Annotated in this window: 49 protein-coding genes (1 of these 49 running past the window's edge); 32 read left to right on the top strand and 17 right to left on the bottom strand. The window is 59.3% G+C overall.

The window, feature by feature from the left end:
• Window positions 1-976, bottom strand: the 5' end (the start) of a protein-coding gene (locus Q4577_RS06480; RefSeq protein WP_303468888.1) for a TonB-dependent receptor. It extends 1,085 nt beyond the left edge of the window; only the first 976 of its 2,061 coding nucleotides appear in the window; it begins with the start codon at window positions 974-976; the stop codon falls past the left edge of the window.
• Between the two features lie 211 nt (window positions 977-1,187).
• Between Q4577_RS06480 and Q4577_RS06475 the strand changes: the two genes are divergently transcribed.
• The 10 genes from Q4577_RS06475 to Q4577_RS06430 are packed head-to-tail and all read left to right on the top strand — an operon-like array spanning window position 1,188 to window position 8,873.
• Window positions 1,188-2,240: a hemin-degrading factor gene (locus tag Q4577_RS06475; protein WP_303468886.1), complete on the top strand. Its 1,053-nt coding sequence runs from the start codon at window positions 1,188-1,190 to the stop codon at window positions 2,238-2,240.
• A gap of 11 nt (window positions 2,241-2,251) precedes the next feature.
• The gene (locus tag Q4577_RS06470) at window positions 2,252-3,118 is read left to right on the top strand and encodes a hemin ABC transporter substrate-binding protein (protein WP_303468883.1); all 867 of its coding nucleotides are present in this window, start codon (window positions 2,252-2,254) and stop codon (window positions 3,116-3,118) included.
• Between the two features lie 3 nt (window positions 3,119-3,121).
• Complete coding sequence (locus tag Q4577_RS06465) at window positions 3,122-4,192, top strand: iron ABC transporter permease (protein ID WP_303468881.1); 1,071 nt, start codon at window positions 3,122-3,124, stop codon at window positions 4,190-4,192.
• Complete coding sequence (locus Q4577_RS06460) at window positions 4,189-4,971, top strand: heme ABC transporter ATP-binding protein (RefSeq protein ID WP_303468880.1); 783 nt, start codon at window positions 4,189-4,191, stop codon at window positions 4,969-4,971. The genes Q4577_RS06465 and Q4577_RS06460 overlap by 4 nt, the downstream gene beginning before the upstream one ends.
• Window positions 4,972-4,984: 13 nt before the next feature.
• The gene (locus Q4577_RS06455) at window positions 4,985-5,761 is read left to right on the top strand and encodes a ChaN family lipoprotein (RefSeq protein ID WP_303468878.1); all 777 of its coding nucleotides are present in this window, start codon (window positions 4,985-4,987) and stop codon (window positions 5,759-5,761) included.
• 3 nt (window positions 5,762-5,764) lie between these two features.
• Window positions 5,765-6,241, top strand: a complete 477-nt coding sequence (locus tag Q4577_RS06450; RefSeq protein ID WP_303468876.1) for a hypothetical protein — start codon at window positions 5,765-5,767, stop codon at window positions 6,239-6,241.
• Entirely contained in the window at window positions 6,238-6,915 is a 678-nt protein-coding gene (locus Q4577_RS06445) for a MotA/TolQ/ExbB proton channel family protein (protein WP_303468875.1), read from the top strand. Before Q4577_RS06450 ends, Q4577_RS06445 begins: the two co-directional genes overlap by 4 nt.
• Entirely contained in the window at window positions 6,908-7,297 is a 390-nt protein-coding gene (locus Q4577_RS06440) for a biopolymer transporter ExbD (RefSeq protein WP_303468873.1), read from the top strand. Before Q4577_RS06445 ends, Q4577_RS06440 begins: the two co-directional genes overlap by 8 nt.
• Entirely contained in the window at window positions 7,294-7,680 is a 387-nt protein-coding gene (locus Q4577_RS06435) for a biopolymer transporter ExbD (RefSeq protein ID WP_303468872.1), read from the top strand. The genes Q4577_RS06440 and Q4577_RS06435 overlap by 4 nt, the downstream gene beginning before the upstream one ends.
• On the top strand, window positions 7,677-8,873 hold the full coding sequence (locus tag Q4577_RS06430; protein ID WP_303468871.1) for a TonB family protein: 1,197 nt from the start codon (window positions 7,677-7,679) through the stop codon (window positions 8,871-8,873). Before Q4577_RS06435 ends, Q4577_RS06430 begins: the two co-directional genes overlap by 4 nt.
• A gap of 20 nt (window positions 8,874-8,893) precedes the next feature.
• Here Q4577_RS06430 and Q4577_RS06425 read toward each other — a convergent pair whose 3' ends face one another.
• Complete coding sequence (locus Q4577_RS06425; RefSeq protein WP_303468870.1) at window positions 8,894-9,829, bottom strand: MurR/RpiR family transcriptional regulator; 936 nt, start codon at window positions 9,827-9,829, stop codon at window positions 8,894-8,896.
• A gap of 842 nt (window positions 9,830-10,671) precedes the next feature.
• Between Q4577_RS06425 and Q4577_RS06420 the strand changes: the two genes are divergently transcribed.
• Window positions 10,672-10,983, top strand: a complete 312-nt coding sequence (locus Q4577_RS06420) for an H-NS histone family protein (RefSeq protein WP_303468868.1) — start codon at window positions 10,672-10,674, stop codon at window positions 10,981-10,983.
• Window positions 10,984-11,325: 342 nt separating this feature from the next.
• Here Q4577_RS06420 and Q4577_RS06415 read toward each other — a convergent pair whose 3' ends face one another.
• The 9 genes from Q4577_RS06415 to Q4577_RS06375 all read right to left on the bottom strand — a co-directional run bounded on the left by Q4577_RS06415 (window position 11,326) and on the right by Q4577_RS06375 (window position 22,834).
• Complete coding sequence (locus Q4577_RS06415) at window positions 11,326-12,399, bottom strand: BMP family ABC transporter substrate-binding protein (protein ID WP_303468867.1); 1,074 nt, start codon at window positions 12,397-12,399, stop codon at window positions 11,326-11,328.
• A 52-nt stretch (window positions 12,400-12,451) separates the two neighbouring features.
• A complete protein-coding gene (locus Q4577_RS06410) occupies window positions 12,452-13,375 on the bottom strand; it encodes an ABC transporter permease (RefSeq protein WP_244684329.1) in 924 nt (307 codons plus the stop codon).
• Entirely contained in the window at window positions 13,375-14,457 is a 1,083-nt protein-coding gene (locus Q4577_RS06405) for an ABC transporter permease (protein WP_303468866.1), read from the bottom strand. Before Q4577_RS06405 ends, Q4577_RS06410 begins: the two co-directional genes overlap by 1 nt.
• Window positions 14,458-14,526: 69 nt before the next feature.
• Window positions 14,527-16,050 carry an ABC transporter ATP-binding protein gene (locus Q4577_RS06400; RefSeq protein ID WP_244684331.1) on the bottom strand — a complete coding sequence of 508 codons (1,524 nt, stop codon included), beginning with the start codon at window positions 16,048-16,050 and terminating at the stop codon, window positions 14,527-14,529.
• Complete coding sequence (gene xdhC, locus Q4577_RS06395; RefSeq protein ID WP_303468863.1) at window positions 16,047-16,985, bottom strand: xanthine dehydrogenase accessory protein XdhC; 939 nt, start codon at window positions 16,983-16,985, stop codon at window positions 16,047-16,049. Before xdhC ends, Q4577_RS06400 begins: the two co-directional genes overlap by 4 nt.
• Window positions 16,978-19,404: a xanthine dehydrogenase molybdopterin binding subunit gene (xdhB, locus tag Q4577_RS06390; protein ID WP_303468862.1), complete on the bottom strand. Its 2,427-nt coding sequence runs from the start codon at window positions 19,402-19,404 to the stop codon at window positions 16,978-16,980. The genes xdhC and xdhB overlap by 8 nt, the downstream gene beginning before the upstream one ends.
• A complete protein-coding gene (gene xdhA, locus Q4577_RS06385) occupies window positions 19,401-20,801 on the bottom strand; it encodes a xanthine dehydrogenase small subunit (RefSeq protein WP_303468861.1) in 1,401 nt (466 codons plus the stop codon). Before xdhA ends, xdhB begins: the two co-directional genes overlap by 4 nt.
• Window positions 20,802-21,053: 252 nt before the next feature.
• Window positions 21,054-21,977 carry a glutaminase gene (locus Q4577_RS06380; protein WP_303468860.1) on the bottom strand — a complete coding sequence of 308 codons (924 nt, stop codon included), beginning with the start codon at window positions 21,975-21,977 and terminating at the stop codon, window positions 21,054-21,056.
• Between the two features lie 38 nt (window positions 21,978-22,015).
• The gene (locus tag Q4577_RS06375; protein ID WP_303468859.1) at window positions 22,016-22,834 is read right to left on the bottom strand and encodes a hypothetical protein; all 819 of its coding nucleotides are present in this window, start codon (window positions 22,832-22,834) and stop codon (window positions 22,016-22,018) included.
• A 236-nt stretch (window positions 22,835-23,070) separates the two neighbouring features.
• Here Q4577_RS06375 and dnaE point away from each other — a divergent pair, with 236 nt between their 5' ends.
• Window positions 23,071-26,598, top strand: a complete 3,528-nt coding sequence (gene dnaE, locus Q4577_RS06370) for a DNA polymerase III subunit alpha (RefSeq protein ID WP_303468858.1) — start codon at window positions 23,071-23,073, stop codon at window positions 26,596-26,598.
• Between the two features lie 37 nt (window positions 26,599-26,635).
• Here the strand turns inward: dnaE and Q4577_RS06365 are convergent, their stop codons facing one another.
• The gene (locus Q4577_RS06365; RefSeq protein WP_303468856.1) at window positions 26,636-27,403 is read right to left on the bottom strand and encodes a sulfite exporter TauE/SafE family protein; all 768 of its coding nucleotides are present in this window, start codon (window positions 27,401-27,403) and stop codon (window positions 26,636-26,638) included.
• Between the two features lie 146 nt (window positions 27,404-27,549).
• On the opposite strand from Q4577_RS06365, the gene Q4577_RS06360 reads away from it, so the two are divergent.
• A complete protein-coding gene (locus Q4577_RS06360; RefSeq protein WP_303468854.1) occupies window positions 27,550-29,247 on the top strand; it encodes an acyl-CoA dehydrogenase family protein in 1,698 nt (565 codons plus the stop codon).
• 110 nt (window positions 29,248-29,357) lie between these two features.
• Here Q4577_RS06360 and Q4577_RS06355 read toward each other — a convergent pair whose 3' ends face one another.
• Together Q4577_RS06355 and Q4577_RS06350 are read right to left on the bottom strand one after the other, a co-directional pair.
• Complete coding sequence (locus Q4577_RS06355; protein ID WP_303468852.1) at window positions 29,358-29,681, bottom strand: DUF6525 family protein; 324 nt, start codon at window positions 29,679-29,681, stop codon at window positions 29,358-29,360.
• Between the two features lie 101 nt (window positions 29,682-29,782).
• Window positions 29,783-30,841, bottom strand: coding sequence for a Hint domain-containing protein (locus tag Q4577_RS06350; protein ID WP_303468851.1), 1,059 nt, complete (start codon window positions 30,839-30,841; stop codon window positions 29,783-29,785).
• Window positions 30,842-30,988: 147 nt separating this feature from the next.
• On the opposite strand from Q4577_RS06350, the gene Q4577_RS06345 reads away from it, so the two are divergent.
• Window positions 30,989-31,837 carry a hypothetical protein gene (locus tag Q4577_RS06345; protein ID WP_303468850.1) on the top strand — a complete coding sequence of 283 codons (849 nt, stop codon included), beginning with the start codon at window positions 30,989-30,991 and terminating at the stop codon, window positions 31,835-31,837.
• Between the two features lie 87 nt (window positions 31,838-31,924).
• Here the strand turns inward: Q4577_RS06345 and Q4577_RS06340 are convergent, their stop codons facing one another.
• The gene (locus Q4577_RS06340; protein ID WP_244684368.1) at window positions 31,925-32,131 is read right to left on the bottom strand and encodes a SlyX family protein; all 207 of its coding nucleotides are present in this window, start codon (window positions 32,129-32,131) and stop codon (window positions 31,925-31,927) included.
• 119 nt (window positions 32,132-32,250) lie between these two features.
• On the opposite strand from Q4577_RS06340, the gene hisS reads away from it, so the two are divergent.
• The 3 genes from hisS to hisG are packed head-to-tail and all read left to right on the top strand — an operon-like array spanning window position 32,251 to window position 35,518.
• Window positions 32,251-33,723 carry a histidine--tRNA ligase gene (gene hisS / locus Q4577_RS06335; protein ID WP_303468848.1) on the top strand — a complete coding sequence of 491 codons (1,473 nt, stop codon included), beginning with the start codon at window positions 32,251-32,253 and terminating at the stop codon, window positions 33,721-33,723.
• A gap of 11 nt (window positions 33,724-33,734) precedes the next feature.
• Complete coding sequence (locus Q4577_RS06330; RefSeq protein WP_303469097.1) at window positions 33,735-34,823, top strand: ATP phosphoribosyltransferase regulatory subunit; 1,089 nt, start codon at window positions 33,735-33,737, stop codon at window positions 34,821-34,823.
• A complete protein-coding gene (gene hisG, locus Q4577_RS06325) occupies window positions 34,820-35,518 on the top strand; it encodes an ATP phosphoribosyltransferase (RefSeq protein WP_303468847.1) in 699 nt (232 codons plus the stop codon). The genes Q4577_RS06330 and hisG overlap by 4 nt, the downstream gene beginning before the upstream one ends.
• A gap of 149 nt (window positions 35,519-35,667) precedes the next feature.
• On the opposite strand, the gene Q4577_RS06320 is transcribed toward hisG, so the two are convergent.
• Entirely contained in the window at window positions 35,668-36,099 is a 432-nt protein-coding gene (locus Q4577_RS06320; protein WP_244684374.1) for a DUF1489 family protein, read from the bottom strand.
• Between the two features lie 120 nt (window positions 36,100-36,219).
• Here Q4577_RS06320 and Q4577_RS06315 point away from each other — a divergent pair, with 120 nt between their 5' ends.
• From Q4577_RS06315 to Q4577_RS06285, 7 genes are all read left to right on the top strand, one after another.
• Window positions 36,220-38,733 carry an adenosylcobalamin-dependent ribonucleoside-diphosphate reductase gene (locus tag Q4577_RS06315; RefSeq protein ID WP_303468843.1) on the top strand — a complete coding sequence of 838 codons (2,514 nt, stop codon included), beginning with the start codon at window positions 36,220-36,222 and terminating at the stop codon, window positions 38,731-38,733.
• Between the two features lie 447 nt (window positions 38,734-39,180).
• Entirely contained in the window at window positions 39,181-40,431 is a 1,251-nt protein-coding gene (locus Q4577_RS06310; protein WP_303468842.1) for a nucleotidyltransferase, read from the top strand.
• Window positions 40,431-42,149, top strand: a complete 1,719-nt coding sequence (locus Q4577_RS06305; protein ID WP_303468841.1) for a ThiF family adenylyltransferase — start codon at window positions 40,431-40,433, stop codon at window positions 42,147-42,149. Before Q4577_RS06310 ends, Q4577_RS06305 begins: the two co-directional genes overlap by 1 nt.
• Window positions 42,139-42,636: a Mov34/MPN/PAD-1 family protein gene (locus tag Q4577_RS06300; RefSeq protein WP_303468840.1), complete on the top strand. Its 498-nt coding sequence runs from the start codon at window positions 42,139-42,141 to the stop codon at window positions 42,634-42,636. Before Q4577_RS06305 ends, Q4577_RS06300 begins: the two co-directional genes overlap by 11 nt.
• 97 nt (window positions 42,637-42,733) lie before the next feature.
• A complete protein-coding gene (locus Q4577_RS06295) occupies window positions 42,734-43,861 on the top strand; it encodes an SAVED domain-containing protein (protein WP_303468839.1) in 1,128 nt (375 codons plus the stop codon).
• A 127-nt stretch (window positions 43,862-43,988) separates the two neighbouring features.
• Complete coding sequence (locus Q4577_RS06290; RefSeq protein WP_303468837.1) at window positions 43,989-45,530, top strand: nucleotidyltransferase; 1,542 nt, start codon at window positions 43,989-43,991, stop codon at window positions 45,528-45,530.
• Between the two features lie 16 nt (window positions 45,531-45,546).
• Window positions 45,547-46,689: an SAVED domain-containing protein gene (locus Q4577_RS06285; protein ID WP_303468835.1), complete on the top strand. Its 1,143-nt coding sequence runs from the start codon at window positions 45,547-45,549 to the stop codon at window positions 46,687-46,689.
• A gap of 334 nt (window positions 46,690-47,023) precedes the next feature.
• On the opposite strand, the gene Q4577_RS06280 is transcribed toward Q4577_RS06285, so the two are convergent.
• A complete protein-coding gene (locus tag Q4577_RS06280; RefSeq protein WP_336623646.1) occupies window positions 47,024-47,578 on the bottom strand; it encodes a metallophosphoesterase in 555 nt (184 codons plus the stop codon).
• 321 nt (window positions 47,579-47,899) lie between these two features.
• On the opposite strand from Q4577_RS06280, the gene Q4577_RS23730 reads away from it, so the two are divergent.
• From Q4577_RS23730 to Q4577_RS06245, 8 genes are all read left to right on the top strand, one after another.
• Window positions 47,900-48,136 (top strand): helix-turn-helix domain-containing protein, encoded by a 237-nt coding sequence (locus Q4577_RS23730; protein WP_368397597.1) that lies wholly within the window; start codon window positions 47,900-47,902, stop codon window positions 48,134-48,136.
• Between the two features lie 224 nt (window positions 48,137-48,360).
• Window positions 48,361-49,038: a hypothetical protein gene (locus tag Q4577_RS06275; protein WP_303468832.1), complete on the top strand. Its 678-nt coding sequence runs from the start codon at window positions 48,361-48,363 to the stop codon at window positions 49,036-49,038.
• Window positions 49,035-51,188, top strand: a complete 2,154-nt coding sequence (locus tag Q4577_RS06270) for a hypothetical protein (RefSeq protein ID WP_303468831.1) — start codon at window positions 49,035-49,037, stop codon at window positions 51,186-51,188. Before Q4577_RS06275 ends, Q4577_RS06270 begins: the two co-directional genes overlap by 4 nt.
• Window positions 51,185-52,162: a TniB family NTP-binding protein gene (locus Q4577_RS06265; RefSeq protein WP_066012250.1), complete on the top strand. Its 978-nt coding sequence runs from the start codon at window positions 51,185-51,187 to the stop codon at window positions 52,160-52,162. The genes Q4577_RS06270 and Q4577_RS06265 overlap by 4 nt, the downstream gene beginning before the upstream one ends.
• Window positions 52,159-54,033: a TniQ family protein gene (locus tag Q4577_RS06260; RefSeq protein ID WP_303468829.1), complete on the top strand. Its 1,875-nt coding sequence runs from the start codon at window positions 52,159-52,161 to the stop codon at window positions 54,031-54,033. Before Q4577_RS06265 ends, Q4577_RS06260 begins: the two co-directional genes overlap by 4 nt.
• Window positions 54,034-54,642: 609 nt before the next feature.
• Complete coding sequence (locus tag Q4577_RS06255) at window positions 54,643-56,166, top strand: LA2681 family HEPN domain-containing protein (protein WP_303468827.1); 1,524 nt, start codon at window positions 54,643-54,645, stop codon at window positions 56,164-56,166.
• A 61-nt stretch (window positions 56,167-56,227) separates the two neighbouring features.
• On the top strand, window positions 56,228-56,755 hold the full coding sequence (locus Q4577_RS06250) for a gamma-glutamylcyclotransferase family protein (RefSeq protein ID WP_303468826.1): 528 nt from the start codon (window positions 56,228-56,230) through the stop codon (window positions 56,753-56,755).
• A complete protein-coding gene (locus Q4577_RS06245) occupies window positions 56,752-57,393 on the top strand; it encodes a hypothetical protein (protein ID WP_303468825.1) in 642 nt (213 codons plus the stop codon). The genes Q4577_RS06250 and Q4577_RS06245 overlap by 4 nt, the downstream gene beginning before the upstream one ends.
• The last annotated feature ends 278 nt before the right edge of the window (window positions 57,394-57,671 follow it).

The raw sequence follows: 57,671 nt of genomic DNA, 5'->3' as shown, positions 1-57,671 counted from the left end.
ACGAGCCGGGCACATATTCATATTCGATCTTCTGATCGGCGTAAGACAGGTTCGCGCGCAGGTCGATCAGGTCATTGCCGGGGTTATAGCGGTATTCCAGCACGGTCTGTGCGGTGTCGGTCACCCGGTCAACATTGCCGAACATGCCGCCATCGGTGGCAAATTGATCGTAGGGCACATCCTTGTCGTCGGCGACGGTGCGCGAATGGCTGAACATGAGCGAGTGGTCGTCGTCCTGGCCAAAGGTGAAGCGCCCCTTGGCAAGGTAGGACGGCGTAGTAAAGGCGCTGTTGCCGATGGTGTCACCATTGCCGTCGGTCAGGTCGCCCTGATTGCGATAAGTATAGTTCAACAGGAATTCAGCGCCTTCGCTTGGCATCCAGGCCAGGTTGGTCGAGCTGGTCAGCCCCTCGCCATTCGACGAAAACTCCAACGTTTGCGAGCCGCCAAAGCCCAGTTCACCACCGGTGAAATCCGATGCGTCCTTGGTTTCCAGCTTCACCACGCCGCCAACAATGCCCGATCCATAGGCAAAACTGCCGATGGTGCCGCGCAGCACCTCGACCTCGCGATAGAGCATGGGGTCGGTGAACAGCTGTGTGCCGATCCGATACAGTTCTTCCGAACCGACAGATGCACCATCGACCTGGACCGCGATTTTCTGGTCCGTGCCATAGGTGGTGTTCGCGCCAAAGCCGCGAATGTTGATGCCGGACCCCTGGGGCGTGGTGCCATTCACCAGCGTCACGCCGGGGACGGAATCAATCAGCTGTGCGACGGTGCTGGCCTGTCGGTCCTGAATTTCCTCTTCGCCGACAACGGTTCGGGCCAGGGCGGTGCCAAAGCTCAGATCGCGTTTGCCGCCAGTCAGAACAAGAGTGCCAAGAAAGCCGGGGGTGTTGTCCTGGGCAACAGCGGGGAGAGCCAAAGAAATACAGACAAGCGCGGTCGAGCCGCGCAAGAGGGGGGTAAGCATATGCGCCATCCTTAGAGGGGGGTTGGGCCGTAGCTTGCACAGGCTGGCGCGGCGAATTGTTATGTGTGTGAACGATTGTGATCGTGACGGGTTGCAGCGTTAATCCAATCATACTAAAACAGTCAAGTATTTTGAGAGAGCCACGCACCAATCTGAATCGTTTTGCTTTGGGCGCAGCAATCGGACAACAGACCCCGATCCGAGGACGCCCATGCAAGAACAGATCATCCCGACCCCCGAAGCCATTCGCACGTTTTTGGCTGACAACCCCAAGACACGCGCCCGCGACGCCGCCCAGAAGCTGGGCATTGCCGAATGCCAATTGGTGGCGGCCACTGTCGGCTATGGCGCGACGCGCATCACGGCCCACCCCGATCAGCTTATCCCCGCGGTCGAAACGCTGGGCGAGGTGATGGCGCTGACGCGGGTGGGCGATTGTGTGCATGAAAAGGTTGGGGCCTACGGCAATTACCATTCCGGGCCACATGCGTCGATGACCCTGACCGAGGATATCGACCTGCGGATCTTCCCATCGCATTGGGTCACGGCCTTTGCGGTTGAAACCCCGACCAGTTCGGGTGTGCGCCGGTCGGTACAGGTGTTTGATGCGGCGGGTGATGCGGTGCACAAGATCCACCTGCGCGACAGCTCGGACCATGATGAATGGTCGTCACTGGTGTCGGATCTGGCGCTGGGGGATCAGACGCTGGAGCAGGCGGTGGAGCCGCGCAAACCCACCGAAGCGGCAAAGTCGCGGCCCGAAAAGGCCGATGTGCTGCGCGCAGAATGGGCCAAGCTGACCGATACTCATCAATTCCTGCGCCTGTGTTCCAAGTTGAAAATGAACCGGCTGGGCGCCTATCGCATCGCGGGCGCGCGGTTTGTGCGTCAGCTTGCGCCAAGTGCCGCCAATGAAATGTTGACGGCGGTGCAGGCCGGGGGCTTTGAAATCATGCTGTTTGTCGGCAATCGCGGCTGCATTCAGATCCATACCGGCCCGATCGTCAATCTGCGCGCCATGGGCCCGTGGCAGAACGTGATGGACCCGCGATTCAACCTGCATCTGCGACTGGACCGCGTGGCAGAGGTCTGGGCGGTTGAGAAACCCACCAACCGCGGCCCGGCCGTGTCGGTCGAAGCCTTCGATGCCGAGGGCGGATTGATCTTTCAGGTCTTTGGCGTCGGCAAAGAGGGCCGGGATTCACGGCCAGACTGGAAACGGGTTGTGGCGGCGCTGCCCTCGCTTGAAGCGGTGCCAGCATGATCGGGCGGCAAATGCGGTCCGCGTCAGTGCGGTTGATGGGTGCGTTGGGATTGGCGGCGCTTCTCAGCAGCGGGGCTAGTGCTGAAACGACAACAGAGCCGGATGTGCTGTCGATTGGCGGTGCGGTGACCGAAATCGTTGTCGCCCTGGGCCAGCAGCATCGACTGCGCGCCCGCGACACCACATCGACCTATCCGTCCTCGGTCACCGATCTGCCGGATGTCGGCTATATGCGTGCGCTGTCGCCTGAGGGTGTGCTGTCCGTCGCCCCCGGTTTGATCCTGTCGGAAGAGGGCGCAGGCCCGCCCGAGGCGCTGGATGTGATCCGTGCGGCAGATGTGAATTTTGTCGAGGTACCGGGCGGCACAACGGTTGACGGGATCGTGAACAAGATCATGACCATCGGTGCCGCGCTGGACGTCACGGATCGCGCCGGGGCCCTGGCCGCAGAGGTGCGTCAGGCGATGACCGACGCCATGGCGGATGCCGACCGCCCCGAGCAGGACAAGAAGCGGGTGATGTTCGTGATCTCGACCCAGGGCGGGCGGATCAATGCGGCCGGCACCGGCACCGGGGCGGATGCGATCATTCGCATGGCCGGTGGCATCAACGCGGTGACGCAATATCATGGCTACAAGCTGATTACGGACGAGGCCGTCGGCATGGCCGCGCCGGATGTGATCCTGATGATGGATCGCGGCGGCGATCATGGTAAATCCGACGACGATCTGTTTGCCATGCCCGCCATTCAGCTTACTCCGGCGGCGCTCAGCCGGTCCGTGGTGCGGCTGGACGGTTTGATGATGCTGGGGTTTGGCCCCCGCACCCCCGAAGCGGTGCGCGCCCTTAACGATGCGCTATACGGAAACGGAGCCTGACCCATGGTTGCCCTGTCCGAAATTGCCGCCCCCCCACAGCGGGACCGGCTGTCGCGTGCGCGGGATCTGCATTGGCTGTTGGCCGGGGCTTTGGTGCTGGCCTGTTTCGCCAGTCTGGAGGTCGGGGCGACCGATGTCCGGCTGACGGCGCTGTTGTTCAAACTGATCCAGGGCGAGGCGCTGAGCCAGATTGAGCGCGTGGTTCTCTGGGATATTCGCCTGCCCCGGTTGGCGATGGGCGTGCTGGTCGGCGCGGCGCTGGCGGTGTCTGGCGCTGCGATGCAGGGGCTGTTTCGCAACCCGCTGGCCGATCCCGGCATTGTCGGTGTCGGGGCGGGGGCCGGTCTGGGGGCGATCTTGGCGATTGTGCTTGGGGCGATGTTGCCGGAATGGCTGCGGGCGTGGACCGGCAATCAGTTGATCCCGTTTGCCGCCTTTCTTGGCGGGTGGGGGTCGACGATCCTGCTGTATCGCGTGTCGACCCGCCATGGCCGCACCTCGGTCGCGACCATGCTTTTGGCGGGGATTGCGCTGGGCGCTTTGGCGGGGGCCTTGTCCGGTGTGCTTGTCTATGTGGCGGATGATCAGCAATTGCGCGATCTGACGTTCTGGGGGCTTGGCTCTTTGGCGGGGGCCAGCTGGGCCAAGGTGTTTGCCGCCGGGCCGCTGATCCTGTTGGCGATTGGCGTCGCGGCCACATTGGGGCGCGGGTTGAACGGCCTTGCGCTGGGCGAGGCGACAGCGGCGCATATCGGCATTGATGTGCAGAAAATGAAGAACATCGCAATTCTGGCCGTGGCCGGCGCCACCGGCGCAGCCGTGGCGGTATCGGGCGGCATCGGCTTTGTTGGCATTGTGGTGCCGCATCTGCTGCGGCTGATCTCTGGCCCGGATCACCGTACCCTGCTGGTCAACTCAGCCTTGCTGGGCGCGACGCTTTTGATCCTGGCGGATGTCATCGCCCGAAGTGTCATCGCACCGGCGGAATTGCCGATTGGCATTGTGACGGCCGTTTTGGGTGCGCCGATCTTTTTGTGGATTCTGTTGCGGCGACGGGGGATGGTCGACCTATGAGTTTCGAGGCCCATGATATTTTCGTGCGCTATGGCCGCCGCAGCGCGTTGCGCGGCGTCAGTCTTGTGGCCAAGGCAGGAGAGGTGACCGCGATTGTCGGCCCCAACGGATCGGGAAAATCGACCCTGTTGGCGGCGATGACGGCCTCGGTGCCTTATGACGGGTCGGTGCGGTTGAACGGCCGGCCGGTGATCGACCAGAAGCCATGGGAATTGGCCGCGCAACGTGCCGTCCTTCCCCAGGAGTCGCGGCTGGCCTTTCCCTTTTCCGTGATCGAGGTCGTGCGCATCGGGCTTCAGGCCGGCACTGCCGGAAATTGTGCCGAGGTGCCGATGCAGGCGTTGGACCGTGTGGGGCTGGCGCATTATGCGAACCGCAGTTTCCATGAATTGTCCGGCGGCGAGGCGCAGCGCGTCATGCTGGCGCGTGTTCTGGCACAGGTTTGGGTGCCGGTTGAAAACGGACAGCCGCGTTGGCTGTTGCTGGATGAACCGGTGTCGAGCCTGGACATTGCCCATCAGCTTCAGGTGATGGAGCTGGCGCGCGATTTCGCGCATGCTGGTGGCGGTGTGATTGCGGTGATGCATGATTTGAACCTGACGGCGCTGTTTGCCGACCGGGTGGCGGTTCTGGCCGGGGGGCAATGTCTGGCCACCGGCGCACCACGCGATGTGTTGACCGATGGTGTCCTGTCTGATGCCTATGGCTGTGCGTTGCGGGTGTCTGCCCCGCCGCCGGTTGATGTGCCCTATATCCTGCCGCATGCGGCGTCTGCCTAGGAAAGATCTGAATATGTTTCGCGGTGCTCTTTGTGCGATTTTTGCACTTTCGACGGCGGTCCAGGCCCAGCCCACCGCCAATCCACCAGCCGATATTGTGCTGTTGGGCGAGGTGCATGACAATCCCGATGCTCATTTGGCTCAGGCCGCTCGTTTGGCCGATCTGAAACCCACGGCGGTGGTGTTTGAAATGCTGACGCAGGCACAGGCCCAGCAGGCCGCCGAAGACCCGGCGCGCATCCCGGACATCTGGGCCGAGGGCGACTGGCCGGATTATGCGCTTTATTCGCCGATCTTTGAGGCCTTGGGCGATGCGCAGATTGTCGGGGCGGCCGCCCCGCGCGCGGACATTCGCGCCGTCTATGGCGACGGAGCCGCGGCCCTGTTCGGCGCGGATGCCGGACGATTTGGATTGGATCGCGCCCTGCCAGAGGCGCAGCAATCCGCGCGCGAAGAGATGCAGTTTGATGCCCATTGCCAGGCCATGCCGCGCGCGATGATGGGCGGCATGGTGGCGGTGCAGCGATACCGCGATGCGGTGTTTGCCCGCGCGGCCCTGATGGCGCTGGACACCTATGGTCCGCCCGTCGCGGTGATTGCGGGCAACGGTCATGTGCGCACCGATTGGGGGGTGCCGGCGTTGATCGCCCTTGCGGCGCCCCAGACCCAGACCTGGGCTGTCGGCTTTGTCGAAGACGCAACCGACGTGCCATTTGACGAAAGCCATGTCGTGCCGCCGGTTGATCGGGATGACCCCTGTGCCGCGCTGCGCGGCAAAGATGGAGAGTAAAAGATGTTCTATTTTCGAAACCGCGCCTTGGCCGCTCTGGCGATTGTTGGGTCGGCTGCCGCGATGGCCCTGCCGGAAATCGCCCCCGCCGAATCCACCCCGGCCCAAAGCCCGGCGGAAACCGATCAGGGCAGCCATGTCACGCTGGAGCTGAATTCCGTGGCCCAGGTCGACGGCGCCTGTCAGGTCAGTTTTCTGATCCAGAACGGCCATGCCGCCGATATCACGTCGGCCATCTATGAGGCGGTGTTGTTTGACACCTCGGGCGGGGTTGACCGTCTGACCCTGTTTGATTTCGGGGCCTTGCCCGCCGCGCGCCCACGTGTGCGCCAGTTTGTCTTGCCGGGCCTTGATTGCAGCGCGCTGGGCCGGTTGCTGATCAATGGGGCCGAAACATGCACCAGCGACGGGCTGGCCCCGGATGCCTGTGGCCGCGATCTGGAATTGCGCAGCCGTATTGATGTGGAGATTCTGGGATGATTGCCGCCGTTCGTGAAACCATTTTGCACATTCTGGACCTTGGCGGGCCTGTCGTGTTGCTGCTGTGTCTGCTGTCGATCATTGTCTCGACCGTTGTGATCTACAAGCTGTGGCAATTCACGGCGGCGGGCGTCGGGCGACACAAGGCTTTGCAACAGGCGGTGGCGGCCTGGGACCGGGGCGATCAGAGCGGCGCGCGACTGTATCTGGATCAATCGCGCAGCTATCTGCGTCCGGTTCTGGCCATGGCGCTGAACGGCCAAACCGACGGCGCGCGGTTGGAGGCCGAGGCTGAATCCCGCTTTGCCAGATTGGAACGCGGTTTCCGGCTTTTGGATTCGGTGGCCCAGCTTGCCCCGCTGCTTGGGCTGTTTGGCACGGTTCTGGGGATGATTTCGGCGTTTCAGGCCCTGCAGGCCGCTGGCGCGCAGGTTGATCCTTCTATTCTGGCGGGCGGTATTTGGGTGGCGTTGTTGACCACGGCGGTGGGACTGGCGGTGGCGATGCCAACCGCGCTGGTTCTGGCCTGGCTGGAATCGCGGATGGATGGCGACCGCGTCCTAGCCCAAACCGCGTTGCGCACAATTCTGGCACCGGATCAGGGCCGTAGAACAACCGAACAGACAGAGCCCGCGTCCTCTTCGGTGCCATTGCCGGAGCCTGACCATGCGTAGACGCGCGCGACGGCGCAAGTTGTCGATGACCTCGTTGATTGATGTCATCTTCTTGCTGCTGTTGTTTTTCATGTTGTCCTCGACCTTTACCCGTTTTGCCGAGGTTGAACTGGCCGCCGGCGGGGCCGGTGGCGGAGTGGTGGAAAACGGTGCAAAGCCGGTTTTTCTGTCGCTGGGACCGGACAGTTTGCGGGTGAATGGCACCGATCATGATCTTGCGGCGCTGGCAGAGGCCGTCGCGGCATTCAAAACCGATGATGTTGCGCCGCTTAGCGTGTTGGTCGCGATGCGTGGTCCGGTGACGGCCCAACGGCTGACTGATCTGTTGGCGGCATTGCGTCCGGTTGCGGGGGTACGGGTCACCGTATTGGAAACCACATGACCATCAGAGCCCGCCGCAAAGACCGAGAGCCGACAACGGCACTGATCAACATTGTGTTCTTGATGCTGATCTTCTTTTTGGTGGCCGGTACTTTGGCCGCGCCATTGGACAAGGATCTGAAACTGGTGCGGGTGGCCGAGATCGAAGGCACCGCGCCCGCCGATGCATTGGTGGTCCATGCCGATGGCCGCATGACCCATCAGGGCCGGGCGGTCGCATCGGCGACTGAATTTCTGGCCGCTGTTCCCGAAGAGACCCGGAACCGGGTGCGTATTGTGCCAGATCGGGATCTGGCGGCCAGTGCATTGGTGCGCATTGGGCGGGATTTGCGGGCGGCTGGCGCGGAAAGCGTTGTGATTGTTACGGAAAGGGCGCTGCAATGAAGATGACATCGCGCGCGGCGAAATTGGCGGCACTTGCCACGGCTTTGGTGGCGCATGGGGCATTGGCATTGTCGCTGGTGACACCAGAGAAGGCCCTGATGGAAGGGGCCAATGGCGCGGCAGAGGTGCGGCTTGGCAATGCGTTTGCCGATATGGTGGCGGGGGTTGCCACGCCTGAACCGGCCGAGGTTGAAACACCGCGCCCCAAGGTGGACACCGCCAAAGCGCAACAGCCCCCAGAGGCGGCGCAACCGGCGGAGCCAGAGACATATGCCGAGGCCGCCGAACCGGTGCAACCCGCACCAGATGCCGAGGCCCGCCAGCCCGCCGAACGGGCACAAGCGGTTGAGGCCGCGCAAAAGGCAAAGGCGGCGCAGGCCGCAGAGGTGGAACAGCCCGCACAGGCGCAAAACGCGCCAGCGCCGACCGCCACCGAGGTTCCCGAGGATGTGACCGTCGCGCCGGGGCGCGCGGTCGCGGCACTGCAACCGGTCAAGTCGGCCAAGCCTGCGAAAACGGTTGCCACGACCGCAACCGCCGCCGCCCCTGCGGCCTTGGCCCGCCCTGTGCCGCCGCTGATCCCGGACACGTCGGTGTCAGAGGTCGCGCCCCCGACAGAAACCCCAGCCGACCCCCTGATCGAACCCCGGGCCGTGCCCCTGACCGGGACAGATCCAGAGGTTGCCACGGTGACCCGGTCGAAGCGTCCGAAAATGCGCAGTGCGGAATTTGCCGAAGCCCATAAACCCGCCACACCCCCGGCACCCGTCGCCCGCACGTCCCCGAAGAAGCAGCCGACAAAAACCGCGGCGAAACCCAAGACCCCCAAGGGCAATGCGGCCCAGAACGCCCGCGCCGGCGTGGCCAATGGCACCGCCATGGCCAAGGCACAGCAAAGCGGCAGCGGCGGGCGCAAAAAATCCGCGGGCAACGCCGCGGTCAGCAACTATCCGGGGCTGGTCATGCGCAAACTGTCGCGGGTTGGCAAGCCACGTGTGAACGCGCGCGGGGCAACGGTGGTTGCCTTTACCATCAGCGGAAGCGGCGGATTGGCCTCGGTCTCTGTCGCGCGCAGTTCGGGGTCTTCGGCACTGGATTCCGCCGCCATGCAATTGGTCCGCCGCGCGGCACCCTTTCCGAAGCCACCCAGCGGCGCAAGACGCGGGTTTTCGATCCAGATCAAAGGTCGTTAGTCGCCCGGTTAATCGCCCAGTCAATCACCAAGTGGCTGTGGCCCTGTCCGTCCGTGATAGGCGGTCAGGGACGTCTGAATGCGGTGCAGGTTTTCGGTGGCCTTGTTGGGCAGTGCCTGGGCCACCGACATGGCCAGCGCATCCACCAGGATAAGGTGAATGTAGCGTGACGCTGTCGGTTTGTGGATGTCGATATCCTCATGCACATCCACCAGGATCGGGATGGTACAGGCCTTGGCCAGACGGGTGTCCGGCTTGGTGATGCAGATCGTGGTTGCCCCATAGCCGCCGGCGATTTCCGCCGCGCTGACGATGGCGTCGGCCTCGCCGCTGGCGGAAATCAGCAACAGCACATCACCGCCGGTCAGGGTCGCGGCCCGCATTTGCAGGATACAGCTGTCGTTCACCGCAAAAGAGGGCACGCCAAGACGGAAAAACCGGTTTGCCGCTTCTTGGGCAATCACCGATGACCCGCCACCGATCCCGGCGCACAACAGATGGCGGCTGTCCAGCAGGGCCTGTTTCGCCAGATCCAGCGCACCGGTGTCCACCTGATCGCGCATTTCTATGGCCTTGGCAAAGATCGTGCACAGGATCTGATCAATTGCGCCATTGCCGGTCGGCGCGGAAAGACCGGGAGCGGCCGAAAGATATTGCTGGCTGACAGCCAGATTCTGCGCCAGCCGCAGCTTGAATTCGCGAAAGCCGTCACAGCCCAGGGTGCGGCAGAACCGAATGACCGTCGGCGTGCTGACACCGCAATGGCCGGCAAGCTGGGCAATGGTCATGGCGCTGATGTCCTGAAGGTGGGCCTTGACGTAATCAGCGACCTTCTGTTCCTGCGTCGCCATTTTGCCGTCATGGCGATGCAGAGCCGAAATGACATCGGTAAAGCCAGATGTTCCCTTTTTCGGCGATAGGGTGTCTGCGCTTGGTTCGTTCTGTTTTTCTGCCATGGAATCCCAGTGTAACGCCGACGGGCGTGTACCTTAGGTAAGATATCAGGCTGGGCTTGCCCAGATGCCCAGGGTGAAAAGCTGGATCTGGAATGGGGTGTGATTCTGTAACGGAGATTGCTCGGTATGGCGGAGTTGGCGGGCATTTTCATGGTGCCTTGGTACCGGTCGCGGCAGAGATCCTGTATGCGGCGGGGGCGATGAAGGAAAATTGTACTATCTAAGACGCCGCGATTTGCCGTGCGGCCGCAAATCATGGTGGACGGCAAAGTCGAATTTGACGCCGTGGTTTACAGACCGTTTTGGGCATAAATGATCGGGCGGGGCATCCCCGTCCGACCAAAAAATCCCATCCCTCCGGGTGCGGTTTTTACTCTGGACGATGTGCATTCATCTGCCGCATTTCCGCGAATTTCGAAACCAATTTCACCCTCAAATCAGCCGCGATTTCCGGTTTCAAAATCGGGATCTAAAATTGAAGCCCCCGTATTTGGACCGCCAATTTTGGGGAGGTCAATCCAGCGAATTGAAGCGATGGATGCTGGAAATTATACGTGATTTTAGGTATCCTTTTGCGAAGAAAAGGAATGCGCGACAAACGTCAGTGGGTCGTGTTGGAAAAGGATGTTCGAACAGGTTGCATGAAACTTGTGGCAACTTGATACTGGTAAGCGTCAGTTTTTTGGGAAATGCAGCTAAAGCGAGAAAATAAAATTGCACGTCAGGGTAATAGGTTGTGAATTCCGCCGACGATTGCGCTGGACACAAATTAATGAATTGACTGGAAATTCACGATCAAATAACGATCATCAATGTTACATTGACAAGGTATCGGAGATGACATGTCGGAAATAAACCTTGACGGAATGTCTCTGAAAGAACTGAAGCAGCTGCAAAAGAACGTAGCAAAAGCAATCAGCACTTTTGAAGACAGAAAGAAAAAAGAAGCGCTCGCAGCGCTGGAAGCAAAAGCCGCGGAGATGGGGTTCTCTCTATCTGATCTGACAAGTGGCAAAGGTGGAAAAATTTCCACTCCGAAATATCGCAATCCCGAAAACATTGATCAGACCTGGACCGGCCGTGGCCGTAAACCGGGCTGGTTTGTGGCTGCATTGGAAGAGGGCGTTTCGCCCGAGGCCATGTTGATTTCCTGACGGGTTTTTGCGGCGGATGTGCCATCCGCATTGCTACCCTGGAGTGAGACCTGGGAAGGCTGCGTTGGCGACATTCGTAACGTGAATTAATGAGCCCCTGATGCCCGGCATTGGGGGCTTTTGATATTTTGGACGCTGGAAAGCTGTGCTTGCCTCATGACGTGGCCAGAGGGGCGCGTCACGCAGGACAGGCCGCGCAGCGCAGCGAGCAACGCGCCTTCAGGCTGTCTCAGGCGCCATTTGAGAGATACCCCCTTTAACGGCCACGAGCGGCGAAAATATCGCCGCTCGCGTTCTTTTATATCCTCGCCCGCCCGGATGGTCCGGCGGATCGGGGCAAAATCAGTTCGGGATGTCGCCGGTCAGACCTTCGACATAGAAATCCATGCCCGCCAGCGTGCCGTCGTCAGCGGTTTCGCCGTCGGCCAGCCAGTCAGAGCCGTCCTGCTTTTTGATCGGCCCGGTAAAGGGATGATATTCGCCCGACGCAATCGCGTCTTTCATTGCCAGCGCCTCGGCCTTGACCTCGGCTGGGACCGCATCGGAAATCTCGCCAATGCCCACCATGCCCGGCCCAATGCCGTCCCAGGTGTCGGTGCTTTCCCATGTGCCATCCTTCACCGCCTGAACGCGGGCGATGTAATACGGGGCCCAATCGTCGATGATCGACGACACGCGCGGCAGCGGTGCATATTCACCCATATCCGACGCCTGACCAAAGGTGATGACATTGCCGGCCTTTTCCGCTGCGGCCTGTGGCGCGGTGGAATCGGTGTGTTGCAGGATCACATCCGCGCCCTGTTCGATCAATGCGTTGGCGGCATCGGCCTCTTTTGCGGGATCAAACCAAGTGTAGGCCCAAACGACCGAAAATTCGACGTCCGGGTTTACCTTCTTGGCGTGAAGATAGGCCGAGTTGATGCCGCGAATAACCTCTGGGATCGGGAAGGACGCAATATAACCGATCTTGTTGGTCTTGGTCATCTTGCCCGCGATATGGCCCTGAATGGCGCGGCCTTCATAGAAACGGGCTGAATAGGTGCTGACGTTATCGGCGCGTTTGTACCCCGTCGCATGTTCGAATTTCACATTCGGGAATTTCGAAGCCACATTGATTGTCGGATCCATATACCCGAACGAAGTGGTAAAGATGATGTCGGCGCCACCCAGCGCCATTTGCGTCATCGCGCGTTCACTGTCGGCACCTTCGGGCACGCTTTCCTGAAACACGGTTTCGACGGCATCACCAAAGTGTTCTTCAACCGCCAGACGGCCTTGGTTGTGTTCGTAGGTCCAGCCACCATCGCCTACGGGTCCGACAAAGATAAAGCCAACCTTGGTTTTGTCCTGAGCGATGGCCGTGCCGGCCAAGCCCAGTGCCAGAGCTGCGCTGGCAAGAAGGGTTCTGCGGTTCATTTGGATACTCCCCAATGTGGTTGTTCAATATGGTCTTTTGTTTGGTTTGGCCTCAGTGCGAGGCATGGAATGCGCGGCCGAGTGAGGCCGGTGCGCCGTGGTATCCCCGCGCTGAAATAACGACCAGCACCAGGATTGTTATCAGATACGGTGACATCGACAAGTACTCGACCGGGAGGCTTGTGCCCGCCGCTTGCAGGTTCAACTGCAAGACGGTGACGCCGCCAAAAAGATACGCACCGATCAGCACGCGCCAGGGTTTCCAGCTGGCAAAAACCACAATCGCCAGCGCGATCCAACCGGCCCCGGCGGTCATGCCTTCGGTCCATTGCGGCACCCGCACCAGCGAAAGATAAGCCCCGCCAAGCCCGGAACAGGCCCCGCCAAAGGCAATTGCCATCATGCGGATATGTACCACCTTGTAGCCCAGCGCATGCGCGGCATCATGGCTTTCGCCGACGGCGCGCAGGATCAATCCGGCACGGGTGAATTTCAGCACCGCCCAGACGGCGGCGATCATGGCAATCGAGACGTAAACCATGATGTCATGCTGGAACAACATCGGCCCGATGACCGGAATGTCGCCCAGCACCGGGATATGCAGATCCGCCAGGCTGGGGGCCTTCATCCCCTCATAGGGTTTGCCGATCAGCGATGACAGCCCCAGCCCGACCAAAGTCAGGCCCAGCCCGGTCGCCACCTGATTGGACAAGAGATATTGCGTCAAAAACCCAAAGCTCAGCGACAAAAGCGCCGAGGCCAAGGCTGCCGCCGCAAAACCCAGCAAGGGCGAGCCTGTGTTGACCGCGACGGCAAAACCGACCACCGCGCCAGTGATCATCATGCCCTCGACGCCCAGGTTCAGCACGCCTGATTTTTCCGTTACCAGTTCGCCAATTGCGGCCAGAAGGATCGGCGTGGCCGACACCATGAGCGAGGCAACCAGAAGGATCGGATTGATTGTGCCAAAGTCCATTATGCGGCCTCCCCCTGTCCGAATTGGACGCGGTAATTGGTGAATACATCCGTCGCCAGCAAGAAGAACAGCAACATGCCCTGAAACAATTGGATCGCCGCGCCGGGCAGGCCCAAATTGCTCTGCGCCGCTTCGCCACCGATATAGGTCAGCGCCATCAACAACCCGGCCAACAGGATGCCCACCGGATGCAGCCGGCCCAGAAAGGCCACGATAATCGCGGTAAAGCCGTAGCCGGAGTTGAAGTCGATGGTGATCTGGCCCGCCGGGCCTGCGACCTCAAACAATCCGGCCATGCCGGCCAATGCGCCCGACAGACCAAGACAGAACAGGATCACCCGTGCGGGTTTCACCCCGGCGAACCTAGCGGCGCGTGGCGCTTCGCCGGTCAGGCGGATGTGAAAGCCACGTATGTGGCGGGTCAGCAGGACATAGGCGAAAATCACCGCAATAAAGGCGGCGATCACCCCCCAATGCATGCCGGTCCCGGCAATGATTTCGGTGTTGGCGGCGCTTTCATATTGCTGAAGATTGCGCGAACCGGGAAAGCCGCGCCCTTCGGGATTTTTCAACAGCCCAGACGCCACAGAGGCAAGCCAGGCTTCGGCCACATAGACCAGCATCAACGAGACCAGAATTTCATTGGTGCCGAATTTGGTCTTCAGGATGGCGGGGATCATGCCCCAGGCCCAACCGCCAAGCGCCCCGGCAAGGATCATCAGCGGAAAAATTATGAAACTGTCGAGCGGATAAAAGGCCAATCCGACACCGGCACCGGCAATCGCCCCCATGATATACTGGCCTTCGGCGCCGATATTCCAGATCCCCGCGCGAAAGCCGATGGACAGACCGATCGCAATCAGGATCAGCGGCCCGGCCTTGATCAGCAATTGCCCGCGATAATAAAACGCAAATTCGCCAAAGATCGGATCCCAGAAAATCGTGCGGATCGCCTCTAGCGGCGGTTTGCCCAGGGCGGCAAACATGATGCCGCCGACAATCATGGTCAGCAACACCGCCAGCAACGGGGTGACAGCGGTCCAGAACCGCGAAGGCTGGGGCCGTTTGACGAGGTGGATCATGTCCGGCCCTCCGAATTTGCAAATTTCTTTACCGAAATCGGGTCTGCCAATGCTGGCGTTGTGCGTCGATCAAGCCGTTGCATGGGCCATCTCCATATCATGTGCGCCACCCATCATCAGGCCGATTTCATCCACCGTCAGACCCTGTACCGGGCGAATGTCCGACAATCGGCCTTCGTTCAACGCGCCAAACCGGTCGGCCACTTCCATCAATTCATCCAGATCCTGACTGATCACCACCACGGCTGCGCCCTGGGCCGCAAGGTCCAGAAGCGCCTGTCGGATTGCCGCCGCCGCCGCCGCATCCACGCCCCATGTCGGCTGGTTCACCACCAGAACCTGCGGTCGTTGCAGCACCTCGCGGCCAATGACAAATTTCTGAAGATTGCCCCCCGACAACGCCCGTGCCGCGGTGCCCGCACCGGGCGTGCGCACATCAAAGGCCTCGATCACCTGTTCGGCAAATCCGGTGGCCTTGGGCCAGTTCAGAAATCCTTTCTTCATCAACCCTTGACGCGCTGCGGCCGTCAGCATGGCGTTTTCCGTCAGGCTCATGTCCGGGGCCGCCGCATGGCCCAATCGTTCCTCTGGCGCGGATAATAGCCCGGCTTTGCGCCGTGCTTCGGGGCCTTGGGTGCCGACCGGCGCGCCATCAAAAGAAACCATTTGCGCCTCGGTCAGGATTTCACCGGAAATCGCGGCCAGGAATTCATCCTGTCCGTTGCCCGCCACGCCGCCAATGCCCAGAACCTCGCCCGCGCGCACCTCGAACGAGATATCTTTGAGCGATGTGCCGAATTCGCCGGGGGATTTGGCCGACAGACCGTCCACTTTCAACCGCACCTCGCCAAACTCCTTGGTGGCGCGTTGCACCGCATCAAACGACGCCCCGACCATCATTTCCGCCAGCGCCCGCGCGGTGGTGTCGCGTGGGGTACAGGTCGCGACGACCTGACCCCGGCGCAGGATTGTCGCGCTTTCGCAGATTGTGCGGATTTCTTCCAGCTTGTGAGAAATATACAGGATTGCCGTGCCTTCGTCCGACAGTTTGCGCAGCGTCTGAAACAGGATTTCGACCTCCTGCGGTGTCAGAACCGAGGTCGGCTCATCCATGATCAACAGGCGCGGATCTTGCAGAAGACAGCGGATGATTTCGACCCGCTGGCGTTCACCGGCCGACAATCCGCCAACCGTGCGGTCGGGATCAAGCGGCAGACCATAGGTTTCCGACACGTCGCGGATCTGCTGGGCCAGATCGCGGGGCTTGGGCGGATTTTCCATGCCAAGCGCGACGTTTTCAGCAACGGTCAGCGCCTCGAACAGGGAAAAATGCTGAAACACCATCGCCACACCAGAGCCACGGGCCGCATGTGGGTTTGGCGGGGCAAAGGCCGCGCCGTTCAGCATCATGCTGCCGCTGTCCGGTTTCACCAGACCATAGATCATTTTGACCAGCGTGGATTTGCCCGCGCCGTTTTCACCCAAAAGCGCATGCACCTCGCCCTTGCCCACCGAAAAGGACACATCGGAATTGGCGATCACACCGGGATAGGCCTTGGTCAGCCCTTTGATATCCAACAGGGTCTCTCTCATGCGCGGTTCTCCCTTGCGGCGGTCTGGGGCTCTGTTCGGTTCAGGTAACGGGCCGCCACCCCCACAGCAATGGCATGCGGATGTTTGCCCAATCCGGGGTCGCCAATCGGACAGGTGATGCGTGCTATTTGGGCATCACGATGCCCCAAGGCGGCAAGCCGCGACCGGAAGCGCGCCCATTTGGTGGCAGATCCGATCAACCCGGCGCTGGCAAAGCCATGGGTCAATGCGGCGTGGCACAGCGCCAGATCCAGCGCGTGCGAATATGTCAGGATCAGGTGATGCGCGGTTTTCGGGGCATGGGGCATCAAAGCGGTCGGGTCAGCGACAGGGACCACAGTGACCGACGTGGGGTGGGCGTCGGGAAAGCGCGCTGCGGCGGTGTCGACCCAGGTGATCGCCATGCCCGGCAACGGGGCCAGAACGTGGACCAGTGCCCGGCCCACATGGCCCGCGCCCCAGATCCAGATTTGGAAATCCGGGGTCAAAATTGGCTCGATAAACCATGAACCATGAAGTCCCGCCGTCACTGGCGCGCCCGCGTTGCGCAGGTCGGTTTCGGCGCGGAAAATTGCCAGCGGTTTCGCACCTTTGCCACGTGCAAAGGCCCCAGTTTCCGGCACCTCGTCCAGGCGCGAGGCGTCATAGACCTCGGTCAGGAGGGTCACCGCGCCACCGCAGCATTGCCCCAGTTCCGGCCCCAGGGGGTGGCGGGTCAACTGATCCGGCGCGTTTGCGGTCAGGGCGTCGCGCGCCGCAAGTGTCGCGGCATATTCCAAAGCGCCGCCGCCAATGGTGCCGCTTTGCCCATCTGCCCAGACCAGCATCGCGGCCCCCACTTCGCGCGGGGACGACCCGGCAATCGCGGCAATCACCACGCGGGCGACCCGGCCCTTGTCGGCAACCGCATCGCACAGGCCTGCGCGGTCAAACATCGTCCAGCGCCTTGATCGCGGCAAGAATGCGTTCCGGCGTCGCCGGGGCGTCCAAATCGGGATAGCCCTTGCCACAGGCGGCAATTGCATCCGACAGCGCAAAGAAGGCCGACATGCCCAGCATGAAGGGCGGTTCGCCCACCGCTTTGGAGCGATAGATCGTGTCGCTTTGGTTTTCACCATCCCACAGGTCGACGTTGAACACATCCGGCGTGTCGGAACAGGCCGGGATTTTATAGGTCGACGGCGCATGGGTGCGCAAACGGCCCGTATCGTCCCAGACCAGCTCCTCCATCGTGAGCCAGCCGGCGCCTTGAACAAAGCCGCCTTCGACCTGTCCGATGTCCAACGCCGGGTTCAGCGAGGCGCCGGCATCATGCAGAATATCGGTGCGCAAGATACGGTTTTCGCCGGTCAGTGTGTCGATCACGCATTCGGTCAGCGCCGCACCATAGGCGAAATAGAAAAACGGCCGGCCCTGGCCCTTGATCCGGTCCCAGGCGACATCGGGCGTCTTGTAGAACCCGGTGGCGGACAGGCTGATCCGTGCCTCATAGGCCGATTTCGCCGCTTCGGCAAAGGTCAGGGTCTCGCCGCCGACGATGACATTGCCATCCTCGAACCGGACGTTTTCGACCGGCTGCTGGTGCAATCCCGCCAGATGTTCGGCCATCCTTGCGGTGATCTTGTCACAGGCGTCCTTGACCGCCATGCCGTTCAGGTCAGACCCGGAGGAGGCCGCGGTCGCCGATGTGTTGGGCACCTTGGCGGTGTCCGTCGCGGTGATGCGGATCATGTCGATCGGCACGCCAAAGCGCGAAGCCGCAACCTGCGCCACCTTTTGAAACAGCCCCTGACCCATTTCGGTGCCGCCGTGGTTCAGGTGGATCGAGCCATCCTGATAGACATGCACCAGCGCGCCGGCCTGATTGAGGTGGGTGAGCGTAAAGGAAATGCCGAATTTCACCGGCGTCAGGGCAAGACCGCGTTTCAGGATCGGATTGGAGGCATTCCAGGCAGAGATATCCGCGCGCCGGGTGGCATAATCGGCGCGGCTCGCCAGTGCGTCGGTCATCTCGTTCAGAATGAAGTCCGTGACGTCCATGCCATAGGGCGTGGTTTGCACGCCGGGCTGTGACGCGGGCACCGCTGGCGGGGTCACGTTTTGCGCCGTCCCGCGCGAGGTCAGATCGGCACCTGGGGCGGTGAAGGGCCGGGATTTGGCGGAGGAATGCGGACCGGTGTAGCGATGCGCTGTGCCCGCCCCGGTTTTTGCCGGGGCCTCATAGTAATTGGCGCGCCGCACCGCCAGCGGATCAAGCCCCAGATGATGCGCTATGTGATCGACCACCCGTTCGATGCCCAACATCCCTTGCGGGCCGCCAAAACCGCGATAGGCGGTGGCGCTTTGGGTGTTGGTTTTCAACCGGTGGCTTTCGATCCGGGCGTGTTCCAGATGATAGGCATTGTCGGCGTGCAGCATGGCGCGGTCCGCCACCGGCAGCGACAGATCCTGTGCCCAGCCACAGCGGGCATATTGCATGAAGTCAACGCCAGCGATTTTGCCCTGATCGTCGAAGCCGACGGAATAATCGATGCGGAAATCGTGGCGTTTGCCGGTGATGGTCATGTCATCATCGCGGTCATAACGCATCTTGCAGGGTTTTCCGCTGATCTGCGCCGCGATGGCGCAGATACAGGCCAATGCATTGCCCTGGCTTTCCTTGCCACCAAATCCGCCGCCCATGCGCCGGGTTTCCACCCGGACGGCATGCATCGGGGTGCCGATGGCCTCGGCTACCTTGTGCTGGATTTCGGTCGGGTGCTGGGTCGAGGAATGCACCAACATGTCGCCGTTGTCCTGTGGCAGGGCGAGGGCGGCCTGACCTTCCAGATAGAAATGTTCCTGGCCGCCCATTTCCAGACTGCCGGTCAGCTGGTGTGGCGCGCCTGCGATGGCGCTGGCGGCGTCGCCCTTTTGATAGATGCGCGGGCCGTCTTCGAACCGGCTGTTGGCGGCGAGGGCGGCGTCAATGGTCAGGATCGGGGTTTCGGCGCTGGTTTCGACCTTGGCCAGACGTGCAGCCTTGCGGGCGTTCAGATGGGTATCGGCGACCACCGCAAAGATCGGTTGGCCGATATAATGCAGCGCACCGGTGCTGAGCAGGGGTTCGTCATGGATTGACGGTGACACATCATTGGCAAAAGGCAGATCATCCGCCGTCAGCACCGCAGCGACACCGGGCACGGCGCGCACGGCGGTGAGGTCCAGAGCGGTGATTGTGCCGCGGGCAATTTCACTGGTGCCAAAGGCGATATGCAGAGTGCCGCGCGGGGTTGGAATATCGTCGATATAGCGCGCCGCGCCAGTGACATGCAGCGCGCCGGCATCATGGGGCAGGGGGTTGGCGACGCTCATGGTTTGACCTCCAGCACCGAGGTGGCTGTGCCGTTCAGGTCGTGGAAGTAACGCAGAAGCATGTTTTTGGCGCTGGTCTTGCGATACTCGGCACTGGCGCGCATGTCGGACATCGGGGTGAAGTCCTCATCCAGCGCAGCGGCGGCGGCCGCCACGCTGTCTTCGGACCAGGGCCGGTTTATGAGGGCGGTTTCCAATGTGATCGCGCGCTTTGGCGTGCCGGCCATGCCGCCAAATGCGATGCGGGCGGCGGTGATCTTGCCATCCGTGATGGTCAGATCAAAGGCACCGCAGACGGCGGAAATATCCTGATCAAAGCGTTTCGAGAGTTTGTAGCTGCGCAGATTGGCGCGGTTTTTGGGGATGGTCACGGCCTCGACAAATTCGCCCGGGGCGCGATCCTGTTTGCCGTAGTCGATGAAGAAATCTTCCAGTGCGATGTCGCGCCGCCTGTCACCTTGGCGCAGATGCAATGTCGCGCCGAGGGTGATCAGCACCGGCGGGCTGTCCCCGATGGGAGAGCCGTTGGCGATATTGCCGCCGATAGTCGCGGCCTCGCGCACCTGAACGCTGCCATAGCGGCGCAGGAGTTCGCCGAAACTGGGATAAAGCTCCGTCATCAGCGGCCAGAGTTGCGCGATGGTGACACCGGCGCCGATTTTCAGGGTGTCGCCCCGGTGTTCGATTTGTTGCAGGTCCTGGCATCGATTGAGGAAGATGACCGGATCGAGGTCGCGCAATTGTTTGGTGACCCAGAGCCCCACATCGGTGGCGCCGGCAATCAGGGTTGCGTCGGGGTGTTGGCTGTAGATTTGCGCCAGTTCGTCCGAGGATCGGGGCAGGAAGGGGGGCCAGCCCCCCGCTGCGCCCCCCCCGGGATATTTTTGAACAGAAGAAGCCACAAGGGCGGCATCCGCCGCGACCCAGCGTGGCACCGGTGCGGTTTCGGCGGATTTGGCGGCGCGGAGGATCGGGGCGTAGCCGGTGCAGCGGCAGAGATTGCCGGCCAGCCGGTCGTTGTGATCGGTTTGGCCATTGGCATGGGCCACGGCCATCGAGGCGATGAAGCCCGGCGTGCAAAACCCGCATTGCGAGCCGTGATGCGCGACCATGGCGGATTGAACCGGGTGCAGATCGCCGCTGTCGTCGCGAATGCCCTCGACCGTGCGGACAGATTTGCCTTCCAGCTGTGGTAAAAAGAGGATGCAGGCATTCAGCGCGCGGATACCGTTTTCATCCTGCACCATCACCGTGCAGGCCCCGCAGTCGCCTTCGTTGCAGCCCTCTTTGGTTCCGGTCAATCCGCGGTCTTCGCGCAGCCAGTCCAGCAGAGTTTGCGTTGGATTGTCAGGGCGAAGCCGGACATGTTCTCCGTTCAGAAGAAAGCCAATGTCCATATCTGGGTCCTGCCGCTCTACCTTGCGCACAATTTTGCAAACCCTCGATGCGGCGTAGAAGGTTTGCGTGCCGGTCCGTTAAGCAGGATAGGGAGGCTGGTTCGCGACTGGCAAGCGAATCCTTGGCTGCGGTGCAGAAAGTTTTTGCCATTGCATAAATCTTGTGCGTTGGTTTTTGGCGGCCCTGCGTGGGGTTTCAACGGTTTAGCAGGGGCTTATTCATCAGGTTCATTTGAAAGACTTTTTGGCGGATCAGCCAAATACCGACCAATTGGTGAACCGTGCCAGCCGTTCCGCCGCCTCTGTGCCGACCTTTGAATTTCCCCAGGCGTTCAGGCCCGGCGACCAGATTGCGACAGAGGCCCGCCCCGGCACCGCGAGCAGGATACCGCCGCCAACGCCGCTTTTGCCGGGGAGGCCGGTGCGGAAGGCAAAGTCGCCGGAGCCGTCATAATGGCCGCAGGTCATCATCAGCGCAGCAATGCGGCGGCGTTTTACCTGGGGCAGCAGCATTGGCGCGCCCTTCAGACCGGCGATGCCGCGACCTGCCAGGGCCAGTTGCCGGGTGGTCATTTCGATGGCGCATTGATGGAAATAGGTGCCCAGCGTCATCTCTGCCGGGTTTTTGAGGTTGCCGAAGCTTTTCAGATAATGCGCCAGGGCAAAGTTTCGGTGACCGGTGGATTTTTCCGATGCGGCGACTGCGGCGTCGATATGGATGTCGTCTTCGCCGCTGCTGGCGCGAATAAAGCCGAGGATTTCGGTCAGGGCCTCTTTTGGGGCGCGGCCGGCCAGGAGTTCATCGGTGGTGACCAGCGCCCCGGCGTTGATAAAGGGATTGCGCGGGCGGCCCTGTTCCTGTTCCAGCAAGAGGATCGAGTCGAAACGGTCGCCCGAGGGTTCGCGACCCACCCGCGACCAGAGGCTTTCGCCGATGCGGGACAAGACGCAGGCGAGGGCAAACACCTTGGACACCGATTGGATCGAAAATCGGGTGTCTGATTGGCCGGCGCTGAGCAGGCGACCGTCGGCCAGCGCCACCGAAATGGCAAATTGCGCCGGGTCGATACGGGCCAGTTCCGGGATATAGGTCGCCACCTCGCCCCAATCCGCGCTTGCGCGGAACTCGGAATCGAGGGTTTCGAGAAAGGTTTGCAATTGGTTCGGGTCCGTCATGGCGCGAAGCTACAGCGCCCGGCGCGCTTGTCCAGATGTCACGTGTTGGCGGTGGTTGGTGTGTCCGATGTCATGAAGCTGGTAATTTCGGTGATGGCAGAGCGCACATTCAGGATCGAATTATGCTCGCCGTGTTCATAGATCTGCACCTTGGCTCCGGGCCAAGTGTCGCCGATATTTGTCACATCATCAAACGGAACGGCCCAATCCTGGCGGGCATGAACGACCAGAAGATCTTCGGACCGGTTTGCGGTCATATGGTCCCAAGGGGTTTCGATCGCGTAAGGCGCGCCAAGGCGGCTGACCTCGGCCACAAAGGTATCAAGACATCGGCCATCCAGCCCGTATTGCCTGCCACCCTGCCGGACAAGGTTGGCGAGGTTCACCGGCGTGGACACAAACGCCAGTTTCGGGCTGAGGTCACAGTGTTTGAGGGCGAAAAGCGTGCCGTTGCAGCCAACGCAATGGGCGATCACACCATCATAGGGGCCGTGGTTTTTGGTGACGGACTGAATGCTTTCGGCGATGTCACGCATGCTGCACATATCGCGTTGCGGGCCGAGATGCCCCGGCAGGACCAGCAGATCAACCGTGACGCCCGCGGTTTGCAGCCGCCGAATAAGCCGCAGGAACTGGCGGAAATGTCCATCCAGCCCCGGCACGATCAAGATGCGTTTGCCGGAGGGGCTGTTGTCCTTGGCCAGGGCCGGGAAATTCAGCCGGGTCACCCCGTCCACGGTGATTTGCGTGATGTCCTCTGGTGAATAACGGTCCAGATCCGCCAGGAAACAGGCCGAAGGCGTAAGATGCCGTCGCGCCAGCATGCGGGCCGTTCCGCGCGGTGACAGTTTGGTCATCACGTCCAGAGCATGTCTTCGCAGACGGGTTTTGATGCCGTAATGCGGGAGCTGCACTGCGACGGGGGGCGTATAGGGGCTATTTATTGTATCGTTTGGCATTTTTCACAAAATTATTTAAAGGGGAGTTATATTGCGACGCTCCACTTTAAATTTGGCAGAATTTGGACCGGGGCGGGACAAGGTCGCGGCGGCATGGCTTCCATCGCCGCGCTGGCGGGCATAGTTTGGCGCCTATGAGCCAAGCACCCCGATTCATTCACCTGCGCACCCATACCGAATACTCTTTGTTGGAAGGGGCTATGCGGCTGAAAAAGCTGCCGGGTCTCTGCGCCGACATGGGCATGCCTGCGGTGGCGGTGACCGATAGCAACAATCTGTTTTGCGGGCTGGAGTTTTCGGTTGGTGCACAGGGGGCTGGCATACAGCCGATCATGGGCTGTCAGGTCGATCTGGCGTATCAGGCCGTCAAACCGGGGGATCGCCCGGCATTGCCTGCGGCGATTGTCCTTCTGGCACAGAATGAGCGCGGATATGAGCATCTGATGCGGCTCAACACCTGTCTTTATGTGGACAAGGGCGGGCAGCAGCCGCAGGTGACGCTGGATGAATTGCAGAGCAATTCAGATGGGTTGATTTGCCTGTCTGGCGGGCCGGATGGTCCGGTGGGCAGATTGTTGCAGCGCGGGCAACGCCCGGCGGCAGAGGCGCTGATGGAGCGGCTCAAATCCATATTCGGGGATCGGCTGTATGTCGAGTTGCAGCGCCACCCCGGCGAAGGTGGATTGCCCGAGGCCGAAGCGAAATCGGAACGTGGCTTTGTCGAAATGGCCTATGCCATGGATCTGCCGCTGGTGGCGACGAATGACGTCTATTTCCCGAAACCAGAGATGTACGAGGCGCATGATGCGCTGATCTGTATCGCCGAAGGTGCCTATGTCGATCAACAGGACGGGCGCCGCCGTCTGACGCGCGAACATTATTTCAAAAGCCCGCAGGAAATGGCAACGCTGTTTGCCGATTTGCCAGAGGCGCTGGAAAACACGGTCGAGATCGCCAAGCGCTGTGCCTTTGGCTGTTATCGCCGCGATCCGATCCTGCCGAAATTCGCCGATGACGAGGTGGCCGAACTGCGCCGCATCGCCAACGAAGGCCTGCAACAGCGGCTGGCGGTGATCCCGCATGCGGTGTCGGTCGAGGAATATCAGGAACGGTTGGAATTCGAGCTTGGCATTATCGAGGGCATGGGATTTCCCGGCTACTTTCTGATCGTTGCCGATTTCATCCAATGGGCCAAGGACAATGATATTCCGGTGGGGCCGGGGCGGGGGTCTGGTGCCGGGTCGCTTGTGGCCTATGCGTTGACCATCACCGACCTTGACCCGCTGCGCTATTCGCTGCTGTTCGAACGGTTCCTGAACCCGGAACGGGTCAGCATGCCTGACTTTGACATCGACTTTTGCATGGATCGCCGCGAAGAGGTGATCCGCTATGTGCAGCAGAAATATGGCCGCGACAAAGTGGGCCAGATCATCACCTTTGGTGCGCTCTTGTCCAAGGCGGCGGTGCGTGACATCGGGCGCGTGTTGCAGATGCCCTATGGTCAGGTCGATCGTTTGTCGAAAATGATCCCGGTCGAGGGGGTGAAACCCGTCAGCATCGAAAAGGCGTTGCAGGACGAGCCGCGCCTGAAAGAAGAGGCCAGGAACGAAGAGGTGGTTGACCGGCTTCTGACCTATGGTCAGCAGGTCGAGGGGCTGTTGCGCAATGCATCGACCCACGCCGCCGGGGTGGTGATTGGCGACCGGCCATTGGATGCGCTTGTGCCGCTTTACCAGGATCCGCGATCCGACATGCCGGCCACGCAATTCAACATGAAATGGGTCGAACAGGCCGGGCTGGTGAAATTCGACTTTCTCGGTCTGAAAACCCTGACCGTGATCCAGAATGCGATGGATCTGATCTTCAAATCCGGTCGGCCGCTGCATGTCTCGGCGGACGGCAGGCAGCTCTATGAACCGGCGGAAGGGGCAGAAAACCAGATCAACGCCATCCCGCTGGATGATGAGGCGTCTTACAAGCTTTATGCGGCGGCCAAGACCGTGGCGGTGTTTCAGGTGGAAAGCTCGGGCATGATGGATGCCCTGAAGCGTATGAAGCCGACCTGTATCGAGGACATCGTCGCCCTTGTGGCGTTGTACCGTCCCGGCCCGATGGAAAACATCCCAACCTATTGCGAGGTCAAGAACGGGCAGAAAAAGATCACCTCGGTCCATCCGTCGATCGACCACATCCTGTCGGAAACCCAGGGCATTATCGTCTATCAGGAACAGGTGATGCAGATCGCGCAGGTCATGGCGGGCTATTCGCTTGGCGGTGCTGACCTGTTGCGTCGGGCGATGGGTAAAAAGATCAAAGAGGCGATGGACGCCGAACGTCCGAAATTCGAAAAGGGCGCGGCGGAAAACGGGGTCGACAAGAAAAAGGCGACCGAGGTTTTCGACCTTCTGGAAAAATTCGCCAACTACGGTTTCAACAAATCCCACGCTGCTGCCTATGCGGTGGTCAGCTATCAGACGGCTTGGCTGAAGGCCAACCACCCGGTCGAATTCATGGCCGGGGTGATGAACTGCGATATCCACCTGACCGACAAGCTTGCGACCTATTTCGAAGAGGTCCGCAAGGGGCTGGGGCTGCCTTGGGTGCCGCCCTGCGTAAACCGGTCGCTGGCGACGTTTGATGTGGTGGACGGCGCATTGGTCTATGCGCTGGGCGCGTTGAAAAACGTCGGGGTCGAGGCGATGAAACTGGTGGTAGAGGGGCGGCGCGCCGACCCAAGCCAGCCGGGCAGCCCCGACAAACCCTTTGCCACGATTTATGATCTGGCCCGGCGGGTTGATCTGAAACGGGTGGGCAAACGTCCGATGGAAATGCTGGCCCGCGCCGGGGCGTTCGATCAGCTTGATCCCAATCGGCGGCGGGTGTTCGAAAGCCTTGATGCGCTGGTGAGCTATTCGGCTGCGGTGCATGATCAGAAAAACTCTAATCAAGTCAGCCTGTTTGGCGAGGCGGGGGATGACCTTCCGGAACCGCGTCTTGCGCCGGTGAATGATTGGTTGCCCGCCGAACGGCTGGCCGAGGAATTCAAGGCGGTTGGCTTCTATCTCTCTGGTCACCCGCTGGATGATTACATGGCGGCGCTCCGGCGCAAGGACGTGATGACACTTGACGAGGTCACGGCCAAGGCCGAGAGCACGCCCTGTCTGGCCAAACTGGCCGGGGTGGTTGCGGGACGTCAGGAGCGTAAATCCGCACGCGGAAATCGGTTTGCCTTTTGCCAATTGTCCGACACCACCGGCGCCTATGAGGTCACGCTGTTTTCCGAAACACTGGAGAAAAGCCGCGATTTCCTGGAAACCGGGGCCAAGGTTGTGGTGACGGTCGAGGCGACAATGGAAAGCGATCAGTTGAAATTGCTGGCCCGCTCTGTTGCGCCGATTGACGATGCGGTGGCGGATGCCGGGGCGTCGGGGCTAAAGGTGTTTGTCGAAGAACCGGGCGCGATTGCGTCGATTTCCCAGATGTTGTCGGATGCGGCCGAGCGGGTGAAAAAGGCCGGGCGCGGCCCGATCTATCTTTGCCTGATGGACCCTGCCTTGCCCGGCGAGGTCGAGATCGACACCGGCGCCGAATTCCCGGTGACGCCAGAGATCAAAGGCGCGCTGAAATCCCTGCCGGGGGTGATGGCCGTGGAAGAGGTCTAGGGGTTTTGCGGGCAGGATCGCGGGGCAGAATTACCGGTCAGGCGAAATAGGCACGGCGCAGCAAATTCAAACCCGCCAGGAGCAACACCGCCAAGGTCGCGCGGCGAAAGGTTTCTTGGTCGATCCGGTCCTGAACCATGCCGCCCAACCAGACGCCAATCATCGCCGGCAGACACAGCCAGATCGAAAACACAAAGGTTTCGCTGCGCACCACGCCGGAATTCCAATGCGCGAGCAGCAATAACAGCGACCCAAACCCAAACGCGACGCCCTGGGTGCGCATCTGCATGCGTTTTTCGGTCTGCAATGCGGTCAGATAGGCCACCATCGGCGGGCCCCAAACGCCGGACAATCCACCGATAAAACCGGAAAACGTGCCCAGTGTGACCTCGACCCAGGCAATTTGTTGCGGCAGGTGGAATTTTATCCCGACAAGCTGCATCAGGCAGAACAGGGTGATGGGCAGGCCGATCGACAGGAACAACACCCAAACCGGCAAGAACACATAAAGCTGTGCCGACAGCACCAGCACGACCCCGGCTGTGAGCAAGTAGATGCGAAACTGATAGGCCGAACGCCATGCCGCCCCCAGACCCTGGCGCAATGCCTGGGCCCCATTGGTCAGCAAGGTTGGAAGAATCAGCCCGGCCAACGCCACATCTGGGGGTAGAAACATGCCCAGCAACGAAATCATGATCATTGGCATGGCGAATCCGACCATGCCCTTGATCACACCGGCCAAAAGCGCGACGGCACCGCTGGCCATCAACAGAGAAAACGAGAGATCAAATGCAGCAAAATCCATTTCTGTCGCCTAGCACAGCCGGATGGTCGCTGCATTTTAAATCTTTTGCGCAATATTTGGAATGTGATCGTCCTTGAAACGAATTTTTGTTGCGCTGCACCTGCGAAGGCTTTATGCAACGGCAAGAGAGACAAAGGAGTGCGACCATGGCCCATGATGGACAAGACCTGACGACGCAGGCACAGGTGCTGCTTGACGATCTGTTGACATTGACCGGCGCGGCAATTGCCCCGGTCGAACGGATTTTCGATTGCGCCCGCGCGCATCTGCGCGATCTGGTGGTCCAGGATGGCCGGGTGTCGGCAATGTTGGTCGAGGTGCATCAGGATGCGGCGCATGGGCTGGCTTGGTTGGCTACCTATTTGGAATCGCTCAGACAAATGCAGGGTTGGGCAGAGCGGATGACCGCAGAGGGCCAGTTTTCAGAGCTGAATGCCCTGATGCATCAGATCGCCTTTGGCGAATATCTGGCCCAGATCCGGGGTGGCATTCCCATGAACCAGGGCGAGATCGTGCGCCCGCGCGATTTCGGGGTTGGCCCGGAGGAGCTGGGCGTTCTGAACACGCCAGAGATTGAAACCCTGTTGACGCAGGGCAATACCACGGCGGCCCGGATGCGGTTGGTGGAACTGATGCAGGCGCAGCATGGGGCGACGATGTTCGGCGCATCCGGCCTGGATGACGAGCTTGAGATGATCCGCGAGCAATTTCGCCGCTATGCCGTCGATAATGTCATCCCGCACGCCCATGAATGGCATCTGAAAGACGACTACATCCCGATGCAGGTGATCGAGGAACTGGCCGAAATGGGGGTCTTTGGCCTGACCATTCCCGAAGAATTCGGCGGTTTCGGCCTGTCCAAGGCATCTATGTGCGTGGTGTCAGAGGAACTGTCGCGCGGCTATATCGGCGTCGGCTCGCTTGGCACAAGATCAGAGATTGCAGCCGAACTGATCATCGCCGGTGGCACGCAGGCACAAAAGGAACATTGGTTGCCGCTGCTGGCCTCGGGTGAAAAGCTGCCCACTGCGGTGTTCACCGAACCCAACACCGGCTCTGACCTCGGTTCCTTGCGCACCCGCGCGGTCAAGGGCGAGGACGGCAATTACACCGTGACCGGCAACAAGACATGGATCACCCATGCTGCGCGGACCCATGTCATGACGCTGTTGGCGCGCACCGATCCCGACACCAGTGATTATCGCGGGTTGTCGATGTTCCTGGCGGAAAAGGAACCCGGCGACGATGCCAACCCATTCCCGACCGAGGGCATGACTGGCGGCGAGATCGAGGTTCTGGGCTATCGCGGGATGAAGGAATTCGAACTGGGGTTCGATGGCTTCAAGGTCAAAGGCGACAATCTGCTGGGTGGGGAAGAAGGCAAAGGCTTCAAACAGCTGATGGAAACCTTTGAATCCGCTCGCATTCAGACCGCCGCACGCGCCATTGGCGTGGCGCAATCGGCGCTGGATGTGTCGTTGCAATATGCGCTGGATCGCAAGCAATTCGGCAAGTCGATCATCGCGTTCCCGCGTGTGGCCGGCAAGCTGGCGATGATGGCGGTCGAGATCATGGTGGCGCGGCAGCTGACCTATTTCTCGGCCCGGGAAAAGGACGAGGGGCGGCGCTGTGATCTTGAGGCTGGTATGGCCAAGCTTCTGGGCGCGCGTGTTGCCTGGGCAGCGGCGGACAACGGGTTGCAGATCCACGGCGGCAACGGATTTGCCTTGGAATACACGATCAGCCGGATTTTGTGCGACGCGCGGATTCTCAATATCTTTGAGGGTGCCGCAGAAATTCAGGCACAGGTGATCGCCCGTCGCCTGCTTGATCCGCGCAAATAATCAGGCGGAGATCCCGGATGGTGATCCTGGGTGGTGATCCGGGGCCGCAGTCCCGGACCGTGATCTTCGGTTTGATCATCCCGTGCAGTTCGCTGCGCGGGATTTTTGCGTCACGGTCTTGGGGACTGGGTGTGCCCTGATCCCGGCGGGCAGCACCCGGGATGGTGCTGGCCCCATATCCGCTGGGCATCTTTGGCCACCAAACGATTCTGAAGCGCATCCAATTCCCGCAGGGCAAGTTTCGCATCGCCGGTGCGGGCGATTGCCCGATCAAAGGCGCGCCGAACCGACTGTGCGCCCCAGGGCAGGATGGCAGAGGACACCCATGTGCGCAGATCTTTGGGCAGGTTGTCATAGGCCCGCATCGGATCTTTGTGGCTTGGTTTGCATCTCAGCGACGTAGAGCCGCGATTGCCGGACATGGTGTGGTTCATCTGTCGGTACGCCATTGGAATCGATTTGAGGCGAATATGTAATAACATTACACGTCACGGCACAAGGCCACGAAGGCGCGGAAATGCCGACAAGGGGCATTTTAGGCGGCTTTGTAGTTCAAAAGAGCAGATTCACCGGTGGTCAGATTGCGGCGGGCATAGTCGCCGTAGCTGTGCGGGTCATGTTCGATGTCCGGCAACCCCGCCACAAGACGTGCGCGATCCTCGTGGCCTAGCGTTGACAGCTGGGCGCTGGCGGGATGGAAGCTCTCGGTTTCCAGCCCATTGGCCCAAAGGATTTCATGCCGTGGCAACAACAGATGCACGTAGGTCACAGCGCGCACGGTGAAATCCGTTTCCGCAAATTTGGTGCCATCCAGATCACTGGCCGCAACCAGAGCTTCGGGCGTGTTGAACAAATCCTGAACCTCCGCCCCGCGCACCAAAAGCCGGTGTTGCGGGGAGACCAGCAATGTTTTGTCGGGGCGACCGGCCCCAAAAGCATCAGAGAAAATGCGCACCGGGCGCAAATGCGGCATGACATACAGACGCGCGCCGCTGATCCGGCGCGCCCCGGTCCACAGCACCTCTTGCGGGCCATTGTCGCGGGTCAGGACATGATCCCCCTCGCGCAGGTGTTCGACCGGGCGGGGGCCTGTCGGCGTCTGAATCGCTGTGCCGGGGGTGAAACAGATCACCCCGCCGTCGCGGTTTTCGGCGCTCAACCGGGGTTTCAGCGTGACGCTGACAACCCAGAGCTCCCTGTCGCGCGGTGGCATTTCCCCCATGAACATCAGCAAGGGGCGGGTGTCGGTCCCGGACGGGATCAGGGTGATGCTATAGGTTTTTGCGCCATCCGTGACGACAAAGCTGTTGTTGTCTGGTGCATTGGCGATATCTGCGTCGTAATTCGGATGTCGTACGGCCCGTGCCGTGCCAACCAATTTGGTGACGGCTTTTGCGGCGCGCCTGCGTCTGTCGTCTTCGCCGTCTGCCATATCCAGCCGCAACACAGACTGCGGACCATCGACGCAAAGCGCCTTGCCTGTCCAACTCCAGAGCGCGCCAACCTTCAATTCAGAAAGCGATGCGGCCGGAAAGCCATCAATACATGTGTGCGACCAAGCGATGACAAACGTGCCACGATAGCCCGTTTTCATACCTGGAACTGCCTCGTTACTCTTTTTATTCCCAAGAGATTAACAGATCCGCCGCCTGATGGGAATCCATTATGCGCGTCGGCGGCGCTTTGCGCGATCCTCTGGCAAGACTGGACCTGTCCGGCAGGGTTGGGGTAGGAGGGGGCATTGGTCGGGAGCGTGAACATGGTGTTTTCGGTGCGTATGGCCACCGGTTTGGTGGCAATGACATGGCTCTTGGGCTGTGGGGATCCGTTGGACGGGGTTGCAAAGCTCTCTGACGTGGAATTGGCAGAGACGCCGCCGGTGGCCGCGATTGCGCCCGAGGGGCAATCGGAAGAGACACCCGTGGCCGAACCGGGCCTGTTGGGACGCATGATCGGCGGCGGTGCAGATCCCGCCGATGCCGAGACATCCTCAGATGCGGCAGAGCCAGATGCGGTGGAGGCCGTGGCGGCCAACACAGCGGCGCCGCGGCGTGGCCTGTTCGGCGGCGGCGCATCGCGCCCTTCGGCCAAGGCCAAACCGCCCTCGGTTCCGCCGGGCACGATCCTGTCTTTTGGATTGGTCAAACCGGTGTGCGACCTGCCTAAATCCAAGCGTGGCAAAGAGATCGAGGCCTTTCCCGCCCGCTCCAAGGCCTATCGCCTCTATGACAGTGAGCCCGGCCGCACCACCGCGCATCCGTTTTATGTGACCGGGTTCGACGACGGCTGTGCGCGGACCTTTACCGCCGCTTTGGCGGTGTTTGGCGCGCCAGAGATGCATGAATTGCTGCGCTATGGCCTGCCTGCGGATATACAGCCCTATTCTGCGACCGACAGCGCCTATGAAAAGATCAAGTCACGCATTTGCCGGGTTGGTCGTGGCAAACCCTGCGGCAGCAAGGTGTCCCGCATCGAAAAGAATACCGTGTTTGTCAGCGCCTATGAAAAATACGGCGACAACGCGCGCTGGTTCAACATGCTGCTGCATGATGGCGAGGTTGCGGAAACCGATCTGAAAAGCGGCGGCTGACATCGTCGGCGCGCGGGTCAAACCCCGCCGTCGTGTCGCTGGGGTGTCGCTGTCGTGATCGCTAAATTCACCAGCCGATGATGCGGTTTAGTAATGCGGCGGGCGCTCGTCGCCAAGGACAACACCGCCGGGTTGTTCGTTTTGGCGTTCTGCTTCGCGCAGGATCAGCCGCGTCACCTGGGATTGCAGGCGCGTTATGTCGGTGTCCTGGCGGGCAATCACGTCAGACATGTCATCGACCATGCGGATCAGATGGGCAATGCGTTCTTCGAGGGCGTCAATCTGGGTGCTCATGAGGTTGGGCTATAGACCGAACGGGCGGCATTGCCTAGGGCCACTTCGGTTGCCCCTCCTTGCCCCTAGGGATGCTTCCGGCTACACCGCGCGCAAACATAGCACAGCCGGAGCCGACCATGGCCAAGCAGAAGAAACAGCCCCGCCCCAAGGCGATCACCCCCAAGGGATTTCGTGACTATTTTGGTCATGAAGTGACCGAACGGGCCGAAATGTTGGCGACCATCGCCGGGGTCTATCATCGCTATGGGTTTGACGCGCTGGAAAGCAGTGCGGTGGAAACGGTCGAGGCGCTGGGCAAGTTTCTGCCAGATGTCGACCGCCCGAACGAAGGTGTGTTCGCCTGGCAAGAGGACGACGCCGATTGGCTGGCGTTGCGCTATGATCTGACTGCACCTTTGGCGCGGGTCTATGCACAATATCGCAACGATCTGCCGACACCCTATCGCCGCTATGCGATGGGGCCGGTGTGGCGCAACGAAAAGCCGGGGCCGGGCCGGTTCCGCCAGTTTTATCAATGTGATGCCGATACTGTTGGCGCACCTTCGGTGGCGGCGGATGCCGAAATCTGCACCATGCTGTCCGACACGCTTGAGGCCGTTGGCATTGCGCGCGGCGATTACGTTGTGCGGGTCAACAACCGCAAGGTTCTGAATGGCGTGCTAGAGGCGATGGGCGTGACGGAAGAAGGCCAACAGGCCGCCGTGCTGCGCACCATCGACAAATTCGACAAGGTCGGCGAATCCGGTGTGCGTGAATTGCTGGGCAAGGGGCGGCTTGATGCCTCGGGCGCTTATATCGACGGGGTTGGTCTGGCGGATGCCCAGGCCGAGCCGGTCATCGCCTTTCTGACCTCAAAAGGCGCAAGTGCCGCCGACACGCTGACCAACCTGCGCGCCGCCATTGGCGACAGCGCAATTGGTGGCGAAGGTGTTGCAGAGCTTGAACAGATTGCCAATTTGCTGGCGGCACAGGGCTATGGCCCGGATCGGATCGAGATTGACCCTTCGGTCGTGCGCGGCCTTGGCTATTACACCGGGCCGGTGTTCGAGGCCGAGCTGACCTTTGAGATCCTTGATGAAAAAGGCCGCAAGCGGCAATTCGGTTCGGTTGCCGGTGGCGGGCGTTATGACGATCTGGTCAAGCGGTTCACCGGTCAGGCGGTCCCGGCGACGGGCGTGTCCATCGGTGTTGACCGGCTCTTGGCCGCATTGCGCGAGAAAGGGCGGATACGCTCTGCCGAGCGCGGGCCTGTGGTGGTGACGGTCATGGATCGCGATCAGATGGCGACCTATCAGACCATGGTTGCCGAATTGCGCAACGCGGGCATTCGCGCCGAGGTCTATCTGGGCAATCCCAAGAACTTCGGCAATCAGCTCAAATACGCCGACAAACGCCAATCCCCGATTGCGGTGATTCAAGGCAGTGACGAGGCCGATCGCGGCGTTGTTCAGATCAAGGATTTGATCCTGGGGGCGCAGATCGCCGAAAACGCCACCCTGGAGGAATGGAAAGAGCGCCCCTCGCAGTTCGAAGTCCCGCGCGGCGAACTGGTGGCAAAGGTGCAAGAGATCCTTGAGGGGCAGGCCTGATGCCGGGGCAAATGCCGGGACGCGCCCGGATCATTGCCGAAGCGATGCGCTTGCGCCAAGGTTTTGAAACCGCTGGGGCTCAAGTGGTGGAAACCCCGGTGCTGCAACCGGCGGAAACCCTGCTGGATCTCTATGGCGAGGATATCCGGGGCCGGGCCTATGTGACCCAGGATCCGCAGCGCGGCGAACAGATGCTGCGGCCTGATTTCACCGTACCGGTGGTGCAGATGCATATGGCGCATGGTGCAGAACCGGCGCGCTATACCTATGCCGGAGAGGTGTTTCGCAAACAGGAAGACGACCCAGAGCGCGACAGCGAATATCTGCAGGTCGGCTACGAAGTTTTTGATCGCGACACGCCGGCCGCGCGCGAAGCCGAGGTTTTTGCCCGGATTTCGTCGGCCCTGTCTGATCTCAACCTGCGGGCGGCCACCGGTGATATTGGTCTGCTGAAGGCGGCTGTTGATGGGTTGGACACCACCGAGAAACGCAAGGTGGCGCTGCGCCGTCACATCTGGCGGCCCCGGCGGTTCCGCGCCTTGCTTGACCGGTTTGCCGGCCGCACCCCGGTGCCGTCCAGCCGCAGTGCGCTTTTGGCCGCAGCCGATCCGATGGCAGAGAATGTGCCGCAGATCGGTTTGCGCAGCCCCGCAGAGGTTGCCGCGCGGATTGAGACCCTGCGCGAAGACGCCGCGACGCCGCCGATTTCCGCGCGGCAAGTCGATCTCATCGAGGATCTTCTGGCGGTGCGGGAAACCCTACCATTCGCGCTGGAGCATCTGCGCGATATCGCGGTGGATTTGCCCTCGATCCAGGGCGCGGTGAATCGCCTGGTGGCCCGGGCGGATGCCCTGCGGGCCGAGGGGGTTGATGTGGATGCATTGGAATTCGAAGGCAGCTATGGGCGCACGTCGATGGAATATTACGACGGGTTTGTGTTTGGACTTTATGCTGAACGCCGCCCCGATTTGCCGCCGGTGGCGACGGGCGGGCGCTATGATGCGCTCTGCGCCGCACTTGGTGGCGGGCGGGGTATGCCGGCGGTCGGGGGCGTGATCCGCCCCGGTCTTGCGCTTTTGCTGCGGGAGGGTGGCCAATGACCATCAAGCTGGGCGTGCCGTCCAAAGGGCGGCTGATGGAAAAGACCTTTGACTGGTTTGGCGCACGTGGCGTGACGCTGGCGCGCACCGGGTCCGAACGCGAATATGCCGGCGCGGTGTCGGGGGTCGATGGTATCGAATTGGTGCTGTTGTCCGCCGGGGAAATTCCCCGCGAACTGGCCGCTGGGCGCATTCATTTGGGCGTGACCGGAACCGATCTGGTGCATGAAAAACTGCCGCAATGGGAACAGGTGGTCGAGCCGCTGGTCGAACTGGGCTTTGGACATGCCGACCTGATCCTGGCGGTGCCGATCTGCTGGGTGGATGTGGACACGCTTGACGATCTGGACGCGGCGGCGGCAGCCTTTCGGGCGCGCCATGGATTCCGGTTGCGGATTGCGACGAAGTATCACCGGCTGATCCGCGAATTCCTGCGTGATTGCGGTGTGGCGGATTATCAACTGGTCGACAGCCAGGGGGCGACCGAAGGCACGGTCAAGAACCTGACGGCCGAGATGATCGCCGATATCACGTCAACCGGCGAGACGCTGCGCGCCAACCACCTGAAAATTCTTTCAGATGGTCTGGTCCTGAAGTCACAAGCGACCCTGTTTCGGGCTCGTGGTGTCAAGCTGGACCCCGATGACCGCGCTGCTTTGTCGGCGTTGCGGTCAAAACTGGAACTTCTGGGGTAAGGTTTGCCGCCAAAGCCGTGGTCTGTTCAAAATGTGCGCTGCGGCGCGCAGGTTGAATTGCGTTCAGGCCACGCAGGCCTTGGGGGCGCTGCCCCCGTCCCTCTGGGACTCCCCCGGGATATTTTTGAACAGAAGAAGCAGGGCGTGCGTTACAACACGCCGATTTCGGCCAGGGCCGCATTGAGGGCGGCGGGCAGCGGGTCTTCGCGTCGTGCGCGGTCTGAGATGTCTGGTGGGGCATCTTCGGGTTTGAGGTAGCGCCAGCCCTGAAACGGGCGCCGGGGCGCTGGTGCCGTCCGAATGATGTCGGGGTCCAGCACGATACCGCAGCGCGCGATTCCATCGGGGCCGGTCACCTCGTCCAGGCGGAGTACCTTTTGACGGGCCAGGACCACGCCCTTGAACACCCAATAGAGCGAGCCGCCATTCAGCAATTCAGCGGCTCGTTTGGGCCACATTCGGGTGACATGGCGCGGCAGGGTGTCAGGCAGGCTGGCCCTGTGAGAGGCTTGCCACAGGGCGAGGTCGTCCGGCGTTTCGGTGCCGACGCATAATTTTATCAGATTGATCGAGTCAGTCATGTGAATCCGCCCCCCAGCGGCCCATCTATTGTAGTCTTCATGTGGCGGGCTTCAAGTTGTTGTGCAATTCCCTAGTTAGGCGTATCTTGAGCGTCTTCAAAAAAAAGAGGGAATCGCGCCATGACCCGTTTCGCTGCCCCGATCGCCGAACAGATCTGGGATATGAAATACCGTTTCAAGCAGGCAGACGGCACGCCGATTGATAAAACGGTCGAGGACAGTTGGCGACGGATTGCCCGCGACATGGCGCGGGTAGAGGCGCAGCCCGATGTCTGGGAGGCGCGGTTTTACGAGGCGTTGGAGGATTTCAAGTTTCTGCCGGCTGGGCGGATCACGGCCGGGGCGGGCACAGCCCGTTCGGTGACGTTGTTCAACTGTTTTGTTATGGGCACCGTGCCCGACAGCATGGGTGGCATTTTTGATATGCTGCGCGAAGCGGCGCTGACCATGCAGCAGGGTGGCGGCATCGGGTATGATTTTTCCACCATCCGGCCCAAGGGCGCAGCGGTTTCGGGGGTTGCGGCGGATGCCAGCGGTCCGTTGTCGTTCATGGACGTGTGGGACGCGATGTGCCGCACCATCATGTCTGCCGGGTCGCGGCGCGGCGCGATGATGGCGACCATGCGGGTCGACCATCCCGATGTCGAGGATTTCATCGCAGCCAAATCCGACAGCGCGCGCTTGCGCATGTTCAACATGTCGGTGCTGATCAGCGATGATTTCATGGCTGCGGTCAAAGCCGACGAACCTTGGGATCTGCAATTTGACGGCAAGGTCTATCGCACCCTGTCGGCGCGGGACTTGTGGAACCGGATCATGCAGGCGACCTATGATTATGCCGAGCCGGGGGTGATTTTCATTGACCGGATCAATGCCGCCAACAACCTGAACTATGTTGAGCAGATTGCCGCCACCAATCCCTGTGGTGAACAGCCTTTGCCGCCTTATGGCGCCTGTTTGCTGGGGTCGATCAATCTGGCGCGGTTGGTCAGCGATCCGTTTTCCGATGCGGCTCGCATTGACGAAGAGGCGCTTGATGGTCTGGTCGCCACCGCCGTGCGGATGATGGACAACGTGGTCGATGCGTCGAAATTCCCGCTGGAGGCGCAGGCGCGCGAAGCCGAAGCCAAGCGGCGGATCGGTTTGGGAGTGACCGGTTTGGCCGATGCGTTGTTGATGAAGGGGTTGCGCTATGGCTCGGATGAAGCGGCGGCGCAGACCGAGCGTTGGTTGAAACGGATTGCCCGGGCGGCCTATTTGGCGTCGGTCGATCTGGCGCAGGAAAAGGGGGCTTTTCCGCTGTTTGACGCCGAAGGCTATTTGGCCAGTGGCAATATGCAGGCGATGGATCAGGACGTGAGAGATGCCGTGGCAGAGCACGGCATTCGCAACGCGCTTTTGACCTCGATCGCGCCCACAGGGACAATTTCGCTGTATGCTGGCAATGTCAGTTCCGGGATCGAGCCGGTTTTCGCCTATCGTTATACCCGCAAGGTGTTGCAAAAGGATGGGTCGCGGACCGAGGAAGAGGTTGTCGATTACGCGGTGCAGATGTGGCAGGACAAGTTTGGCGATGCCGCGCTGCCGGAGTATTTCGTCAATGCCCAGACGCTGGATCCGGCCGAGCATGTGAAGATGCAGGCGGCGGCGCAGAAATGGGTGGATTCGTCGATTTCCAAGACGATCAACTGCCCCGAGGATATTGATTTCGAGTCGTTCAAGGATGTTTACATGCAGGCCTATGAGACGGGCTGCAAAGGCTGCACGACCTATCGGCCGAATGATGTGACGGGGTCGGTTTTGACGGTGTCGGAGGAGAAGCCGAAACTCTTTAATCAAAGCAGCGACTATCGCAAAAATCTCGCCAACCTGATCGAATTGCGCGGAACTACCATGCGTCAAGCATCGTTAGATGCAGGGCTGAGCCACGGCTACCTTCATGGGATTATAAAAGACGGTAAGGAACCTACGCTAGATCGGATCGAGAAGATTGCGTCGGCCCTGAACGCGGAAGTGTCAGAAATTCTGGGCACAGGGGGGGGGCAGTCTCCCGAACTGGTCACTCAAGCTGATGTTGAACCGCTTCAACCGCATGGCGACGTGGTCTACATGTCCGAACCGCTGGACCGGCCGCAGACGCTGGAGGGCAATACCTACAAGCTGAAATGGCCCGACAGCGAACATGCCATCTATCTGACAATCAACGATATTATCGTTGGTGGTCGCCGCCGGCCGTTTGAGGTGTTCATCAATTCCAAGAATATGGAGCATTTCGCCTGGACCGTCGCGTTGACGCGGATGATCTCTGCGGTGTTCCGGCGCGGGGGCGATGTATCCTTTGTGGTGGAAGAGCTGAAAGCCGTCTTCGATCCGCGCGGCGGTGCCTGGGTGAAGGGCAAATACATCCCATCCATCCTGGCGGCGATTGGCGGCGTGATCGAACGCCACATGGTCGCCACCGGGTTTCTGGCAGGCGAAGGCATGGGGTTGAAGTCCGATCCCAAAGCGCAGGTCGCAGAAGCGGAGCCCGGAAAACGCGGCAAGGCCTGCCCCTCGTGCGGGCAATACGAATTGCGCATGGTCGAAGGGTGCATGACTTGCGGGGCCTGTGGGCATAGCAAGTGTTCTGGATGAAGCTGTCTATGCGTGTTGTTGTGGCGTGCCACGCGACATGACCTAACCGCCTCTCAAGGTCATTTCGGCTGAGATGATAAAGAAACGGCCTCGGGGAGTACCCGAGGCCGTTTGCATGTCTGGTTCTGGCGATGCCGAGTGGTGTGGTGCAGGGGCAGCACGCTAAGGAGGGCAGCTGATCTGGTCTGCGGGCCGTATGCAAGTATGAAGACGGGACACGAAGAAAGTGAGGGCTCCACGTACGTCCGACCTTAGTTCGTTAGGAGCTTTCGGCTCACAGTAGGCGCCTGGCGTATGACTAACTCCTGCTGTGTTTGCGGCTCCTACCGCTGCCATAAGTGGCAGAACACATCCCATGGGTGTTTTTGAAAATACTGCCTTTGACCGGGCAAAATACGTTGAAAATCTGCCTCTGAATAGACATCTTTAAATTGAACGAACTTATGAATGGGTCTTGGTATGAACGCAGGCGCGGGCATTGGATACGGGTACAACGTTGCGATTGAAAAGCTCGCAGAGGAATTAGCAGTACCGCAAGGCCGCTTCGAAGAAGCCGAAAGACGCTACCAAGACCTTGGCGAGTTTTTGCATCGAGATGAGTCTAAGGTGCGTGATTATGATCCCGATGTCTATATCCAAGGTTCGTTCGCGCTCGGTACACCAATCAAACCGACGTCCAATGATGAAGATTACGATCTCGACATCGTTGTCTCGTTCCGATCTCTGACGAAAGCGAAAATCTCCCAAGCAGATCTGCGCGCTCTTCTTCTGGCTGAGCTCCAGGCGTATCGCAATGCGCGAGGGATCAAGAATGAGGTGAGCGATGAGCCTAGAAGGTGCTGCACCTTGATCTACGCAGACGGTGCGCAATTCCACATGGACGTGTTACCGGCTGTGCCGAACGAGGCGAATATGCGTGCTGTGCTTTCTTCCTACCTCGCAGATCAGGCGCTCGCGGAAGGCGCAATTGCCATCACAGATAAAGACAAGAAAGGCACATACCGTATCATCACGGATGATTGGCCCCGAAGCAATCCCAGGGGCTTTGCAGCATGGTTCAAATCAAGACAGATTGAGCAGTTGAATGAACGCCGCAGGGCATTCCTCGATGCTCAAGGCAAAGTGACAGCGAGTGTGGAGGACGTCCCGGTATTTCGGGTGCGGACACCTCTCCAGTCATCCATCATGATCTTGAAGCGTCACAGGGATGAGTGGTTCGCGAAGCGGGATCCGGACCTGAAGGTCATTAGTGTGATCCTCACAACGCTCGCGACACATGCTTATGCAGGCGAAGCAAGGGTATCGGATGCAATCGCCAAGATTCTGAGGGACATGCATCTCGCGATCAAAGAACGGAATGGGGTGTCATGGATCGCCAACCCTACGGACCCTTCAGAGAACTTTGCGGATAGGTGGGAAAAATTTCCCGAGCGCCGGGAATCCTTCTTCAAGTGGCTGGAGGCTGCCCGAAGGGATTTTGGTGCCGTTCAAAGGTTCAGCGACACAAATATTGTTCTAAATGAGCTCTCACGAAATCTTGGAAGTACCCTCGTTGAAGGTGCGCGCTCAAGAGTAGCGGCATCTGCGGGAGCACGTGCGGCATCCGTTGCTCCTGCCGCTGCGGCTGGTGCTTCTGCGCCCGGTCTCGTTTTTGGTGGTGAGGATCGGAGGCCGACGGAGCCAAAAGGTTTTGGTTGATGGACTTCACAGCCGGCGAAGCACGGCTAATCCGTGAGTGTGAAGAGCTTGCTGACCTAGCAGCGGCATCAGATTGGCTGGAAAAACCCCAATTCGGCAAAAACGCCGATGGCCTGCTGACCTGGTCGTTTGTTCTGCTGGCCGGGGAGCGTCGCATTCCATTGCGGCTGGTTTTCCCAGCACTTTTTCCAGATCTGCCGCCATTTGTACTTCCAGCCGACAGCTCGGTCCGGCTATCCCAGCACCAGTATGGCGAGGGTGGCGAACTATGCCTTCAGTATAGACCGGATAACTGGCATCCTGACTGCAAGAGCGTGGATGTAGTAAGGAGTGCCAAAGCACTGCTTGAGGCAACCCCAAAGGACGATGCTTTCTCAGACGTGGAAAGCGCTCATCCAGCCGACTTACCTTCACTGCTCTCGGGGTGCTCCCGGCGCTTCATGCTACCGCCTGACACGGCACGCCTTCTAAGGTTGCGCCTTGCCGGACACGCAACCGATATTCATATGACTCTGGAGCGTCGGGTTGGGGGTTCCGAAGTTCTTGTTGCTCGCATCGCGAGCATCGGTCTGGACTCTGGCCTACGGGTGCCGATTGATGGTGCGGGATTTGGGGGAAGGGTGGTCCCTGGGGTCCTATATCGATTGCCCGATATTCGACAAATTCCAGATCTGCATCCCGAAGAGCTCAAGGGGCTCTTGTACCAGTACCTGCCTTCATGGCTCCGTAAATGGGTAGAAGGCGCCGGCGACATGTTGGTTGTCATATCAAATGGCAGGCGAGAGGTATTGCTGCGCGTTCGGCACAATGGAGCGAAACGAAAGATCGACCTGTTTCATACCTTCGAACCGCCGAAGGTTAGAGAACGCCGACTCCACGGGAAAATTTTTCGAGAATCCAGTATCTGCATCCTTGGCGCGGGTTCGTTGGGATCAAAAGTGGCCGCCAGTCTTGCGCGTGAAGGCGTCAGTCGTTTCATGCTGCTGGATAATGATGTTCTTTGGTCCGACAACTTGGTTAGAAACGAACTCGATGAGATGGATGTGGGGCACCACAAGGCAGTTTCTCTGCAGCACCGGCTAGTTCGGATTAATCCAGATGTAAAAGTCGGTGCCTTGGGCATGAGCCTAACATCTCAAACCGCTGTCCAGCATATTGCCCAGTTGAGCGAGATTATCAGCACTTGTGATCTCGTGATCGACACAACGGCTGATAATAGTGTGTTTCGAATGGCAGCGGCCATTTGCACGCAGAAGCGCAAACCTCTCGTCTGGGGACGAGTTTACGCGGGTGGTCTCGGAGGCCTGATTGCTCGAAGTTTCCCATCTGAAGATCCGCCTCCGCTAACCGCTGCGTCTCAATTGCGAGCATGGTGCGACGAGAAGGGCATGGCGCCGCCGGAGGGCCGCGAGCACAATTACGGGGTGCAAGGTCACGACGACGATGAGCCCTTATTCGCTTCTGACAGTGATGTAGGCGTCATTGCTAATAGGCTGGTCCGTCACGCCCTGGATGCCCTCGTACCCACAGAGATGCGGGTCCACCCCGAGCCTGCCTATTTTATAGGGCTGCGCAAAGGCTGGATCTTTGATCATCCCTTTGACACCCACCCGGTCATCTTCAGTCCTCACGAGGGATCGGTACAGGGCAGTACAAGTTGCGCAGAAGAGGGCATTGCACGCGTCATGACTCAACTTGGAGTGCAAGGTGACGCTTAGCCTCACAGTCTCACGCTCGCAGCTCGCGGAACTGCAGAACTACCTGAAGCAAGGCGGCAAACGCGAGATCGGGGGATGGTTAGTTGCAGAACAAACAGCTCCGGGCGAATTTGATCTCGTCGGTTTTACCGTTGATCTTGAGGCGGGTACACGAGATCGTTTCGATAGCTTGCCTGAGCTGCACTCAAAACAAATGGATCGGATTTTGCTGGCGAATAGTGATCGCGTTGGTCGGGTTGACTATCTTGGCGAATGGCACTCACATCCAACATTCCCACCAACGCCTAGTGAAATCGACTTAGCTTCGATGACTGATATGGTCGAGCACAGCGGCCCTTCATTTGCAGCTTTAGTTATCGTGCGTCTTGTGGGAGGCGTATCGATACAGGCAACTATCACCACGTTTCAGCGCGGCCAATTGCCCGAGGCGGGCCAGCTGAAAATTTCAGATGAGGATGGTAAAGATGGATTTCGTAAGGCTTGGTAAGTGCTTAATATTTATCGTATTTTCGTGAGGTGGGGCGTTAAAATATCGTTTGACTGTTTGTTAATAATCCGATGGGGGAATAAAGTGGAGCGGATAATTGTCTAGTTCGAGCATCCCAGCCAAGATACAGACCCAGTTATGGGCTTTGGCGGCGGGCCGATGTGAGTTTTCAGGGTGCAACAAGCTCCTTGTCGGAGATCTGATCGCTGGCAAGGAAGACGGAAAGTTTGGTTTCATCGCGCACATTGTGGCAGATAGCGAGAATGGACCGAGGGGTGATAGTGTCCGTTCGCCGCTTCTCGCCCGTGACATTAGCAATCTGATGCTGATGTGTCCTATCCATCACAAGGAAATCGACGTAGATCACGTGGACGACTATCCGGAAGAAACACTCGTGGCAATGAAGCGCGAGCACGAAGAGCGGATCGAGACTGTTACAGATATGGACGCTGACCGCGCCGCTCATGTGCTCCGTTTCGCGGCGACTATCGGCCAAATGGACTCGTTGGTTTCCACCAAAGCGATCTTTGCCGCTATGCCGCCCGACAGACATCCGGCGGAGCGACGAACCATCGACATCGAGTTAAATTCCGAAATCAAGGATGATGAGCCAGAGTTTTGGGATATGCAAAGCGCGCATCTGCATCGTCAGTTTCGGCGCAAGGTAAAGGAGCGGATAGAGCAGAAGGAGATCCTTCAGTTGAGTGTGTTTGCGCTTGCTCCGCAGCCTCTGCTGATCGAACTCGGTACATTGCTAGGCGACATCATGCCGGTATCTGTTCACCAAAAATATCGCGAGCCATCTACCTGGAAATGGCAACTTCACCAGCCGTCGATTAATTTCAAGATTGGTGAGTACACTGGGCCGAAGGACGTACCAGTCGCACTCAAGCTGGCGCTCAGCGCGACCGTCGATGATCAGAGAATTCATTCGGTTCTGGGCAATAACGCGGCAATCTGGTCGATCACGGCAGAGGATCCTCATAATGACATCATGCGAAGACAGGAGGATCTTGCAATTTATAAGACTCACCTTCGCAGGCTCTTTGATCGGATCAAGGCTCACCACGGCGAGGACGCGACTATCAACGTATTTCCTGTTCTTCCAGCTTCCGCGGCTGTCGAAACAGGTCGCTCACGAATGCCAAAAGCCGACCTGCCTTTGGTGATCTACGATCAAAAACCGGGGAGGGGATTCGAGCCAACGATTAAGATTATGGCTTAGGTAATTGTAAAACACCGAGCGCAAATTAGTCATAAGTTTTCGGGATTGGCCGCGTCTCTTCTGCTCAGCTCTGCATTCGTAAAATCAGTAGGCGACGGGCAATAATACCGTATGGAGGTTTCACGCAATGGAATTCCCGTTGGCGAATACCAGGCCTGTTGATCAATTATTGGAAGACCTAGTTGAGGAGCTTCAGGTGCCGTCCGGTCGGTATGAACAAGCTGAGCGCAGTTACAAGTCGCTCGGCGAGTGGTTGCACCGGCCGGACTCGACTGTTCGGGATGACAGTCCCGACGTATATGTGCAGGGTTCATTTCGGCTGGGTACTGCAATACGGCCCGCGTCAGACGAAGAAGACTATGACATCGATATGGTCTGCCGCCTCGATTGCGAGAAGTCGGCACTTACCCAGGCAGAGCTGAAACGTCGCGTTGGCGTCGAAGTCAAAGCCTATGCCCGGCGATATGGCATGAGCAAACCCGAAGACGGGCGCCGCTGCTGGACCCTGGTCTACGCAGATGGTGCACAGTTTCACATGGATGTCCTGCCTGCGGTGCCTGACTTCGAGAAGCGGCGCTATCTGAGTGAAGCGGGCCCCGCGCTTGCCCGACTGGGGGCAACCGCGCTCGCGATCACAGACAAGAAACACGACTGCTTCCGGCAGGAAGGTGGCCGCTGGCCGCGCAGCAATCCCAAAGGCTATGCGCTCTGGTTTCGCGATCGGATGGGCCAGGCGTTCAGGCGTCGTGCTCTGAACGAGGCGCGCAGGATGCAGGCCAGCGTTGAGGATGTTCCGGCATGGCGAGTGCGTACCCCGCTGCAGGGCGCCATTCAGATCCTTAAACGCCATCGCGATTTGATGTTCAGCGACCTGCCTGATGACAAGCCGATCTCCATCCTGATCACCACCCTTGCCGCACATGCCTATAACCAGGAAGAACGCCTCTCCGATGCGCTGTTCTCGATCCTTCACGGGATGGACCGGTATATCACCCGTCGCAATGGCGTGGACTGGGTCGAAAACCCAGCCGACCCCGAAGAGAACTTTGCTGACAAGTGGGAAGAGCACTCTGAGCGCCGGGGTGCATTCCATGAGTGGCTTCAGCAGGCCCGCGGTGATTTCGCATCGGCACATCAGGCGCTCACCGTAGACGGTGTCGGTGCCGTCCTAAGCGAACGCATGGGGCAGGCTCTGGTCGAACGAGCACTGGGGCGTCGCAATCCGGCCAAGAAACCGGGTGTTACCGCGCGGCTGGTCCGTGCGGCCAATCTTCTCCTTACGCCGGCCTATATGCGAAAGCCGCGATGGCCGCAGGCTGCGGAAGGTCGCGTGAATATTGGCGCTGCGATATTTACGCAGCAGGGTTTCAGGCCGCAGAGCTTCGTGAGCAACGGAGCGCCGCTTCCCAGAAATTGTAGCCTGCGCTTCGAGGCGGACACGACTGTGACCGGGCGTTTCAAGGTCTATTGGCAGGTCGTGAACACCGGGCGGGAAGCCGAGGATGCGGATTGCTTACGTGGGGGCTTTAGCCCGGACGCGGCGGTCCGGGGTGGTCTGACCCATTCTGAGAGCACCCTCTATCGGGGCCAGCACAGCATCGAGTGTTTCATTGTGAAAAATGGCAAACTGGCTGCGCGCAGCGGTCAGTTCATCGTGAATATTAGCTGATCCGGAGGCTTAAAACATGTCTTTCTGGCGAAAACACGGTGACCGGTTTCTCGATGGATTGATCACCTATGTCTTCCGGACCCCGTCCTGGCCTTCGAGATTGCTGCGTGCCGGAGGCGCATTGATTTTCGCCGGGCTGGGCGTCGGCGGGCTGGTCGGTGATCTCTCTTGGATCGATGCGGACCGCGTCGTGCGGCTGGCTGTGCAGGCGGATGGCGGCGGATTGTCGGTCCACTGGTCACAGGTCACCGTCTTCCTCGGCATTCTCCTCGCGGCTGCGGGGAGTGTCCTTGGTGTGATCGATCACATCGCTGACCGGCGGCAGCTCAGGAAGCAGAGTGTGGTTGTCCTAGAGCACCGCGGGCTGCACCAGACTGTTGATACCCCACTTGCCTCTGCCGTGCCGAAGCACCTGAAAGGCCGTATCGATCTCCTACCGGTCGACCACCGGCAGTCGACCTCAACGAGTCAGATCAGCAGTCCCGAAGACGCACTCTCACAGATTGCCGGGTTGCGGCAACAGCTTCGTCAGAAGCGTGATGCGGCGGGTCCTGGCAACGTCAGGTTGGTCTACGGTGGCATGGCTCCGGTTCCGCTGACGTTCCTGACCGGTATGATGGTTGGCAATGAAGCCGGTCTCACAGTGATGGACTGGGATCGTTTCGCAGAAAGGTGGCGTGAGCCCGATGGTGTGGATGACGGAGATCGCTTCACCGTAGCCGGACTTGAGGAGCTGCAAGACAAAACCACGGAGGTCGCATTGGCCGTCGCTGTTTCCTTCCCATCGGATGTGGATGGTATTCGGGCGACCCTCGGTGACATGCCGCTGATTCGCCTTGCTCTGCCAAGTCTAAGCACAACGGCGCACTGGTCTGCTGACAAACAATCAGCCATGTCGATAGATTTCACCGATCTCCTGGGCAATCTGATGGCGAAAGGTGTCAAACGCATTCACCTATTCATTGCGGCCCCCAACAGTGTCGTATTTTCTCTCGGTCGGCATCTTGATGACAGGCTGCATCCCGAGGTGCTGGTCTACCAGTACGAGCGCTCGGCATCGCCACCATTTCCATGGGCGGTGAAAATGCCGACCCATGGGCAGAGTGCCGCGCAAATCGTCAGAAGTGGCGCGATACCAATTCACGTCGCCATCACCTGACTATTTACTGGTGTCTTGCAGCGCGCAGGGAACAATTGGTCGAAGAGCATATCGGCTCAAAAGAGGAGCGCTACGGGCACCAAACTCCCGTGCGGAGCCCTCACCTACTGAAGGTCCCTTTCGGGTGTTGCTAGGCGCGGACAGTGCCGCTCTGCCACAAATCCGCTTCCCGCCCTTCATGTATTGACCCAGCGGAATCTGCTAAGGTTAAACCGCCAATTTGAATGCCTCGATAGGCGCACACATGTATAAGGCCCAAACGGCAGAGAAGTCGCGTGAGCGCCGAGTGCTGCCTGCCGTCGGGTCGCGGGCCTACATAGCGGAAGAAACGTTTTCAACGTAGTTCGTTCCCGTGCTCCACATCGTGCCAGTGCTTGTTCACGGGCAGTCTTGCGGCTTGCTTTATGATGTCGGAAACCCGCACGGGGCGAAAGTCCCATTGGTCGACGCCGACGTTCACACTGTTGCGGGAGCCAGGCCATTGGTCGTGAACATGGCCGAAGAGTTGCAAGGCACCCCGTCGAGCGCCGTTCCATGTGATCATCGGGTAGTGGCATAGGACGAGGCTTTGATCGCCGTCCTTGATCTCTGCCATGTACTCGGTGCTGGCCCAAGGTAGCGAAATCACCGCTTCATCATCGTGGTTGCCGATGATCAGGTGCTTGCGCCCAGGGAGGCTGTGAAACCAGCTTTCGAACTGTGCCGTATCCTCGGCGCGTCCGAACGCGAAATCCCCCAGAATCCATAGGTCATCGTCATGACGGACGCAGGCCTGGAAGTTTGCGATCAACGCGGCGTTCATCTCGGCTGTCGAGGCAAACGGGCGCTTGCAAAAGTCGATGATGCGATGATGGCCGAAGTGCAGGTCGGCCGAATACCAGTTGGCCAAATGCATGCCCTCCGCTTTCGTCTGAATCCGTCCCGGACATTGGCATGTGACTGCACAAAAGCCGAGGACCACTTTTGGTGTGGCGCGGGGGTTTCGATGCCGTTTGAAACCTTCGTTCCTCCGCCAATGTCCAATGTGAAATCGCCATCTGACATTCCGAGGGTAATGTAGGTTAAGTGTCAGAACTAATTGAGACTTCTTAGGTTAAAGTCCTCATATTCCCCTTGCAAGCTGCTCTGGGGCCTTCCTAGAATCGGTTCAGGTCGGGCAAGCGAACCCGGCTTGATCAGAAACGTTTGTTCCTACTGAAGGCTGCAAGATATGGACGCAGACAAAATGCGCCAGCAGATCGTGAAACTGCATCTCGGGATGTCCGGGACGACGATCACGGAGCTTGCTGAGAGTATCGGGTACAGTCGACCTGCGGTGTCGAACGTGTTGGCCGGTAGGAAGAGATCGCCGCAGATCGAAGCGGCAATCGCCGAGCGCACTGGGTTTCGCGCAGACGATCTGTGGCCTGCTGCGAGTGTAAGAAAAAAGGGAGGGCAGAAGGGATGATCTAGAAAAGAGAAAAGCCCCGAGAGCGGACTCTCAAGGGCCTTCATGTCGATTGGTCCCGACAACCTGAAGGTCTCTCGATTCCCCTCAAAAGTCAAGTCTGGCGGCCGGGTCACCTGACCCGATCGGTCGTGCTCGGCCGTCTTCCATCATTCGACAAGAGGATCGTGAGCGGTTCACCGTGGTCAGTATGACCCACGGCCGATCCCGCACACTGCAAAAACATGGAAAAAGAAATCTTCGTGGCCCCTCGGGCCAGCCGTGCAACGCGGAACCTTTCGGAACGCTCGAAGGCGCGAACCTATGTAGAGACTGGCGCTTTCCGACCTTATGGCGGTGAGAGCCAGAAAGTGAAATTTGACAGCCTTGGTGAGTTCGACGCTTTTGTCACGATCACCGCCACCTATCCTGTCGCTGACATGGTAGAGCAACCTCCAGCCATCGAGTACGTCGACGCAGAGGGTCGATCCAGACGCAAAGTGATCGACCAAGTTTATACCTTTGTTGATGGAACCACGTTTGCCGCCGAGGTGAAACCTGCGGCACGCGCCATGGCCCAGAACCTTGAAGAGCAGCTGAGCTTTGTGGCGGCGGCCATGCCGCCAGAGTTCGCCGAGACCTTGGTTCTGATCACCGAGGAGAATTACGACCAGTGGGAAGCCCTGAATGCGCGCCGCCTCTTGGCCTACAGGCGTGAAGACGATCCGGAAGCCGCGTCTATCATTGCAGGCTTGGCGGCCGAGCTTGAGCTGCCGGTTAAAATTCGCGATCTGATCGCGCGGGCTGCCATCGGGGGGAGGGCATGGCCTGAGGTCTTCAAGGCGATCTATGCTGGCGTACTGAGGCCCCTTGAGGACGGCATCATCGACCTCGAGATGCTGGTCGAAGGAGGCTCGAAATGAACGAGATCATTCGTCTGGAGCCATACTCGCAAATCCGCCATGGCGGCATAGCCAGCTTGGTCGTTGACCAAGGGCCTTTGGGGGTTACCGTCACGCGCGAAGTTGACGGAAATGTTGCTTTTGATGAGCTGACCTACGATGAGATCAACGATGGCCTGAGGACGGGTCATATCGTTGTACAGGACGGCTACCACAGCGAGGAGGCGGCGCGACAGCGAACCAAGTTCGGAGAGCAGGTCGTCTCCCAGTTGCCGCGCAAGCAACGCGGGAAGGTATTCTTCCGACAGACATGGTGCGATTTCTTTCTGGATGCCGAGGCGCGCGAAGAAATCGGACGGGATTGGAGGGACGTCGACGCTTGGATTCTCAAGGTCGCCCCGCAGATAGAGAAGCATATCCCTCAACCCGAAGGGCCTGCCCAGAAACGCAAGTACTGCGGCAAGAAACGCTCGCGAAACGAAATCGACCCGCCAAGCTCGTCGGCCCTATTGCGATGGGTGCGAAAGTACCAGGATGCAGGGCGTTCCGTTCTTGCGCTTATCGATAAGAGGCACTTGGCCGGTCGTACAAAGGTGAAATTCGGCCCAGAGAGTGCGGCACTGCTGCGGAAGTGCGCAGATCGTTATGCCAGCTTCAAACGCCCCTCCAAGAAAAGTGTCATTCGGCAGGCAAAGCGGGCGTTTCGGCTGGCCAATGCCTTTCGGGTAGACCGCGGCCTACCGGCTTTGGAAGTGCCGTCCGATAGTACCATCTACAGGGAGATCAACCGTCTCGAGCCCTATTACGTCATGTGCCAGCGCCAGGGGCTGGAGGCGGCCAACAGGCATTTTGCAATCATCGGAGAGGGCCTCAACGTCCTGCGTCCCGGAGAGCGGCTGGAGGTTGATGAGTGGAAGGTCGATCTGATCACCTTTTTCGCGGAAGCCGGCGTGTTCGGGCATCTGACCGAAGAACAGATCAAGGCGTTGCCGAAGGGGCGACGCTGGATCTACGTGGTGATCGATGTCCGAACGCGTCTGATCCTCTCGGTGAAGGTATGTGCTGCCCCCAACACTGAAGACGCGATTGCCGCGTTGGACCTTGCCACGCGCGACAAGTCTGAGTTGGCAAAGCTCTTCGGGTGCAAACTGCCCTTTTGGCCGGGGACTGGGTTCGAGACCGTTGCCTCTGACCAAGGCGTTGCCTTTGCGAACTTCGACTTCCGAGCTGCTGTGACTGACCTGCGTGGTACGGTCATGTTTCCTCCCGCGGGCGTGCCCAAGTTGCGTGGGCATGTCGAACGGTGTTTCCGGACCTTCGGTGTGGACCTGATGCAGTGCCTGAGTGCGCGCACATATTCGAACATCGTCGAAAAGGGCGACTTCAAACCTGAAGACTATGCGGCGCTTGCGGACGACGAGCTGACACGGATCTTGGTGCGCTTCGTTGTCGACGTGTACAACAACAAGCCACATGGAGGCCTTGGTGGACAGACGCCGCTGAATTGTTGGCGGGAGCTGTGCTCGACGGTCGGAAAACCTCGACAACCGGGCCGGTTCGAGCGCCTGGGTGCGTTCGGCCGGAAGTATACCCGGACCATTTCCGGGCGCGGTGTTCGATTTGCAAGTATCTTCTATACCTGCCAGACGGTGGAGGACTACTTCCTCTCCAACCCTGATCTCGAAGTCGAAATTCGGGTAGATCATGAAGACCTGGGGCTGATTGAGGTGCACCTTGATGGTGTATGGGTCGTGGCGCGCACCCGCGCAAAGGGGTTCGACGGCCTGTCTCTGGATCTTTGGACAGAAGCCTGCACCAACCTGCGGCGGCGTTTCGAGGCAGAGGCGGAGCTGACACAAGATGTCATCGATCAGGCTCTGGCCGATTTTTCGGAAGAGGACCGCGCAGCCTCGCAACGGCTCGGTATTTCCGCTCTCGCGCCGACACGGGCCGACGTCGAGCGTAATCGGCAGCAGCTTTGGCTTGGTCTGGATGTCGTTGCCGGGCACTGTCCTGCGGTTTCTAGAAAGAAGCGTGGGCTGCTGTCCGGCGTGATCCCCAAGGCCGAGAACGCGCTTCCGGCCCCCCTGACCGTTCTTCCATCGGAAGAGGACGTGGTCAGCACGCCTTCCTCACAACGGCCGCGGTGGCGCATGGAGGAGGGTGAATGACCCGCATCTCGCGCGAGGAGGTCAGCCACATCGTGGCTGACCTTGAAAGCCGCTTCATCGCTCATGACGCCTATCGTGACCTCCAAGATCAGATTGATGACATCTTTTATCGCCGTAAGGCGCACATGGCCGCCGGGCGGATGCCCGCGGAACGCGGCATCGTTGTTATCGGAAACGCCGGGGCCGGCAAGACGGTCAGCACCAAGCATGCTTTGGAGCAGCATCCCCAAATTTCGTATGGGTCGCCCCTGCGAGAAGCACTGACCGTTCGGCTTGAGACCGGTGCAACGATCAAAGGGGTCGGCGTCGATACTCTCGATGCGTTTGGATACGAGAGTAAGAGCGAGCGAAACGCGCATTCCATCTGGCAGCAGGTGATGCGCCAAGCCCGGGCGCATAAGACCTTGTTCTTTCACTTCGATGAGGCCCAGCACATCCTGAGATCCAAGTCGAAGCATGATCTGGACCAGGTCATGCTCGTGTGGAAATCTTGTCTGGAATACGCCACCTGGCCTGTCAGCCTGATCTTGAGTGGGACCTGCGAGCTCCTGGACCTGATCAATCGGGATGATCAGCTAAAGCGACGGTTTGAGCCCGTGCATTTCGCCCCGATGACATACGCCGCGCATGGGCATGAGGTTGGCAGTGTGCTGGAAGCCTATCTCTCGACAGCGAAGCTAGGACGAGGGCAGTCTTTTCAGGCTGCGTCCTCTGTTCAGCGTTTGCTGCATGCTTCCCGGTACGAGTTCGGGCTGACGACGCGTCTGATCATCGAGGCCATCAAGATCGCGTTGCTTGAGGGGAGTGCTTCGGTGGAACAAGCGCACTTTGCGACCGCCTATCGTAAGCAGAAAGGCTGTGTGGACGCATTGAACCCCTTCATCGTGGAGAGCTTCCGCGCCATCAACACCGGGCAGCTGTTGGGCGGCGCGGACCTCGAGGCGCCGCCAGTCAAGGCGAGGGGCGCGGCATGATCCGTCGCTTGCCGATCCTGGTAGCGTTGGTGCCGGGGGAAACCCCGGCGTCTTTCGCATCACGGCTGGCCTGGGCCAACGGCCTTTCTTTCGCATCGGAGTTTTGTGCTGATCAGGGTTTTGCGCTGCAGGCTCTTGCTGATGGCGAGGAGCGCGCGCTGTCCATCCTTGCTCAGCTTGGTGGTGTCGTTCGCGCCGAGCTCTTGCGAGGGCTCGTGGCCAAGACCTCGGCCGGTCAGTACCTGGTCGCCGGGCAACTTGTTGAGAAGCGGTGGATCACACGTAGACGGCTGAGGTTTTGCCCGAAGTGCGTGGCCGAAGACATTACGACGTCATCGGTGGATGGTGCCGCTCAAAAGTGCGTTTGGCACATCCCTTCGATCCGGGCCTGCCCGCAGCATGGATGCAGGCTCCACGAGGACGAGAGCTATTCGCATAGCCGGGGCCCACACGACTTTGCGGGCCGCATTCGCGACCTGGGGCTTGAGCCTGAGGAACTGGAACAACTGGTCGTTCCTCAGGCGCCGACCGGTCTGGAAAGTTATCTGGCTCGCAGAATGTCAGGTGAACGCCAAGACCGCTGGCTAGATGATCTGGGCTTCGGTGCCGTAGCACTCGGTGCCGAGATCCTGGGCATCGTGGACCTCTTCGGGGTTGGGGCGAAGCCGAAGTTCTTGTCGGAAGGCGACAAGAGCCAGGCAGGTGCGCGGGGCTTTGAAATCTTGTCGCGGGGTGAGCGCGGGCTGCGAGATTTGCTTGAGGCCATCCATTGTGACGCTGGATCGCCGGTCTCCCTGTCCCGCAGGCACTATGGCTGTCTGTTCAACTGGCTGGAGCAGTCACACGCGGATCAATATGAACCCTTGAGAGCCATCGTGCGGGATTTCATGGCGGAGACGTACCCCATTGGTGCAGGGGACATGCTCTTCGGCAAGCCGTGTGCCGGTCGGCGCGTCTACAGTGTCGAAGCTCTGCGTCGTGATCTGGGACTGGGATATCGTCAAACGTTGGAGCTGTTGCAGGCCAACGGCTTCCTGACTTCTGGTGGCGATGTCGGCAAGGGCGCGCTTCTCGATGCGCGGGCGCTGAAGCCAATCGTCGAGCGCTTCTCCGGGGTCATTTGCCAAGTTGCTGCGCAAAGAAGGGTCAATGCTCCCAGGGCTCAGTTCGATGCACTCGTTGCGGGCGGTATCCTGTCACCGATTGCCGGATCGCCCGTTGGGCGTCCCTATTACGACGAAGGCCAGCTTGATGCATTCCTCGCCAGCATCAAACCTCGCGTCGAATTGGGCGAAGGTGATGGCGGTGCGGAGCGCCTGGTCGGGATTCAGACGACCTGCCGGAAAGCCGTCGCAGGCGCGGCTGACGTTGTTCGCTTGATCCAGAAGGGGGCGCTGAAAACTGTCGCCAAGTCATCTGAGGAAAGTGGCTACTTGTCTGTGCGGCTGGACCCACAAGAGGTTGCCGAGGCGTTGCGTCTGCTCAAGCCAGAAGGCTACCTTCGGTCCACGCTAGCACGTTATCTGGGGATCAATGAAGCTGCCGTCCGGTATTTGGTGGAGGCGGGCCACCTGACGCAAGTTCGGGCACGGCACCCGCACTCACGGAAGTCGATCAAGGTTGTGACCTACGAATCCGTCGATTGTTTCCTGGACCGATATGTCCCCTGCAAACATCTTGCTGAATTCGAAGGCGAAGGCACGCGGAGTGTCGGTGATCAACTCGAAGCAATCGGGTTGAAGCCGCTGCCGTTGTCACCAGCGGGTAGGGGGCGTGTGTTTCTGCGCGCCGACGTGTCGCTGGGTCGACCGGAGCTAGAAAAGCGCTTGCGATCACTGCACCACGATAAGATAGCTTGGCCTGACCTGTGATGCTAAGTTTTCTCAATGGAGTGACCTGCGTTCCACCTGTCTAAGTCACTCGCGTAAGACACAGCATGGCGCTAGGAACTAATACAATGACAGACGCCGAACTTTTGACGATCGTGCAGAAGTGGAAGTGACATTAAGCCAAAGTGCACTGCGGCAGTCAGATATCTCCACTTTCTTACTGTGCTAAATGTTGGTGAGCGTTAGGTTCGATAAAATTGGAGGTGCCCGATTTTGAGAAATGATATCGCAAGTCAGGTCAATAGATTCAAATTTGAATTGTTGACCATGTCCGTTCAGGATGTTCGAGAATGGAATGCATTTGGCGACATTGATCTTGATGGGTTCTGCGAGAATCTTTGGGGTCATTCTGAACGCTCCCCAGGTCTCCAGACATCTAATGGATACCGGGCCGAAGACGATCCCACCTCGCCAATCAAAAAAGCGTTCGGCAGAACGGTGTCCCTGCGTCTGCAAAACCTTTCGCCGAGACGGCGAGAATGCGTTCTGAATATTTTTCATTTTGGAAGCAATGAGATAAAGGATGGATTGGACGCGGAGGTCAAGATTTAGATGGAGAGGCGCTCTCTCATCGAAGAGCTACACGCACTCATGGATGAAGATCCTGCCGCCGCTCTGGCACGAATTCGCGAGCTCGGAGATAGCCCTGAAGAAGCTTTTGCCTCCGCTGCCATCCTCATCGACTGTGGCGGGCACCTAGGCAACTCCATAGCCATTAACAGGGGCGTGGAAATACTGGAAGAGTTGCGCAAGAGCACCAAGCCGGACCCAGGCCTCGCCTATAACCTTGCCAATGGTTTGCAAACCCGCGCGCGGCTGATCTATGGGCCGCGCTCTCCCTATTTTGGCCAGTCTTTTGAGGACCACTTTCAAGCTAGAATTCGCTTCGGGGAGGCCGCTCGATCGCCACATGCACCGTTTGATTTGGCCTCTCAGGCGCTAACCAATATGGGTACGCTGTTGCAGGATACCTCACGTTGGATTGAGGCATTAGACCACTTTCGAGAAGCCCAATATGTCTGTCCGGAGAATGCCGTAGCAATGCTCAAAGAGCTCACGTTGCTTCAGCATCTTGGACAATTGTTCCAGTCAGACCCGCATAACTACCAGTATTACGGCCATATACCGACGATGGTCAATAGAATACGTATCCTCGCAGTAAACATTGAGCGTAACCTAGACACGCTTACCGCTTTCTCTGGGACAGCAGCGCTTACATTCGCGCAGCAGCAAATTGCGATGGCAAAAGCGCTTCCGTCCAGTTCTCAGGGACCGATCGAGAAGCCCTTTTTTCAGTTCGTCTCCAAGCATCAACTGGCGTTGTTTTTGCATTGCGGCGCGGAAGACTTTGACGCGGGGATTTTCGATGTGCTGACCATCCCGACCATTACGAGAACAATGGATGATGAAGATGGCGTACCGGAAATATATGCCATGCTGAACGTGATGAAGGCCGATTTTGCTTTTGCGCGGCAGGTCTACTTTGAGGTCCTAGAAGATGACACTGACACGCCCTACCTTGAAACTACGACTCACGGGGACACATTGGATTACGCGCTTTACGGGGTGCGCTATTCGGCACTGACCAGTGCGCAGCGCATCGCCTTCGACATCCTGGATAAAGTGGCAGTCGCCATCGCCTGTTATCTAAAAATGCCCAAGGCTCATAAGGTGAGCTTCGCAACACTCTGGGGGCGCATAGAAAAAGGCGGATCGTTTCGGTTTCACGATGAAATCGCTCGATGCCTTGCCAAGGGCAATTTCGGCCTGATAGCCCTACACAACATTTTCCATGATATGTCGAGTGATAATAGCCGAGGTGTCGGTATCATGGAGGCGCACAAGAGCTATCGAAATTCCTCCACACACCGTTTCACGGTGCTTCATGATTTTGGCAAGCAAGAACGCAAGTCCCCTTCGTTTGCAGTGGACCATCAGGACATCATGGAATTTGAGCGGATGACACTGGACTCACTGAAGCTTGCTCGCTCAGTGATATTCTACCTTGTGGACATGATCATGTTCGCGGAAGCGACGAGGCCAAAGCGCGATACTGACATCACAGTCCCAATGTCAGTTCCCGATCATGCGTACATTCGCGGCCGGTACGATTGAATCGAGACGGGAAAGGGAGCACATATCTTTGTTCGGTCATCCCAAAAAAAGGCATTGGAAAATGACCATAAAGTACTTCGCCTACGGTTCCAACATGCTCGAAGGACGCCTGCGACAACGCTGCCCGTCCGCGTGTGTGCTCGCCGTGTCACAGCTCAAGGGTTGGGCACTGTCCATGCATAAACGAAGTCAGGATGGATCGGGCAAGGCGACAATCGCTCCTTCTAGCGAACCGAGTACATCTGTTTTTGGCGTGCTCTACGAGATAGATAGTGACGACCTTGACCCGCTAGACCGCGCCGAAGGCCATGGACGTGGCTATAACCGGGTTTCGATCAAAGTTGCCATGGCCAGTTCTGGTGAGACCGTGACGGCGATCACATATCTCGCAGAAGAGGGCGCAATCGACTCGTCCCTCTACCCCTACAATTGGTATGTGAAGCTGATTGTGGCTGGAGCTAAAGAACATGCTCTGCCCCATGGCTACATCGAACAACTTTCCTGTATTCATGCGAAAGCAGACCCCGTACTGGCTCGACCAAGTCGGCGTCAGGCTCTTGCGCTGCTCAAAGAATGGGAAAACCGATGACCGTTGCCACACCCGACACCACCAAAATAGCTGGCGCGCAGACAGTTGCGGGCTGGAAAGCCCTCCGGACAAAGTTGGATGCTGCGCCATCCAAAGAGCTTTGGGAGGAAGCCTTTGAGGAATTCTATAGAGCTCGCCTTAAGACTCGATATTTTGATCCGGTCGAGACCTTGGAGAAGAATGCGACGCATAGTGGTGAAGGTTTTGCCATCGTCGCCATACTATGCTCGCTGATCGAGTTTCTTGAATCCACGTTGCAAGGAAAGACGTATCGCTACAGGCGCCGAAACGACCCGGTCCTGACAATCCACGAATATGAAAAAAGCGGAGCAATCTTCGAGAATTTTCTCGCGACGCGGGCCCCCTTCAGTGCTGTTTTTGACAAGAAATTGGCCAAGGACTTCTACACGAACGTCAGATGTGGGCTGCTCCACGAGGCACGGACTAAAGGTGGATGGCTGATACATACGGGTAAAGACACCGACCTGATGATCGACACTACCAAGAAGATCATCAATCGAAAGTGCCTACAGAAGGGCTTTGGCGAGTTCATAGATTCTTACAAAATTTCGTTGTTCGCCGATCAAACGCTCCAAGATGCCTTCAAAAGGAAAATGGACAGTCTGTGCATTGAATAGCAGACTGGCCCCTGTTTCTTTTTTTCGCCTAGACTAGCGCCTCAACAAGATCGTGATCCTGTAGAGGCTAGGTGCGACGAAGCTTGCAAACAGACCCAGCTCCTGTTGCGCCGTGCCTGGCTTTTAACCACCCACAAGTCAACTTCGGAACTGTGGGTACCAGGCGGATGAGGGAGAACGAAGTCGGTTGCGGGGCCATTCTTGACCTGCCCCCTGCTGGTCCCTCATTCATAATGAGAGTCTGCAGGTTGAATCTGGGTATTCGGCTTCCGCGTCTG

The organism is Marinovum sp. 2_MG-2023 (assembly GCF_030548265.1).
In the GTDB taxonomy this organism is placed as follows: domain Bacteria; phylum Pseudomonadota; class Alphaproteobacteria; order Rhodobacterales; family Rhodobacteraceae; genus Marinovum.
The sequence above is the reverse complement of the archived record's forward strand: the minus strand, read 5'-3'. Positions and strand labels throughout refer to the sequence as shown.

Coding starts and splice junctions, on each gene's coding strand:
- Q4577_RS06415 (WP_303468867.1), bottom strand. CDS start 12,399: ATGAACCGCAGAACCCTTCTTGCCAGCGCAGCTCTGGCACTGGGCTTG.
- Q4577_RS06380 (WP_303468860.1), bottom strand. CDS start 21,977: ATGACGGACCCGAACCAATTGCAAACCTTTCTCGAAACCCTCGATTCC.
- Q4577_RS06355 (WP_303468852.1), bottom strand. CDS start 29,681: ATGAACCACACCATGTCCGGCAATCGCGGCTCTACGTCGCTGAGATGC.
- xdhC (WP_303468863.1), bottom strand. CDS start 16,985: ATGTTTGACCGCGCAGGCCTGTGCGATGCGGTTGCCGACAAGGGCCGG.
- Q4577_RS06440 (WP_303468873.1), top strand. CDS start 6,908: ATGCGTAGACGCGCGCGACGGCGCAAGTTGTCGATGACCTCGTTGATT.
- Q4577_RS06305 (WP_303468841.1), top strand. CDS start 40,431: ATGGACTTCACAGCCGGCGAAGCACGGCTAATCCGTGAGTGTGAAGAG.
- Q4577_RS06255 (WP_303468827.1), top strand. CDS start 54,643: ATGGATGAAGATCCTGCCGCCGCTCTGGCACGAATTCGCGAGCTCGGA.
- Q4577_RS06400 (WP_244684331.1), bottom strand. CDS start 16,050: ATGAGAGAGACCCTGTTGGATATCAAAGGGCTGACCAAGGCCTATCCC.
- Q4577_RS06290 (WP_303468837.1), top strand. CDS start 43,989: ATGGAATTCCCGTTGGCGAATACCAGGCCTGTTGATCAATTATTGGAA.
- xdhB (WP_303468862.1), bottom strand. CDS start 19,404: ATGAGCGTCGCCAACCCCCTGCCCCATGATGCCGGCGCGCTGCATGTC.
- Q4577_RS06260 (WP_303468829.1), top strand. CDS start 52,159: ATGATCCGTCGCTTGCCGATCCTGGTAGCGTTGGTGCCGGGGGAAACC.
- Q4577_RS06320 (WP_244684374.1), bottom strand. CDS start 36,099: ATGACTGACTCGATCAATCTGATAAAATTATGCGTCGGCACCGAAACG.
- Q4577_RS06375 (WP_303468859.1), bottom strand. CDS start 22,834: ATGACCAAACTGTCACCGCGCGGAACGGCCCGCATGCTGGCGCGACGG.
- Q4577_RS06250 (WP_303468826.1), top strand. CDS start 56,228: ATGACCATAAAGTACTTCGCCTACGGTTCCAACATGCTCGAAGGACGC.
- Q4577_RS06460 (WP_303468880.1), top strand. CDS start 4,189: ATGAGTTTCGAGGCCCATGATATTTTCGTGCGCTATGGCCGCCGCAGC.
- Q4577_RS06445 (WP_303468875.1), top strand. CDS start 6,238: ATGATTGCCGCCGTTCGTGAAACCATTTTGCACATTCTGGACCTTGGC.
- Q4577_RS06340 (WP_244684368.1), bottom strand. CDS start 32,131: ATGAGCACCCAGATTGACGCCCTCGAAGAACGCATTGCCCATCTGATC.
- Q4577_RS06285 (WP_303468835.1), top strand. CDS start 45,547: ATGTCTTTCTGGCGAAAACACGGTGACCGGTTTCTCGATGGATTGATC.
- Q4577_RS06245 (WP_303468825.1), top strand. CDS start 56,752: ATGACCGTTGCCACACCCGACACCACCAAAATAGCTGGCGCGCAGACA.
- Q4577_RS06330 (WP_303469097.1), top strand. CDS start 33,735: ATGCCGGGACGCGCCCGGATCATTGCCGAAGCGATGCGCTTGCGCCAA.
- hisS (WP_303468848.1), top strand. CDS start 32,251: ATGGCCAAGCAGAAGAAACAGCCCCGCCCCAAGGCGATCACCCCCAAG.
- Q4577_RS23730 (WP_368397597.1), top strand. CDS start 47,900: ATGGACGCAGACAAAATGCGCCAGCAGATCGTGAAACTGCATCTCGGG.
- Q4577_RS06265 (WP_066012250.1), top strand. CDS start 51,185: ATGACCCGCATCTCGCGCGAGGAGGTCAGCCACATCGTGGCTGACCTT.
- dnaE (WP_303468858.1), top strand. CDS start 23,071: ATGAGCCAAGCACCCCGATTCATTCACCTGCGCACCCATACCGAATAC.
- Q4577_RS06270 (WP_303468831.1), top strand. CDS start 49,035: ATGAACGAGATCATTCGTCTGGAGCCATACTCGCAAATCCGCCATGGC.
- Q4577_RS06420 (WP_303468868.1), top strand. CDS start 10,672: ATGTCGGAAATAAACCTTGACGGAATGTCTCTGAAAGAACTGAAGCAG.
- Q4577_RS06310 (WP_303468842.1), top strand. CDS start 39,181: ATGGGTCTTGGTATGAACGCAGGCGCGGGCATTGGATACGGGTACAAC.
- Q4577_RS06435 (WP_303468872.1), top strand. CDS start 7,294: ATGACCATCAGAGCCCGCCGCAAAGACCGAGAGCCGACAACGGCACTG.
- Q4577_RS06465 (WP_303468881.1), top strand. CDS start 3,122: ATGGTTGCCCTGTCCGAAATTGCCGCCCCCCCACAGCGGGACCGGCTG.
- Q4577_RS06455 (WP_303468878.1), top strand. CDS start 4,985: ATGTTTCGCGGTGCTCTTTGTGCGATTTTTGCACTTTCGACGGCGGTC.
- Q4577_RS06315 (WP_303468843.1), top strand. CDS start 36,220: ATGACCCGTTTCGCTGCCCCGATCGCCGAACAGATCTGGGATATGAAA.
- Q4577_RS06360 (WP_303468854.1), top strand. CDS start 27,550: ATGGCCCATGATGGACAAGACCTGACGACGCAGGCACAGGTGCTGCTT.
- Q4577_RS06425 (WP_303468870.1), bottom strand. CDS start 9,829: ATGGCAGAAAAACAGAACGAACCAAGCGCAGACACCCTATCGCCGAAA.
- xdhA (WP_303468861.1), bottom strand. CDS start 20,801: ATGGACATTGGCTTTCTTCTGAACGGAGAACATGTCCGGCTTCGCCCT.
- Q4577_RS06475 (WP_303468886.1), top strand. CDS start 1,188: ATGCAAGAACAGATCATCCCGACCCCCGAAGCCATTCGCACGTTTTTG.
- Q4577_RS06450 (WP_303468876.1), top strand. CDS start 5,765: ATGTTCTATTTTCGAAACCGCGCCTTGGCCGCTCTGGCGATTGTTGGG.
- Q4577_RS06410 (WP_244684329.1), bottom strand. CDS start 13,375: ATGGACTTTGGCACAATCAATCCGATCCTTCTGGTTGCCTCGCTCATG.
- hisG (WP_303468847.1), top strand. CDS start 34,820: ATGACCATCAAGCTGGGCGTGCCGTCCAAAGGGCGGCTGATGGAAAAG.
- Q4577_RS06470 (WP_303468883.1), top strand. CDS start 2,252: ATGCGGTCCGCGTCAGTGCGGTTGATGGGTGCGTTGGGATTGGCGGCG.
- Q4577_RS06405 (WP_303468866.1), bottom strand. CDS start 14,457: ATGATCCACCTCGTCAAACGGCCCCAGCCTTCGCGGTTCTGGACCGCT.
- Q4577_RS06430 (WP_303468871.1), top strand. CDS start 7,677: ATGAAGATGACATCGCGCGCGGCGAAATTGGCGGCACTTGCCACGGCT.
- Q4577_RS06275 (WP_303468832.1), top strand. CDS start 48,361: ATGGAAAAAGAAATCTTCGTGGCCCCTCGGGCCAGCCGTGCAACGCGG.
- Q4577_RS06350 (WP_303468851.1), bottom strand. CDS start 30,841: ATGAAAACGGGCTATCGTGGCACGTTTGTCATCGCTTGGTCGCACACA.
- Q4577_RS06365 (WP_303468856.1), bottom strand. CDS start 27,403: ATGGATTTTGCTGCATTTGATCTCTCGTTTTCTCTGTTGATGGCCAGC.